Here is a 57,671-nt window from a genome sequence, read left to right as displayed (position 1 = left end):
CCATGATGCGTGTTGAACCCACTTCACGACCACAGGCTTTTTCAATGCGTACCAAATGCCGCTCCAACTCATCCACATCATCGGTGGAATCGGTTTTCGGCAGGCGGATAACATCGGCCCCACCGCGCACGGCAGCTTCCAGATCCAGCAGGCCAAATGGCGTGCTTAGTTGATTGATTCGCACCACGGTTTCAATATCGCGATACATGGGGTGTTGCAACGCATGAAAAACCAGCAGACGTGCGGCGTCTTTCTCCCGGAGAGAAACCGCGTCCTCCAGATCGAACATAATGGAGTCAGGCTTATAGATAAACGCATTAGACAGCATCGCGGCATTCGCGCCGGGAAGGAAGAGCATGCTGCGGCGAAGGTTGTTCATGATAAATTCTCCCATGCAATCTGCTGGCTATCGGATGCACGGAGTACCGCGCTTTGAACCCGCGCGCGGATGACGCAATCCAGTGCGCCCTTGTCATCCACAATGATCGTTCCTTCCTGCACGCCCAGCGCTTTAAGCGTGTCATTCACGACCTGTTTGATTTGGTGACCAAACTGTTTCATCACTTCGCTGTTAATGACCACGGTGAGCTTCCCGCTAGCCGGCGCCACTTTGACCAGCAAATCGCTGGATTCAAAGGTGCCCGCCAGAGACTCCTTAACAATCTTCATAGACTTATCCTGATTAATTTTTAATTACGCGTATTCGGGTTGGTAATAGTGCTGTAAATGCTCAAAGGTTGAGGGGGGCACGATGTCCTGAATACGGTTGTACTGCCGAAGTTTGAGTAATTTTCTGACCTCCGAAGCGGAGATCGCCACTCCCGAAGGTTGCCGTTTACGTTCAATTTCAACCACATTTAACGCTGGGGCAGATACCGTCTGATCCTTCTCCAGCCAATAGCGCATATCCTGGTTGTACTGATAGGTCACCGGACAAAAAGGTTCAGTGCCGACAAAGCGATGGGTAATACCGAGCGTCGGCGCGATATATTTTCTGAAAATAATTAAATCCAGCGCGGCATGGGCACGGGTGATCAGCGCCGCATCCTTCAGGAAATAGCCCGGAAACGTTGCTTTAGAGATCATATAGGGTGACCCCGCATGAACCGTCACATTGGGAATATGTTCTACACCGCGCTGCACCATCGCCAGACGTTCGCTAAAGGGGAAAAAGGAAACATCTTCACGTACGACGAAAATGTGTAACCAAGCGCAGGATTGCGCGGCGACCTCCGCCAGATAGCGGTGACCTAGCGTGAAGGGGTTGGCGTTCATGACAATGGCGCCGATCGGCGTGTTTGCGTGCCTCTCCAAACCCTCAGGCTGCGCCAATGCGGCCAACGACTGACAATATTCTTGGATGCCAATCGGCGTGTTTTCCATCAGTACCGCGTTATTCTCATAACATGCCAGCGGATAAAAACCGCACCCCCGGAAAATAGCTATATTGTCTGGCCGGGTATAAAGGAACAGATGAAAAATCCCACGTTGCGCTGCCTGCTGCACCACCTCATTGACCACCTGCACACTCAGATTGAGATGCCTGAATTCCGGATCGACAGCAACACACTTAATGGTGCTGGCCGCCAACCCCGCGCAGGCAACCAGGCGCTTGCCCTGCTTAGCGACCACAACCGTGTCAATGTCGTCATCCATGCCGAGCTGACAGTGCGCGAGAAACTGACGCACAGCGTCCCGATCCTGTTCACGCAGGCGTACATCCAGCGTGTCAAAAATGATGGAGTCATTGGTATACATCAGGGGGCTTCCTGCAACTCAAATGATCTAGGGACATCGCCGCAGGCTGTCGCAATATCGCCGACAACCTGGAATCGGCACTCAATGCATCGCCGCTTCGGCGGCTGCCGACATCAATACTTGCGGCTTCGCCGCATCCACTATTGTGTTGCGCAAATGTCCGACGTGTTCGATTTCCACTTCAATGCAGTCGCCCGCTTTCATAAACAGCGGCGGATTACGTTTTTTCCCCACCCCACCCGGAGAACCAGTAATGATCACGTCGCCCGCACTCAGTGGCGTAAAGGTGCTGATGTATTCAATCAATTCCGCGATTTTGTGGATCATGTTGCCGGTATTGTCATCCTGTACCATGCGTCCGTTCAGATACGTGCGGATCGACAGCCGGTGCGGATCGGGAATTTCATCTCGGGTCGTGAGACAAGGGCCGAATGCGCCAGTTTTCTGCCAGTTTTTTCCTGCGGTAAACCAGCTATGTTGCCAATCACGCGCAGAGCCATCCATATAGCAGCTATAGCCTGCGACATGAGAGAGTGCGTTATTCTGCGAAATATTTTGCCCCCCTGTACCGATAATAACGGCCAACTCACCTTCATAATCAAACTCGTTGGAATAATACGGTTTGATGATCGGTGTCGCATGCCCCGTTTGCGAATCGGCAAAGCGGACAAATAACGTTGGCGCAGGATCTTGCTCGTTAAATTCCTGACGTTTAGCCGCATAATTCATTCCCACGCACAAAATTTTTCCTGGCGCGGTAATAACGGGTAAAAACGTGACATCTGCGACAGGAATATCCGGCTTATTCAGGCTGAACTCCTGCGCAACAGATAAAGCATTTTGCGCCAACAGTGCTTTCAAATCGGGATAACGACGACCAATTTTACTACCAAGGTCAATTAATCCCGCTGACGTATAAATGCCATAACTGTCTTTACCGTTATGACGATAGCTTGCAAATTTCATAATATTTCCTGTAAAAATTAACCCCGTATCCGACAACGGTTTAATTCATTGCCAATATCGTTTTTTAGAATCGCATTCATTAATAGCATCCATGTCTAACAGCACCTGTTTTTCAATATGAATGGCATCTACCCGCTTACTTTTATCTTTCAAACAGTATCAGACTAAGAAATTAGCGAGCACCAATAATGAAATTGAGACGTTAATCGCCCCACCAATACGCGTGGCAATCTGCGCAAATGGCATCAGCACCATACGATTGCCCGCAGTAAGGATCGCCACGTCTCCCGTCCCGCCCTGCCCACTTTGGCAGCAGGAAACAATGGCGACATCAATGGGGTGCATACCAATCTTTTTCCCCACAAAGAAACCGGTAACGACCAACGTCAGCACCGTTGAAATAATGACCAGGATATTTTGAATCGTAAATGCATCAACCAATTCCTGCCACGGCGTGATAGCTACCCCCACGGCAAACAAAATGGGATACGTCACCGAAGTCTGGAAGAACTTGTAAACCACTTGAGAACCTTCGAGCATTCTCGGTGAAGCCCCATGCACCAGCTTGACTAACACCGCGGCGAATAGCATGCCAACCGGCGCTGGCAGGCCAACCATTTTGTGCCCCAGCATCCCCACCATATACAGTAGAATGGCTAGCAGGGCACCGGAGGCAATCGTTGTTACGTCCATCTTACCGCTGAGGCCGGATGATGTAGCGTGGCTCCCACTGTCCCCCAGGTCATTGCCTTTATTCGGCATCAATTCGCCTTCGCCGGTCAGATGCGGGTAACGTTTACCTAGTTGATTCAATGTGCCAGCAAGAACAATTGCCGTTAGTCCCCCCAGCATGACGATAGGCAGGATACGCCCCAGTGCCACGCCTTGCTCCATATGCAGTATTGTCGCGTAGCCGATGGATAAGGGAATCGCACCTTCCCCGACGCCACCCGCCATAATCGGCAAAATGAGGAAGAAGAAGATGTGAAACGGATCCAGCCCCAGTGCAATACCCACCGCCATCCCGACCAACATACCGGTGATCTCTCCGCACAGCATGGGAAAGAAAATACGCAGGAAACCCTGGATTAACGTCTGCCGGTTCATGCTCATAATGCTGCCGACAATAATGCAGCAGATGTAGAGATACAGAATATTGGTGCTCTTATAGAACCGGGTTGTGGATTCAACGACAACATCCGGCAAGAGCCCGTAATGCACCATCGCAGAAGGGATAAACGTTGCACAAATCGCTGCCGCGCCCATTTTGCCAACGATCGGCAGGCGCTTGCCGAACTCGCCACAGGCAAACCCAAAGAAGGCGAGCGTTGCAACCATCACTACGATATCGCTCGGCAACGTGCCGCTCAGACAATCGATGCCGATTAAGATACCCGCCAACACAAAAAGTGGCACAGGAATAATACCCACTTTATAGGTATCCAGAACATGCCACCATTTTTCCTTTAATGGACGCTTCGTAGCAGCCTCATTATTCGCCACAATATATGAATCATCTGTCGTACTCATCATTCAGTCCCCGTTTTATTTTGTTCAGGCATCATAGGAGGCAGGGAACGGCTATTATGTGACTTTCTTCAAATTAAAAAACGAGTTTTAAAGGTGTTTATGAATTTTATGATTTTATTGCGCAACTGTCGATTACAGCGACAATAAAGCGTTTGCAGCAAAAATGGATTTTAAGGTTTTTATGGCGTTTATGGTTTTTATTGCATTAAGCCAAATTTGTTGACAAAAAGTAATTAGTTTGTTTTGTAAAGAAACAGAATGCATTTTATTTTATCCATTTATTTCCATCGCCATATTTATCACCAAAGATTAAATGTGTTATTGCTCACAAGTTTTTTCCTCCTGGCCCATAATGATGATTATTCGTGATAAATTTATCTGCCATTTTTACTGACCGTGGGCTAGCGCACATCATGAGATTAAGATTTTCCTTTCACATCAAATTATTTATCTATTTGATTGTCTTCTTCTCTTCATTGCTGCTAATGGCTGGTGTTTATTATTATCATGATATCGATAAGCAGTTATATTCTGAGCTGGGTACGCGGGCACAGGTACAGGCTAGGGAAATTGCTATTATCCCTACTCTGGTCGAGTCGGTAAAAAGCAAGAACATCAAACGGATATATGCGCTCGCGCAACAATTGAAACACCGTAGCGATGCCAGTTATATCGTCATTGGCGATAATCATGCACACCACCTGTTTCACTCCGAATATGCGGAAAATGATAAGCTTATTGGCACGCAAATGGTCGGGGGTGATAATTTTGACGTATTAGCTGGGAAAAGTGTGGTGACCGTACGCCACGGCAGCATCGGTATCTCGTTGCGCAGTAAAGCGCCCATCATCGCGGATGGTCAGGTCATCGGTATTGTTTCTGTTGGCTACCTGAAAACCCACATTGATAGCCTGACGTTTAATAAACTGCTCCACATTCTGCTGGCGATTCTGGCGATGTTCGTCGCGCTGTTTCTCTTTTCCTGGTGGTTTTCACGCAATGTCAAGAAACAGATGTTTGGCCTTGAACCCCTTGAGATTCGCCTGTTGGTCAGGCAGCAGAAGGCGCTATTAGAATCGCTCTATGAAGGGGTGATTGCAATCGATAAACAACATCGTATTGCCGCCATTAACCATGCCGCCAAAGAGATACTTGGGATAAGTGATCCTTCCCATCTATTGCGCGGCAAGCCGGTAGATAGCGTTATAAGCCCGGTGCCTTTTTTTTCCAGCGAGGCGATGTGGAATAGCGACACCCACGATGCCGTTTGCCGCTTTAACCATGCCACGGTAATTGCCAGTCGTGTACGGATCATGCTGGAAGGTGAGCTTCAGGGCTGGGTTATCAGTTTCCGCAGTAAAAACGATATCCATACGCTAAGCATGCAACTCAGCCAGGTAAAGCGTTACGCAAACAGCCTGCGCATCCTGCGCCATGAACAATTAAACTGGACGGCAACGCTGGCAGGACTGCTGCATCTAAAACGCTATGATGAGGCTATCAAATATATAGAGGCACAGTCAGAAAGCGCGCAGGTGGTGCTGGACTTTGTTTCCCACCGTTTCTGCTCGCCCGCGCTCTGCGGGCTGCTACTGGGCAAATACGCGACGGCGCGTGAAAAAGGGCTTGAGATTGTTTTCGATCCGCGCTGTCAGCTCACTCGGATGCCAACCAGCCTAAGTGAAACCGAACTGATGTCTATCATTGGCAATGTGGTGGATAACGCAATGGAAGCGACATTAGCCGCCAACGCACCGCATTATCCTATCGAAGTGTATATCCACAATAGTGAACATGAGCTGGTTATCGAAGTCGCCGATCGAGGGACGGGGATCGATCCAGCACTTGCTGACAACCTCTTTCAAATGGGGGTCACCAGTAAAACGGAAGGCGATCACGGGTTGGGATTATATCTGGTCGCGAGTTACGTTAATCAGGCGCAGGGAATCGTAGAAGTCTCGGCTAACCAGCCGACGGGGAGCGTATTTTCTCTCTTTATACCGTTATCCTCGCACTAATTTGGGCCGCCACTGGTTGAACCGCTCTCGGCAGTTTTAATGTTACGGGGATGAGATCGGCCTTTAGGCTTCGGACAATAACAGGGATTAATACCATGCAGCACACTGAGCATTTCGATGTCTTAATTGTTGAAGATGAGAGTAAGCTGGGCAATATTCATGCTGAATTTATTGAAAAAAATTTCAATCTGCGTGTCGTGGGAATCGCCGCCACGCTGTTTGAAGCGAGGAAACTCCTTCAGCAATACAAACCACGCCTCATACTGCTTGATAACTATTTGCCCGACGGCGAGGGCGTTTCACTGATCGAAAGTCAACTGCTTAAGGGGATGAATTGTTCCGTTATTTTCATTACCGCCGCCAGCGATATGAATACCTGTGCTCAGGCGATTCGCTGCGGCGCTTTTGACTATATTATCAAGCCGCTATCCTATCCCCGACTACGCTCTTCACTTGAGCGATTTATTCAATTCGTAAAAACCCAACATACCTATAAAGTTGTCGATCAGCAAAATGTCGATATTCTTTACCACTTACAGTCATCGGGGGCGATACCGTCATCTTCAACAAAAGGCATTGAGGAAAATACGTTGGGGCTAATCCAACAGATATTTGCTGACGATGGTGGCAATACGCTTTATTCAGTCGATGATATTGTAGAAAAAACCGGGCTGAGTAAAACGACGGCTCGTCGCTATTTGGAATATTGCGTTGAAAATCAGTTTCTCGATATCGAAATGCGTTACGGGAAAATTGGCCATCCGCGTCGACTCTACCGCGCAAAATCTTTACGTTAAAGGCGGAGTGGCAGCAATATGGCTGCCACCGTAGAAATTGTCTGCAAAGGAGTCTTTGCGGCACGTTAAATGCATAATTTTGTTTTATTGACAGAAAAAATTATGCACTTGCACAATCCATATTGATGAACATCACAGAATAAAATAATTCCTCATAGCATAGCTAATTCATCGTTCCACAAACCCGATAACTCAACACAGTGAGCAATTGCGTAATTAGCCATAAGGTAATGATTAACAATAAATAATCATTTTTGTAAAGTGCGTCACCGATGGAGAATTATAATGAAACATCTTGCCCGTCGAATTCGTAACATAAAAATTACCCACAAACTCTATGCCGGATTTGGCATTATTCTGTTACTCGTTATCATTGCCTCATCACTGAGTACAAAGCGATTCAAAGAAATTAATGATATTTATGAGAAAACCAACCTGATCTATAACATCAATATCGAAGTATTCCAGGCTAAAATAAACCGTTTAAAATATTTTTATGCGTATGATGAGCAATCGCGAGAAACGATGGCAAGATACGTCACACACGCATCATCACTCAGCGACGAGGCAAAAAAACTATCATGGAATAGTCAGGAAGCCGAGATTATTGATCAAATCGCCCAGCACCTGACCGAATTTCAAAACGCCATTAGCGAAATGGGGAAAGTAACCCAGCGGGTAGTAGAAACCATCGATAAAATCGACGCCGCTAATATTCAACAGCCCACTACCGTTTTTTCTATCCGCACGCAACAAGCATCGCCAGAGGCTGCTCTCGATATTCCCCCAGCGGCGACCCAGACTGAAGACCTGACCACGTTGCTGTCAGAGATAAAGAATCGTTCTTATGCGTTGCGGTTACGACAAAATGAAGACGCATATAAACAGCTCAATATGGCATTCGATCTCCTGAATAATCGCTACCAGCAGGTCATTGGCTCGCTGTCTCCTGAGCAGAAAACCGCCGCTGATAACCTGCAAAAATATGCCGCAAACTATAAAACGCTAAACGACGACTACTTTAAGAACATCATGGATCTGAAAGCAGCGGAAAATGCGGTTAAGATCGGTGGCGACAAAAGCAGTGCCTCTATCAAGTCAATTATCAATATCGTAAAAGAAGAAAATGATGCGCTAACGTATAATTCAGCTACGATTACCATGATTATTGGCTTTATTGCGGTCATTATCGGTATCGCCATCTCGTTACTGATTACCCGCCAGATCACTCGCCCTGTTATTCATAACTTATCGTTAGCGGAAAAGATTGCCGAAGGCGATCTTACCTCGACGATTACCGTCGATCGCCATGATGAACTAGGGCAGTTAACCGCAGCGATGGGGCGCATGAATGAGAAACTACGCGCGATGATCACCGAGGTGCGCGACAGCGTCGATCGCGTTAGTCTGTCAGCCGCTAAAATTGCCACAGGCAATAACGATCTTTCGTCACGCACCGAGCAGCAGTCTGCCGCTGTGGTTGAAACCGCCGCCAGCATGGAAGAACTGACATCGACGGTAAAAAACAATGCCGACAACGCCAAACATGCCCGTCAGATCGCTGCCGATGCGGCAAAAGATGCGCGTAAAGGCGGTGAAGTGGTGAAAGAGGTCGTGAGCACAATGGATAATATTGCGACCAGTTCGAGAAAAATCGCCGATATCACCACCGTCATTAACAGTATCGCTTTCCAAACCAACATTCTCGCACTTAACGCCGCGGTAGAAGCCGCTCGCGCCGGAGAACAAGGCCGTGGTTTTGCCGTTGTCGCTGGCGAAGTTCGCAGTCTATCGCAGCGTAGCTCTCAGGCCGCTAAAGACATTGAGGCACTCATTTCTGAGTCAGTCGAACGGACTAATGCGGGGAGTCGTCTCGTCGCGGTGGCCGGGGAAACAATGGATCACATTGTGGATTCCGTCGCGCGCGTCAACGATATTATGGGGGAAATTTCATCCGCCTCGGAGGAACAGAGTCGGGGAATCGGGCAAATTGCTCAGGCCATCGGCGAGTTGGACACCACGACGCAACAAAACGCCGCGCTGGTGATGGAATCGTCTATTGCGGCTAATTCCCTGGAAGAGCAGGCCGTGCTGTTAGAGAGCCTCCTCGCGCACTTCCGCCTGTCCCAAACTGACCGTCGCACCGCGTCAGATGGTCCATCGCCTACACGGCCACACGCGCTACCTAACAACGCGTTAACGACAGGCGATAAATCCACATCGTCTGAAAATGACTGGACCTCGTTTTAACGTTTTGCGCCCGGAGAGGCTCGCGCTTATCCGGGCAATGTGGGCCCGCTATCGACGTATCTGAATACCTCACAGCGCAGGTCATCAATTCAGGTCACCCGCATTAAACGGCATGGTTGAGGGATTGGGGTACTGATAGTCAAACCCAAGTTCGCGGCAGATACGCTGCCCATCAACAATGCGCCCTTGATCGCTATCGGTTACAGGGGCAAAGTGTGGCGGCGTCAGGTGCAACCTGCGCGCCTGTTCAGGATAAAAATCCTGTCTAGGGGGATGAGAAGGCGCACACAGGTTATAAATATGCCCACCACGAGGCAGCTTAAGCAACAATTGGATCGCTGCCAGCACATCTTCCTGGTGGACGAGGTTAACGCCGTGATTGCCACGCGGCAGATTGCGTTTCCCCGCGAGAAAACGTCCGGGATGACGGCCCCCTCCCACCAACCCCGCCAGACGCAAAATATCCACCGAGGTATCGGGTAAATGCTGCAACCACTGTTCGAGAGATACCAGCGTCTTCCCGGCTATCGTTGTTGGTCGCAGCGGCGAATTTTCTTTTACTGTGCCGCTGCCGTCGCCATAGACGGAGGTTGAACTGGTAAAGATAATGCGCGGAACATGAAATACGCGGGACATATTCACCAATTGCTGTACCGCCTGCGCATAACCGTCTCCTCCTTGCGCCGTTCGGCTGGCAGGCAGCGTGATGATTAACACGTCAACCTGTAATAACGTACTGAGCTCATCAGCATCACACTCCAGATCCGGCGTCAAAACCAATTGATAACATTCAATTCCGCTCATCCGTGCCGCTTCAACCCCGTCGTGCGTGGTTTTTGTTCCTATTACGTGGTAACCATGCCCGTTTAACGCCAGGGCTAACGGCATTCCCAGCCAGCCCAACCCAACAATCGCGACCTTTTTCATCTACGTCTACCTCCTACAAGGCGTCCGTCATTAACACGACCCAAGCCTACAGCGTAAACCGCTTTGCCGTTCATCGCTATGGACGCTATGCGTATTCCCCTGTGCTTTTAGTCTACTTCAGGCCATTCAGACCAATAATCTGCTCGCGTCGTCGATTTCTGACACCGGCTCAAATCGACAAAAAAGAGTTGCACAACAACCCGCACATGGTTTAGGTTATCCGACGAACATATTGTTATCGATTAAACAGCGTTACTGCGCTAACTACCACAGAGATATTTTATGACACGCGTTCTGTTTAACCACCATCATCACCATCATCCTGATTAGTCTTCGGGCAGTTGGTGCTGGAAGACATTCAGATCTTCCAGTGGCGCAGAACCAGAGAGAGCCCTCGGAAGATCTTCTTCCGAGGGTTTTTTTTATGCGCGCTATCCTTGCGCGCACCTTGCAGGCCGTTGCTATGCAACGTTAAAAAACGTTCCCGACGTTTTTTTATGCCCGCGATATTTCTAGAAATTTAATTTGACAGGTTAATGAGGTTTTCATGCTGGACAAGACACGTTTACGGATAGCAATGCAGAAGTCGGGCCGCCTGAGTGATGAATCGCGCGAACTTCTGGCACGTTGCGGGATTAAGATCAACTTACAGCAGCAACGCCTGATCGCGTTCGCCGAAAATATGCCCATTGATATTTTGCGCGTGCGTGATGACGATATCCCCGGCCTGGTGATGGATGGCGTCGTTGATCTCGGTATCATCGGCGAAAACGTGCTGGAAGAAGAGCTATTAAATCGTCGGGCACAGGGTGACGATCCGCGTTATTTTACCTTACGCCGCCTGGATTTTGGCGGTTGTCGCCTATCGTTGGCCATGCCGCTGGATGCCCCCTATACCGGGCCGGAATGTCTGCAAAATACCCGTATCGCCACCTCATACCCTCACCTGCTCAAACAATATCTCGATAAAAAATCCATCAGTTTCAAATCGTGCCTACTTAACGGTTCAGTTGAAGTCGCGCCACGCGCCGGGTTGGCCGATGCCATCTGCGATCTGGTGTCGACTGGCGCGACGTTGGAAGCCAACGGCCTGCGAGAAGTTGAAGTGATTTACCGTTCCAAAGCCTGCCTGATCCAACGCGACGGCGAAATGCCCGCAGAGAAACAGCAACTGATCGATAAGTTACTGACTCGCATGCAAGGCGTGATTCAGGCACGTGAATCAAAATACATCATGCTGCACGCGCCGAGCGAACGTCTGGAAGACGTCATTTCTCTACTGCCCGGCGCTGAGCGCCCGACGATTCTGCCATTGGCGGGCGATCAAAGCCGCGTTGCCATGCACATGGTCAGCAGCGAGACGCTGTTCTGGGAAACCATGGAAAAACTGAAATCGTTAGGCGCCAGTTCCATTTTAGTGCTGCCTATTGAAAAAATGATGGAGTGATAATAATGACGCAGACCACTCAGCAAACGCGCAGTTTCAGCACTATTGTCGACTGGCAACGCTGTTCAGTAGAAGAACAACGCCAGTTGCTTACGCGCCCGGCGATTTCCGCGTCAGACCGCATTACGGCGGTTGTCAGCGATATTCTCACTACGGTGAAAAGTCAGGGCGATCGGGCATTACGCGACTACAGTGCCCAGTTCGATAACGTGCAAGTGAATACAATTCGCGTCAGCGATGACGAGATTACCGCCGCCGCGACCCGGTTAAATGACGACATAAAAAACGCGATGGCGGTTGCCGTGCGTAATATCGAAACCTTCCACCATGCGCAAAAGCTACCGACGGTCGATGTTGAAACGCAGTCGGGCGTGCGCTGTCAGCAGCTTACCCGCCCTATCGCGACCGTCGGCCTGTACATTCCTGGCGGTTCGGCACCGCTGCCGTCAACCGTGCTGATGCTGGCCACTCCCGCGCGTATCGCGGGTTGCCGTCGTGTCGTATTGTGTTCGCCGCCGCCGATCGCCGATGAAATTTTGTATGCCGCACAGCTTTGCGGTATTCACGAGGTCTTTCAACTGGGGGGCGCGCAAGCGATTGCTGCGATGGCATTCGGCACAGAAAGCGTGCCGAAAGTGGATAAAATCTTTGGTCCTGGCAACGCCTATGTCACAGAAGCCAAGCGTCAAGTGTGTCAGCAGCTAGACGGCGCGGCGATTGATATGCCCGCCGGGCCTTCCGAAGTGTTAGTCATCGCCGATAGCGGCGCAACGCCCGCCTTTGTCGCCGCCGATCTGCTATCGCAGGCAGAACACGGCCCAGATTCTCAGGTTATCCTGCTCACGCCCGATGCCGCAATGGCCCAAGCCGTCGCGGACGCAGTCGAAGCACAGCTCGCGCAACTATCACGCGCGGACATCGCGCGTCAGGCGCTAACCAGCAGCCGGGTTATCGTCGCACGTGATTTAGCGCAATGTGTTGAGATTAGCAATCAATACGGGCCTGAGCACTTGATCATCCAGACGCGCGACGCCGAATCTCTGGTTGAGAGCATCACCAGCGCCGGTTCGGTTTTTCTTGGTGACTGGTCACCGGAGTCCGCAGGCGACTACGCCTCCGGCACTAACCATGTGCTACCGACCTATGGCTATACCTCAACCTATTCAAGCCTGGGTCTGGCCGATTTCCAAAAGCGCATGACCGTACAGCAACTTACGCCTGAAGGGTTACTGCAACTGGCCCCGACGATAGAAATTCTGGCACAGGCCGAACAACTTACCGCCCACAAAAACGCCGTTACTCTGCGCGTCGCAGCATTGAAGGAGCAAGCATGAGCAGCATTGAAGAACTGGCCCGCGCGAATGTCCGTGCGTTAACGCCTTATCAGTCCGCTCGCCGTCTCGGCGGTAATGGCGATGTCTGGTTAAATGCCAATGAATTTCCAGAAGCCCCCAACTTTCAACTGACCCAACAGACGCTGAACCGCTACCCGGAATGCCAGCCCGCCACGGTCATCCGACGCTACGCCGAGTATGCAGGCGTAGCACCCGAGCAGGTTTTAGTGAGCCGCGGCGCCGATGAAGGGATCGAGCTCGTCATTCGCGTATTCTGTGAGCCGGGTAAAGACGCTATTCTCTTCTGCCCACCGACTTACGGGATGTATGCCGTCAGCGCCGAGACGTATGGTGTTGAGCGCCGCACTGCGGTCAGTCGATCCGATTGGCAGTTGGATCTCGACGCTATTGCGGCTCAGTTGGACGGCGTCAAAGTTATTTACGTATGCAGTCCAAACAATCCAACCGGCAACCTTATCGCACGAGATGATTTACGCCAGATCCTTGCGCTAGCGCAGGGGAAAGCGCTGGTCGTTGTCGATGAAGCCTACATTGAGTTTTGTCCGCAGGCGTCAACCGTAAGCTGGCTGGCTGAGTTCCCTCACCTGGTGATTCTGCGTACCTTATCCAAAGCCTTTTCGCTCGCCGGATTACGCTGCGGCTTTACGCTGGCCAATCCAGAGGTGATCCAGCTGCTGCTAAAAGTGATCGCGCCATATCCCCTGTCCACTCCCGTGGCAGATATTGCGGCACAGGCGCTGAGCCACGACGGCGTGAGTAAAATGAAGTCGAATGTCGAAGAGATTACCGCTACTCGCCGCTGGCTGAGCGAGGCGCTACAAGATATTCCCTGCGTTGAAACGGTCTTCCCCAGCGAAAGTAATTATCTTCTGGTTCGCTTCACGGACTCCCCTACCGTATTTAAAACATTATGGGATCAGGGCATTATCTTGCGTGACCAGAATAAGCAACCAAGCCTGTCTGGCTGTTTACGCATTACCATTGGCACCCGCTACGAATGTGAACGCACGGTAGCGGCATTACGCGCATTGCCGGGCATCAACGCTTAAATTAAGGAGCTCACGTGGGCCAGAAATACCTCTTTATCGACCGTGACGGAACATTAATTGCCGAACCGCCTGAAGATTTTCAGGTCGACCGTCTGGATAAACTGGCGCTGGAACCAGATGTCATCCCGTCATTGCTGGCGCTGCAAAAAGCCGGCTATAAGCTGGTGATGATCACCAATCAGGATGGCCTGGGCACCGAAAGCTTTCCGCAGGAAACCTTCGATCCCCCGCATAACCTGATGATGCAGATTCTGACATCACAGGGGATTCATTTTGAACAAGTGCTGATCTGCCCGCATTTACCGGCAGAAAATTGCGCCTGTCGCAAGCCGAAAACGGCGCTGGTGTCCGATTACTTGCAACCGGGTCTGATGGACACGGCGCAGAGTTATGTCATCGGCGACCGCCACACTGATGTGCAACTGGCGCAAAATATGGGCATTACCGGATTGCTCTATCAGCGTGACGGCCTGAACTGGCAGGCCATCGCCAGCCAGTTAACCCAGCGCAATCGTCATGCGCACGTCAACCGCGTCACGCGTGAAACCGCGATTGATGTCAATGTCTGGTTGGATCGGGAAGGCGGCAGCAAAATCAACACCGGCGTCGGTTTTTTCGATCATATGTTGGATCAAATCGCTACGCACGGCGGCTTCCGCATGGATATTGAAGTGAAAGGCGATCTGTATATCGACGATCATCACACGGTGGAAGATACCGGTCTGGCGCTGGGCGAAGCCCTGAATAAGGCGCTAGGCGACAAGCGCGGTATCGGTCGCTTTGGCTTTGTCCTACCGATGGATGAATGTCTGGCGCGCTGCGCGCTGGATATTTCGGGGCGCCCGCATCTGGAATATAAAGCAGAGTTCAGCTACCAGCGAGTCGGCGATCTGAGTACCGAAATGGTCGAACACTTCTTCCGTTCGCTGTCTTACTCCATGGGCTGTACGCTGCACCTGAAAACCAAAGGGCGCAACGATCATCACCGTGTCGAAAGCTTATTTAAAGCCTTCGGACGCACGCTGCGTCAGGCTATTCGCGTCGAGGGTGACGCGCTGCCGAGTTCGAAAGGGGTGCTGTGATGAAAGTGGTCATTCTTGATACCGGCTGCGCCAACCTCTCTTCGGTCAACTATGCGGTTCAGCGGCTGGGCTATAGTCCGGTTGTCAGCCGCGAGGCCGACGTTGTTTTACACGCGGATAAGCTGTTCCTGCCGGGAGTTGGCACCGCCCAGGCTGCGATGAACCAACTGGAAGAACGCGAGCTTATTGCGTTGATCAAAGCCTGTACCCAGCCGGTTTTAGGCATTTGTCTCGGCATGCAGTTGCTGGGATCGTATAGCGACGAAAATGGCGGCATCGCCACGCTGGGGATTGTCGATGCGCCCGTGAAAAAGATGGCGGATCACGGTTTGCCGCTGCCGCATATGGGCTGGAATCAGGTGACGCCGAAGGCCGGTCATCGCTTATTTCGTGATATTGCTGACAACGCCTATTTCTATTTTGTTCACAGTTACGCGATGCCTGTTTGCGAGCATACTATCGCACAAGCCAACTACGGCGATGCGTTTACCGCCGCAGTGGAAAAAGATAACTTCTTTGGCGTGCAGTTCCACCCTGAGCGTTCGGGTGCGGCGGGCGCACAGCTACTGAAAAATTTTCTGGAGATGTAGATGTCATGATTATTCCCGCATTAGATCTGATCGACGGACAAATTGTCCGCCTGCATCAGGGTGATTATGGCCGACAGCGCCAGTACGGTAGCGACCCGCTTCCCCGCCTGCAGGATTACCAGCAACAGGGGGCTGAGGCGCTGCATCTGGTGGATTTAACCGGTGCTAAAGATCCCTCTGCTCGCCAGATTCCGCTGTTAACCTCGCTGCTCGCTGGCGTTAGCGTGCCGGTTCAGATCGGCGGCGGTATTCGTACCGAGCAAGATGTGGAAGCGCTATTAAAAGCTGGCGCGAGTCGTGTCGTCATCGGTTCCACCGCCGTGAAACAGCCGGAATTGGTGCAACAATGGTTTACTCGCTACGGCGCCGAGGCGCTGGTGTTGGCGTTGGACGTGCGTATTGACATCAACGGCACCAAATTCGTCGCCATCAGCGGCTGGCAGGAAAATTCTGACGCTACGCTTGAACAGGTCATTGAATGCTATCTGCCATTCGGATTGAAACATGTGCTGTGTACCGATATTTCCCGTGACGGTACGCTCAGCGGTTCCAACGTCGAGCTCTATCGAGAAATCTGTCAGCGCTACCCACAGATCGCCTTTCAGGCATCCGGCGGTATCGGTAACCTGACAGATATCGCCAATTTGCGCGGCAGCGGGGTGCAAGGCGTGATCGTGGGTCGCGCCCTGCTGGAAGGTAAATTTAACGTCGCGGAGGCGATTTCATGCTGGCAAAACGGATAATCCCCTGTCTGGACGTGCGTAACGGTCAGGTCGTCAAAGGCGTGCAGTTTCGTAACCACGAAATTATCGGTGATATCGTGCCGTTGGCGCAGCGCTATGCGCAGGAAGGTGCCGATGAGCTGGTGTTTTATGATATCACCGCCTCTTCCGATGGTCGTGTCGTCGACAAAAGCTGGGTTGCGCGCGTGGCGGAAGTCATCGATATCCCATTCTGTGTAGCAGGCGGGATTAAAAGCGTAGAAGACGCCGGACAGATCCTCTCGTTCGGCGCAGATAAAATTTCCATTAACTCCCCGGCGTTAGCCGATCCGACATTGATTACTCGCTTAGCCGATCGTTATGGCGTGCAATGCGTCGTGGTCGGGATTGATACCTGGCACGATGCCGCAACCGGCCGCTATCAGGTAAACCAATATACCGGCGATGAAGCGCGCACCAAAATTACCACGTGGGAAACGCTAGCGTGGGTAGAAGAGGTGCAAAAGCGTGGCGCTGGTGAAATTGTCCTGAATATGATGAACCAGGACGGCGTCCGTAATGGCTATGATTTACATCAGTTAACTCTGGTACGTGATGTCTGTAACGTCCCGCTGATTGCCTCTGGAGGCGCGGGCGCCATGGCGCATTTTCTGGATGCGTTTCAGATCGCCCGCGTGGATGGGGCGCTGGCCGCATCGGTGTTTCATAAGCAAGTGATTAATATCAGCGAACTGAAACAATATCTTAAGCAACAAGGTGTGGAGATTCGAGTGTGTTAAGCGAAGAGAGCTTTCTAAACGATGAACAACGAAATCAGCTCAATTGGGTAAAAACGGACGGCCTGCTGCCGGTTGTTGTGCAGCATGCGGTCTCCGGTGAAGTATTGATGCTGGGCTACATGAATAAAGATGCCTTGCAAGTAACGGAAAAGAGCGGGAAAGTCACGTTCTTCTCCCGAACCAAGCAGCGGCTATGGACGAAGGGTGAGTCTTCAGGTCATTTCCTGCACGTCGTGTCGATTACGCCGGATTGCGATAACGATACGCTGTTGGTTTTAGCTAATCCCGTTGGGCCAACCTGTCATCTGGGCACCAGCAGTTGCTTCTCGCCTGCTGCCAGCGATTGGACGTTCCTTTATCAGTTGGAACAATTACTCGCCGAGCGTAAACAGGCCGATCCGGAAAGTTCTTACACCGCACGCCTGTACGCCAGCGGCACCAAACGTATCGCGCAGAAAGTGGGCGAAGAAGGGTTGGAAACTGCGTTAGCGGCCACGGTGCACGATCGTGAGGAACTTACTAATGAAGCTGCAGATTTGATGTACCACCTGTTAGTGCTGTTGCAGGATCAGGATTTAGATCTGGCGACTATCATCAAGCGTCTCAAAGCGCGTCATACCCGGTAGCCCCTCGCGCGCATAATATCATGCGCGCGACGTATCCCCCGGCATTATCACTATTGCCAGAAAGCGATTCATACTTCGGCAAATGCTCTACGCGACGATAAATCACGGCGCCCAATGATTAGCACCAAAATAGCGCACACAAAGCACTGCTTTGGTGCGCCAGGCTAATTAAGGGTGCATGACGGTCTATGCCTTTCCATACTTCCACGAGAGCAGACTTGTTATTACCCCACTAATGTATTGATCTCTTTATCTCAATTTTAAATTTTCTACCACTGTCCGATTTAAGCTCATTCTGGCGCGATTTTTGCTAATACTCATATAAAGGAACTAGGTTCCATTTTATGAGACTTATTATGAGTATACTGAACACAACAGCCGATATTCTTAAGCTAATGAGTCAACTCAAGCGCGGTATTACCGCGGGCGATCTGATTACGCATCTGCACATGCCTAAAAGTACAACGTCGCGTGTATTAAAGCAGTTATGCGAAACTGGCTTCTTACAGCGGGATCCAGAAACGTCCGCTTACCAGCCGGGCCTGTTGCTAATAGAGGCAGCCTATCTGGCACACCGCGTGTCCTCCCTGACGGACGATATCGAACAGGCGTTGCGTACTCTGTGTCGTAATACCGGCCATACCGGTTATCTCTCAGTATTGGATGGCGATGAAGTACTCGTATTGCGCGTTATCCCTGGTCGCCACGCCCTACGCGTCATTACACATCCAGGAACACGTTCTCCGGCCTGGGAAACCTCCACCGGTCGCGCGCTGCTTTCCCGTTTTTCAGATGAACAACTTGCCAAGCACTATCCGACGCCACATACCACCACGGCCCTCGACATTACCGCGCAGTTGGCGCGTATTCGCACTATCCGCCAGCAACGCTGGGCGCATGCGGTGAATGAGGCCGTTCCGGGTACAGCGTCCGTAAGCTGCTCCGTGCATAACCCGCAGACCAAAGAAAGTATTGCTTTTTGTCTCACCTTTCCTTCATCCATGGCGGATCAGCAGGAAATCCTGCTACTGGCTCAACAGCTCTACCAGGCGGCTATGCCTATCGGTAAAAAATATGGCGATCCCTACTGGTTGGGCTGATGCAGATAACCATAACAATATTGCACTCTCGTATTTATCAGGCTTATAGGAGTGGTACTACATGTCACAACCTTCATCATCACATCAGGACGACGCGCATCCAGAGGCGCATCAGCGGACATTCAGCCCGCTAACGCTGCTGTTTCTGGTTATTCTCAGTATGTTTGGCGCCGTGATTGGCATCCAGTTGCTCACCACGCTCGGCGTCACGCCGAACACCTCGATCATCGGCGCATTGATTGCCATGTTGATCGCCCGCGTGCCGCTACAACTGATGCGGCGCTTTCGCTCTATTCACGTGCAGAATCTGGCACAAACCGCCATTTCCTCCGCAACCTTTGGTGCGGCGAATAGCCTGTTGCTGCCAATCGGGATCCCGTGGTTGTTCGATCGCCCGGATCTGGTTTTGCCGATGTTTATTGGTGTCGCACTCGCGATGTTACTGGATGGATATCTGCTTTATCGCATGTTCAACACCTCGGTTTTTCCCGCAACCGGAACCTGGCCGCCAGGCGTTGCCGCAGCCGAATCGATTAAAGCGGGCGACAAAGGCGGTAAACAGGCAGTGCTGCTGAGTGCTGGGCTAGCGCTAGGCGTTATAGGATCTAGCTTTAAGTTGCCCATGTCGGCAATGGGAACGGCCTTCATCGGTAATATTTGGGCATTATCGATGTTTGGTATCGGCTTATTGCTGCGTGGTTACAGCCAGCCTTTATTGGGTATTGATATTAACCAACAATACATTCCCCATGGCATGATGATTGGCGCCGGGATTGTGGCGCTGTTTCAGGTTATCGCGTTGATGCGAGGTAAACAAAAGACCTCTGGCACCTTAACCGCCGAGGCGTTAAAGGCCGCGAATGATGACCGCCGCCATGTGCTTTCCGCGCTACGCATGGGCGCTATCGGTTATATTGCTATTGCGGCGCTAATTGCTATTACTACCGGACTGTACAGTGAAATGTCCGTAGGTATGCTTATCGCCTTTGTATTTTATGCCGCTTTTGCCGCGTTCATTCATGAACTGATCGTCGGACTTGCGGCAATGCATTCCGGATGGTTTCCCGCTTTTGCCGTCGCGCTGATTACCCTGATTATTGGCATGATGATCGGCTTTCCCATGCATGCATTGGCCGTGCTGTGCGCGTTTTCTGTCGCCACGGGGCCAGCCTTTGCCGACATGGGGTACGACCTCAAGGCCGGATTTATCCTGCGCGATAACGGGCGGGACGCCGCCTTCGAATTGGAAGGCCGCCGCCAGCAACTGTTTGCCGCGATGGTTGCTTTCGTAATCGCAATTCCTGTGGTGTATTTCTCCTACCAGAGCTATTTCCAACAGGGACTGATCCCTCCCGTGGCTAAAGTCTATGTCGCCACAATTAAGGCTGGCGTTTCCAGCGATATCGCGACGTCCCTGCTATTGTGGGCCATTCCTGGCGCCATTATCCAATGGCTGGGCGGTTCTCGCCGACAACTGGGCGTACTGTTGGCGACGGGGTTGCTAATCGCTAACCCGCTAGCAGGCTGGGCCGTTATGGTTGGGATTGCGCTGCGACTGATCATCCTTAAGTGGGGCAGTGCCGATATGCGTAGCCAGATGGAAGTCTTCGCGGCCGGGTTGATTGCCGGTGACGCGATTTATAGTTTCTTCCACTCAATTTTCGCCAGCAAGATCGGCGGTAAATAAGTGCCCTAAGACATTCCGGTGATGCGGCGATAGAGTGTCGCATCACGCTATATCCACCCGCTAATAAGAGAATATGTGATGAGCCTTTTTCAAACCTTGAATGTACTTGAAGCCCTTGATTCCGCCACGGCCAGCGGCCAGACCGTAGTTGATCTCTTATCCCCCTACCCGCAGGTTGATGTGACAGTTACCGAAATTACCGGGCCCAAAGGCACCACCGATTTTGTTAAAATCGTGGTGCCCGGCACTAACGGCAAACGCAGCGGCGGCCATGCGCCTACGCTGGGCATTGTGGGCCGTTTGGGTGGGATCGGTGCTCGTCCTGGGCGTATCGGGTTGGTGTCCGATGGCGACGGCGCGGTGGCTGCCGTAGCGGCCGCCGTCAAGCTGGCGAAGATGCAGACCGTGGGCGATAGCCTACCCGGCGATGTGATCTTGTGTACGCACATTTGCCCGGATGCGCCAACCCGTCCTCATGAACCCGTAGATTTCATGGATTCTCCGGTTGAAACCGAAGATATGAACGAGCAGGAAGTCGTGCCAGAGATGGACGCCGTGCTTTCTATCGATACCACTAAAGGCAACCGCATCATTAATCACAAAGGTTTTGCCCTTTCACCGACGGTAAAAGAAGGCTATATCTTACGCGTTGCCGAAGATCTCCTACGGATCATGGAAATGACCACTGGCCGTCTTCCTGTGACCTTCCCTATTACTACACAGGATATTACGCCTTATGGTAACGATGTGTTTCATATCAACAGCATTCTCCAGCCATCGATAGCGACCTCCGCCCCGGTTGTCGGCGTCGCGATTACAACGGAGGGGATCGTTCCCGGCTGCGGTACGGGCGCCAGCCATGAAGTCGATATCGCCGATGCTGTTCGCTTTGTCGTTGAGGTTGCTAAAGAGTTCACGCGTGAAACTTGCCACTTCTATAACGCTGACGAATATCAACGCCTGCTTTCGCTGTACGGTTCGCTGGCTCATTTGCAAAAACGTCAATAGCGGGGAAAGCCGTCATGTCTATTACCAAACTCGGGACGCTGACCATCGGGCAGGCTCCCAGAGCCGATATCACCCCAATTTTGGCGGCTCATCTACCTGCATCAGTAGAATGTATTCACGCAGGCCTACTGGATGGCCTGTCCACAGCGCAGATCGCTCAGCGTTTTGCGCCGCAGGGCGACGAGGCAATTCTCACCTCACGATTGCTGGATGGCAGTGCCGTTATCCTCGGTAAAGGCGCTGTGCGCCATGGCGTACAGCAAAAGCTGAATCAGTTGGAACAACAAGGTTGTGGCATTATTTTATTACTCTGCACGGGGGAATTCGATGGTCTGCAATGTCAGCAAGCCTGGCTGATTGAACCGGATAGGATCGTTCCACCGGTGATCGCTACGCTACTGGGGAAACGTCGTCCCGGCATCCTGGTTCCGCTCGTGGAGCAAATGCGCAGCGAAGGCCATAAATGGCAGGCGATGACCACCGCCCCCGTTTACGCCGCGGTATCGCCATACAACGGCAGCGAGTCAGAATTGGTTGCCGCTGCGCAAGCGCTCAAAGCACAACAGGCCGAGGTGATTATCATGGACTGTATGGGGTACACCGAGCGCCATCGCGATGTGGTTCGTCGGTCCGTCGGTCTACCGGTGCTACTCTCAAATGCGCTCATCGCCCGACTGGTTGCCGGTCTACTTTAATAAAGAACAGGAAAGTACGATGCAATTACTGCTATTAAGTAATGGTACGCTCCCCGGTAAAGGATATCTGGAGCATGCCTTACCTCCTATTAACGAACTCATCCATCAACGTCGCCGAGCCGTGTTTATTCCCTTCGCCGGGGTGACCATTAGTTGGGATGATTATGCCGCTAAAGTCCAAACGGCCTTAGCGGACACCGGCATTATTCTCACCGCCGCGCATGCGGTAAACGACGCTTTAGAGGCCGTTCAAGAGGCAGAGATTATTATTGTCGGAGGCGGTAATACTTTCAATTTATTAAAGTGCTGCCGGGAGCGCCATCTGCTGGCGGCAATTCGTCAGCGCGTTACCGCCGGAACGCCTTATATCGGCTGGAGTGCGGGTGCAAACCTCGCCTGTCCGACAATCTGCACGACGAATGATATGCCGATCATTGACCCCAAAGGGTTTGACGCATTGAACCTGATCGATTTCCAGATCAATCCCCATTACACCAACAAATTACCGGAAGGGCATCAGGGAGAGACCCGCGATCAACGGATTGCGGAACTGCTACAAGCCCAACCTGAAACGGTCGTCGTCGGGTTGCCGGAAGGCGACTGGATTCGTGTCGACGGCGTTAAACGCCACCTGGCAGGCCCATACGATGCGGTTTTGTTCCGCGCAGGCCAGACGCCACAACCCTTGTTAACCAATCGTCCTTTAACGCTGTAGCTTATAAGGTGGATCGCTATGATCCACCCCCCACTTTTAAGAAGGGACCTATCATGACTCTGGGTATTATTCGTGTTCTCACCACACAGGACAGCGCCTTGTTAGAAGAACATGGTCGTTTGTTAGACAACGAGTATGGATTGCCAACGGTCAGCCGCTGCATCCCCGATCAACCGAACGGTATCTTTGATGCAGCCAGTGAAACCGTAGCGATTCCTAAAATCATTGCGCTAGGACAGGCTTACGAGCGAGAAGGCTGTCAGGCGATATTCCTTAGCTGCGCCGCCGATCCGGGGCTCGCCGAATTACGTCAGGCCGTTTCGGTGCCGGTGATTAGCGCAGGTAGTGCCTGCGCACGTGTGGCCGCTAACCTGAAATTACCCGTCGCCGTCATCGGTATTGGCGAACAGGCGCCCGCGCCATTTCGCCGACTATTAGGCGAAAATGTCGCTTATGCTCGCCCGGAGGGCGTCACTCAGACAACGCATTTGCTCACGCCTGAAGGGCGGGCCAGCGCGTTGGCGTGTGCCAAAATGCTGCATGATCAGGGGGCAAAAGTGATCGCGTTTTCGTGTACCGGGCTATCCACTATCGGTTTGGCGGCGCAAATTCGTGATTCTATCGGGTGTGTTGCGGTGGATGCCGTAAGCGCAGCAGGCATGTTCGCAGTGGAGTGGCTAGGAAAACACAGTTAGCGATGAGTTGCCGATTACCAGATAGCGATATGCTGGCATCCTCTCTTGTCTATCCGCTCAAACAATGCAGCGAAGATTAACCTAAAAAAACGGCACCCGCAAGGGCGCCGTTTTTAACGAGAGACTAGAAGTCAAACCGCAAGTAAGCGGCATCCTATTATGGTAATGATTTACCCGTAAATATTCGCGCGATCGCGGAGTTCCTTACCTGGTTTGAAGTGAGGGACGTACTTGCCTTCCAACTCAACTTTATCACCCGTTTTCGGATTGCGGCCTACGCGCGGTGCACGATAGTGAAGTGAGAAGCTACCAAACCCACGGATTTCAATACGATCGCCTTCGGCTAACGTAGAAGCCATTTGTTCGAGCATTTCTTTCACTGCATCCTCAACCACTTTGGCTGGGATATGAGATTGCTGTCCAGCAAGCCTTTCAATAAGTTCAGACTTGGTCATAGCTCCTCCAGGTGCGTGGCTATCAATAACCAGAATAACTGAATACCGTTACCAGAATGAGCAACTTACGTTGCCCACTCCAGGATTGTGATTACTCGCCTTTGGCTGCCTTGAACGCTTCTGCCATTGCATTGGAGAAATTGCTTTCATCCGGTTTGTTATTAACAGTGGCAATTGCATCTTTCTCGTCAGCTTCGTCTTTCGCACGAACAGACAGGCTTACAACACGGTTTTTACGATCAACACCGGTATATTTGGCTTCAACGCTGTCGCCAACGTTCAGAACCAGCGTTGCGTCTTCAACGCGATCGCGAGACGCCTCTGAAGCACGCAAGTAACCTTCTACGCCGCCAGCTAGTTCAACTGTAGCACCTTTAGCGTCAACTGCAGTCACTTTACCAGTAACAATAGCACCTTTCTTGTTCACAGAGAGGTAGTTATTGAACGGATCTTCAGACAGTTGTTTCACGCCAAGAGAGATACGTTCGCGCTCTGCGTCAACCTGCAGAACAACAGCGGCGATTTCATCACCTTTCTTGTATTCACGAACGGCTTCTTCGCCTGCCACGTTCCAGGAGATATCAGACAGGTGCACCAGACCATCGATGCCGCCATCCAGACCGATGAAGATACCGAAGTCAGTGATAGACTTGATTTTACCTTCAACGCGATCGCCCTTGTTGTGGGTCTCTGCGAACAGCTGCCATGGGTTAGACTTGCACTGTTTCAAGCCCAGAGAGATACGACGACGTTCTTCGTCGATATCCAGAACCATCACTTCTACCACATCACCCACGTTAACTACTTTGGATGGGTGGATGTTTTTGTTGGTCCAATCCATTTCGGAAACGTGTACCAGACCTTCAACGCCTTCTTCGATTTCAACGAAGCAGCCATAGTCAGTCAGGTTAGTTACGCGCCCCGTCAGACGTGTACTTTCCGGATAACGCTTAGCGATAGCGACCCATGGATCTTCGCCCAATTGTTTCAGACCCAGAGACACACGGGTACGTTCACGATCGAATTTCAGGACTTTAACCGTGATTTCATCGCCTACATTGACGATTTCGCTCGGGTGTTTAACGCGTTTCCACGCCATATCCGTGATGTGAAGCAGGCCATCAACGCCGCCCAGATCAACGAAGGCGCCGTAGTCAGTCAGGTTCTTAACGATACCCTTAACTTCCATGCCTTCTTGCAGATTTTCCAGCAATTGATCGCGTTCAGCGCTGTTTTCAGACTCGATCACTGCACGACGAGAAACCACAACGTTGTTGCGTTTCTGATCCAGCTTGATAACTTTGAACTCAAGCTCTTTGCCTTCCAGATGCAGCGTGTCGCGAACCGGACGCACGTCGACCAGAGAACCTGGCAGGAACGCACGAATACCGTTTAGCTCAACAGTGAATCCGCCTTTAACTTTACCGTTGATAACACCAGTAACCGTCGCAGCTTCTTCGTACGCTTTTTCCAGCGTCAGCCATGCTTCGTGGCGTTTCGCTTTTTCACGAGAAAGCAGCGTTTCACCGAAGCCATCTTCGATAGCGTCCAGAGCAACATCAACTTCATCACCGACCTGGATTTCCAGTTCGCCTTGCGCGTTTTTGAATTGCTCTACCGGAATAGCTGATTCGGATTTCAGACCGGCGTCAACCAGTACGACATCTTTATCAATAGCAACAACAACACCACGAACGATGGAACCAGGACGGGTTTCGATTTCTTTCAGGGATTCTTCAAAGAGTTGAGCAAAAGATTCAGTCATGTTTGATAATCTTAGGGGGTTCAATTTAACGTCCATCCGGCATCCTGCTCGATGGGGTTGTTTAACATGCCCCGCTGTGCATCCTTACAACGAGGTAAAAATTCAATTTTCTGTGATTTAAGCAAGAATTTGGCGGGCATAAGCCAGCGCGCGCGCAATCACATCATCAAGCGTCATTTCCGTTGAATCCAGCACTAACGCATCAGCAGCAGGGACTAACGGCGCAACGGGGCGGTTACGATCGCGCTCATCCCGTTCCTTTATCTCAGATAAAAGGCGATCAAAGTTAACACTAAAACCCGCCTCCTGCAACTGTAGCATACGCCGTCGCGCCCGTTCTTCCGCGCTGGCATCTAAAAAAATTTTCACTGGTGCATCGGGAAAAACGACCGTACCCATATCGCGCCCATCGGCAATGAGTCCTGGCGCTTCACGGAAAGCACGCTGTCTGCGTAATAACGCCTCACGAACGCGAGGAAAAGCGGCAGCCTGAGAAGCCGTATTGCCCACCGTCTCAGTACGAATTTCCTGACTGACATTCTCGCCTTCCAGAATGACAGTTAACTGCCCGTTTTCTGCAACAAAACGAACATCAAGATGCGAGGCTAACGGCACCAACGCATCTTCAGAGTGGATATCTACGCGATGGTGCAACGCCGCTAACGCCAAAACACGGTAGATAGCGCCAGAATCCAGCAAGTTCCAGTGCAAGGCTTCAGCTAATGCTTTACATAGGGTGCCTTTGCCTGCGCCACTCGGCCCGTCAACCGTAATTACCGGTGCCATCACCGTCATTCTTCTCTCCTTTCATCCTGGGAAGTCCCACTTTTGCCTTTTTCGGCTTCATGGGAGCATATTATACGCATCCATGCCGATTAGGGTTATCCAAATGCCGGAGGGCGACGAAAATTAAGCAATCTCTGAACCTGACGCGCAATTCGGACATAAAAACCGATCACGGTTTACAAGGAGCGTATTATAAAACATGACGAACCGCGCCCAGGGAACCCTCACTCGTGCTGACTCAGACGCGCTAATTGCTCAAAGTAATCAGGGAACGTTTTGGCAGTACATTTCGGATCCAATATCGTCACTGGCGTATCCGAGAGCGCCACCAGTGAGAAGCACATCGCTATCCGGTGATCGTTGTAGGTACTAATTTCCGCAGCTTGTAACCTGGCTGGCGGTGTAATGCGAATAAAATCATCACCCTCTTCCACTTCCGCCCCCACTTTACGTAACTCTGTCGCCATCGCCGCCAAACGATCTGTTTCTTTTACACGCCAATTGTAGATATTACGTAATGTCGTCGTCCCCCCCTGTGCGAAGAGCGCCGTCGTTGCGATGGTCATCGCGGCATCGGGAATATGGTTCATATCCATATCAATCGCCTGCAGCTCACCACGCTCACATTCGATATAATCCTCCCCCCAGCGTACGGTCGCCCCCATTTTTTCCAGCACATCGGCGAAACGGATATCGCCCTGTACGCTATTACGCCCAACCCCAGTAACGCGCACGACGCCACCTTTAATTGCCGCCGCTGCCAGAAAGTAAGAGGCGGACGACGCATCACCTTCTACCAGATAATCACCCGGTGCACGGTACTGCTGGCGACCGGAAACAAAAAAGCGCTGATAGTTTTCATGGTGAACGTCAATGCCAAACGCTTTCATCATATGTAATGTGATATCAATATAGGGCTTAGACACCAAATCGCCCTGAATGCTGATTTGCGTATCCTGCGCGGCCAACGGCGCGGCCATCAACAACGCGGTTAGAAACTGACTAGAAACACTGCCGTCAACGCTGATTACTCCTCCCCTGAAGCCACCGTACAGACGCAGCGGCGGATAGTTTTCCTGCTCCAGATAGTCAATGCTTGCGCCGCCCTGACGTAATGCGTCCACTAAATGTCCGATTGGCCGCTCTTTCATACGGGGCTCGCCTGTCAGCACAACATCGCCATCGGTCAGGCACAATGCCGCAGCGAGCGGACGCATCGCCGTACCAGCATTGCCTAAAAACAGTTCAAGCGGCTGCGACGCAGTAAACGCCCTTCCCAATCCCACGATCTCACACACGGTTCGATCGGACGACAGATGATATTCCACGCCAAGTGCTGACAACGCGGTCAACATATGGCGAACATCGTCACTGTCAAGCAGATTAGTCAGCCGAGTCTTTCCTTCAGATAAAGCGACTAACAATAGTGCGCGATTAGAGACACTCTTTGATCCTGGTAGATTAAGGGTACCGTTAATCAGCGTGATGGGTTTTAAGGTCAGGGATTCCTGCATGTGAAGCCTATTCTTTCAGCGTGGATACAAAAACCCCGAAAAAATTCGGGGTTTATCTATTATCTAGAGGTGTAGCAAGATCGGGAGTAATTAACCGTGACGGCGCGCGAAGTCGGCCATAAATTCAGTCAACGCTTTCACACCCTCAATTGGCATAGCATTGTAGATAGAAGCACGCATGCCGCCCACGACGCGATGACCTTTAAGCGCATGCAGACCCGCTGCGGCAGACTCTTCCAGAAAAACGCTATCCAACGCGGGATCCGCCAGCAGGAAGGGGACATTCATACGCGAACGATTCGCTACCGCAACATCGTTACGATAAAAATCATTATCATCAATGGCGCGATAAAGCAGGTCGGCTTTTGCCTGATTACGTTTTTCCATTTCGGCCAGACCACCGTGCTCTTTCAACCATTTGAAAACCATGCCAGCCAGATACCAGGCAAAGGTCGGCGGCGTATTAAACATAGAGCCATTATCCGCCAAGATCTGGTAATTCAGCACTGAGGGCAGTTCACGGCGCGCTTTACCCAATAGATCGTCGCGCACGATAGCCAGCGTCAGCCCCGCTGGCCCGATATTTTTTTGTGCGCCCGCATAAATAACGCCGTAGCGACTAACGTCAATACGGCGCGACAAGATGCTGGAAGAATAGTCGGCGACCACAATTTTATCGCCGAAATCCGGTTCCTCTTCGATTGCAATACCATCAATGGTTTCATTCGGACAATAGTGTACATACGCCGCGTCATCAGATAACTGCCATTCACGCATAGGTTTAACGCCGCGCAGGCCGTCAATACGTGTTTTGATGTCAATTACATTCGGCTTACAGTACCTTTCTGCTTCGTTAACGGCGCTGTGCGCCCAATAACCGCCGTCAATGTAGTCAGCGGATGCGTGCTCGCCCAGTAGATTCAACGGAACGGCTGCAAACTGCGCGCGCGCGCCGCCTTGACAAAAAAGCACTTTGTAGTTGGAGGGGATTTTCAGTAAATCACGGAGATTTTGCTCGGATTCGGCAGCAACCTGCATAAACTCTTTACTGCGGTGGCTGATTTCCATGACCGATGTACCCAAGCCATTCCAATTACACAATTCCTGTTCAGCGCGACGCAGCACTTCAACCGGCAGCATTGCTGGACCGGCGCTAAAATTAAAAATCTGAGTCATTTCCCCTCACCACACCTAAAAATCGGCTGTTTTATCACCGTTGTGACGGTACGCATTTTATAACCCTATTGGTTATAAAAATACCGCGGTTACACGATAGTCGTTATAACGGAATTACCGCCATGACCATACCACCTTTCCTGATTATCGGTTTTATCATTCGCTAATCCCCGCTGCAACGCTTATTACGCTTTCATTATGTAAAACGGTACGCTGCGCAGCCAATTCTTATTCACTGTTACTCATCTGTTACGAATAAATAGAGTCTGAACAGAAAAATCCGTATTATGCCGTTTCTGCTAACCTCGCTATAAGTGAATACCATGACCCAAACGTTTATCCCAGGTAAAGACGCCGCCCTGGAAGACTCCATCGCCCGTTTTCAACAACAACTCCAGAACCTGGGGTTTAACATCGAAGAAGCATCATGGCTAAATCCGGTGCCAAACGTTTGGTCAGTCCATATTCGCGATCGCGATTGCCCACTCTGCTTCACTAACGGCAAAGGCGCCAGTAAAAAGGCCGCGCTGGCCTCCGCGCTAGGTGAATATTTCGAGCGTTTATCTACTAACTATTTTTTTGCTGATTTCTACCTTGGCAAAACTATCGCCAACGGGGATTTCGTCCACTACCCGAATGAAAAATGGTTTCCGCTCCCACAGGACAATTCGTTGCCGGAAGGTATCCTGGATGACCGTCTACGCCAGTTCTACGATCCCGACCATGAACTGAGCGGCAGCGATTTGATCGATCTGCAATCTGGCAATGCCGATAGAGGGATTTGCGCGCTGCCATTTATGCGTCAGTCCGATGGGCAAACTGTTTATATTCCCATGAATATCATCGGCAATTTGTATGTGTCGAACGGCATGTCCGCCGGAAACACCGCTAGCGAAGCTCGTGTTCAAGGGTTATCCGAAGTGTTTGAACGCAGTATCAAAAACCGCATTATTGCCGAATCCATCAGCCTGCCAGAAATCCCGCAAGCGGTATTGAAGCGCTACCCCGGCGTGGTCGAAGCCATTGCGACGTTGGAAAAAGAAGGCTTCCCCATTTTCGCTTACGATGCCTCGCTGGGTGGAAAGTATCCGGTTATCTGCGTGGTGCTGTTTAACCCGACTAATGGCACCTGTTTTGCCTCCTTCGGCGCACATCCAGACTTTGGCGTAGCGCTCGAACGCACGGTCACCGAACTCTTGCAAGGCCGCAGTCTGAAAGATTTAGACGTGTTCACCGCACCAACATTCGATGATGAAGAAGTGGCTGAACACGCCAATCTTGAAACGCATTTCATCGATTCCAGCGGCTTGATTTCCTGGGATATGTTTAAAACCGAGGCGGATTATGACTTCGTCGACTGGAGTTTCAAAGGATCGACGGAGGAAGAGTTTGCTACGCTGATGGCGATTTTTAACCAGGAAGGTAAAGATGTCTACATTGCCGACTATGAACATCTATCAGTTTACGCCTGCCGGATCATTGTACCGGGAATGTCAGATATCTATCCGGCTGACGATCTGCTATTAGCGAATAACAGCATGGGAGCTCACCTGCGTGACACGCTGCTGGCGCTGCCTGACAGCAAATGGGAAAAAGAAAACTATCTGGCGCTGATACAACAACTAGATGATGAAGGCCTGGATGACTTCACCCGTGTACGTGAATTACTGGGCATCGCTACCGGTAAAGATAATGGCTGGTTTACGCTACGTATTGGCGAGTTGAAAGCCATGTTAGCCCTGGCTGGCGGCGATCTTGATCAGGCGCTCACCTGGACTGAATGGACACAAGACTTCAATGACTCCGTTTTTACCGCACAACGCAGCAATTATTACCGCTGCCTTCGTACCCTGCTCTTGCTGGCATTGGAGCCTACACGCAACCCGGCAGATTATTACGACGCCTTTATTAAAATGTACGGCAGCGAAACCGTCGATGCCGCCAGTGCCGCCGTGGCGGGCGAGGCCTGCTTTTATGGCCTGTTTGCCGTAGATGAGACGTTTACCACATTGCCTGCGCACCGGGCGTTACTGACCGCCTATGAAAAACTCCAACAGGCTAAGCGCCGTTACTGGCAGGCGGCATAGTGTCTGTTAGGCGCAAGTCTGTGCGAAAAAGCAGATAATGATCAACCTTCACGTATTAATAGCCCTTTAATCTGGAGGGCTATTTTTCTTTATCCGTAGTTCCTATTACTTATTTATCAGACATCGCCAGAATATTGTTATTGGATGGTGAATTTTTAATTAAATTATCTCGCAAAGGTGGTACTGAAATTCTACAAGACATGATTTTTATTAACGCCAAATCGGTAGGTTTAACGTAGATAATTCAACTCTTTTTATAAAAATTAAACTATTTTTTCACTTTAAAATTCATATAGTTATACACAAAATCAGGGGGTTAAATCCACTTCGCTACCTTATTAATTTCTTGCAATATGATCCACGTCAAATTTTACCGTATACTGCTTTGTTAGTATCTTAACGCTGATAAATTTTAAGAGAGAGTTAGTGTGAAAGCTGACAACCCTTTTACTTTATTACTCCCGGCCGATATGGCAAAAGTAGCTGAAGACGCCGGAGTCTATAAAGCAACCAAACATCCTTGCACCACGTTTTATTTGGCGATCACTGCGGGCGTATTCATTTCGATCGCTTTCGTTTTTTATATCACAGCAACCACCGGGACGGCGTCAGTACCTTTTGGCATCGCGAAACTGATCGGGGGCATCTGCTTCTCACTTGGGCTCATGCTTGTTGTTGTCTGTGGCGCTGATTTGTTCACTTCAACCGTTCTCATTGTGATCGCGAAAGCCAGCGGTCGCATAACCTGGAAGCAGCTCGCCTGTAACTGGGCTAATGTTTACATTGGTAACCTAGTCGGTGCGCTGCTCTTCGTCGCACTAATCTGGTTCTCAGGCGAATATATGGTTGCCAACGGTTTGTGGGGCCTCAACGTTTTACAAACGGCCGAACATAAACTTGAACATTCCTTTGTCGAAGCATTGTGTCTGGGCATTTTAGCGAACTTGATGGTCTGTCTGGCAGTGTGGATGAGCTACTCTGGCCGTTCGCTAACAGACAAGATGTTTGCCATGATTTTACCTGTCGCAATGTTCGTTGCCAGCGGATTTGAGCACAGTATCGCCAATATGTTCATGATCCCAATGGGCATTGTTATCAAGAATTTTGCGACACCGGAATTTTGGAATGCCGTCGGCATGGTGCCGTCTCAGTTTGAACATTTAACCATTAGCCATTTTATTACCGATAACCTGATTCCCGTCACGCTCGGTAACATCATCGGTGGCGGAATAATGGTCGGTTTAACATATTGGGTAATTTATTTGCGCGGTGGAGACAAGCACCACTAAGGTGCAATCGGCCGCAACGTCGGGTTTTAAGAAATCCATATCAAAGGTAGGTGTAAAATGACCGAGCTGAATGAAAAATTGGCCAATGCATGGCAAGGCTTTAGCAAAGGTGAATGGCAGGATGGCGTCAATGTGCGTGACTTCATCCAGAAAAACTACACACCATATGAAGGTGATGAATCTTTCCTTGCAGGTCCCACCAAAGCGACCACTGCACTGTGGGAGAGCGTCATGGAGGGCGTTAAACAGGAAAACCGCACTCATGCGCCTGTTGATTTTGATACCAATGTCGCTTCAACTATCACGTCTCACGACGCAGGGTACATCAACAAGAGTCTGGAAAAGATCGTTGGACTTCAAACTGATGCACCATTAAAACGCGCGCTGATTCCTTTCGGCGGTATTAAAATGGTTGAAGGGTCATGCAAAGCTTATGGTCGTGAACTTGACCCCCTGATTAAAAAAATCTTCACTGAATATCGCAAAACACACAACCAAGGTGTGTTTGATGTTTATACGCCAGATATCTTGCGTTGCCGTAAATCGGGTGTTCTAACTGGTCTACCTGATGCATATGGCCGCGGTCGTATCATCGGTGATTATCGTCGCGTTGCGCTGTACGGCATCGACTACCTGATGAAAGATAAGTTTGCTCAATTTACTTCTCTGCAAGCTAAACTGGAAAACGGTGAAGATCTGGAAGCGACAATTCGTCTACGCGAAGAAATTGCCGATCAGCATCGCGCTCTGGGTCAGATCAAAGAAATGGCAGCCAAATACGGTTGTGATATTTCTGGTCCGGCAACGACAGCTCAAGAAGCCGTTCAGTGGACGTATTTCGGCTATCTGGCTGCGGTGAAATCGCAAAATGGCGCGGCAATGTCCTTCGGGCGTGTTTCCACGTTCCTGGATATTTATCTGGAACGCGACCTGAAAGCAGGCAAAATCACTGAAGAAGATGCACAAGAATTGATTGACCATCTGGTCATGAAACTGCGTATGGTACGTTTCCTGCGTACGCCTGAATATGATGAATTATTCTCTGGCGACCCGATTTGGGCAACCGAATCGTTGGCAGGTATGGGGCTAGATGGCCGTACTCTGGTAACGAAGACCAGCTTCCGTTTCCTGAACACGCTATACACTATGGGGCCGTCTCCAGAACCAAACATGACCATCCTATGGTCTGAAAGACTGCCGCAGAATTTCAAAAACTATGCGGCTAAAGTCTCCATCGACACCTCTTCTCTGCAATATGAGAATGACGATCTGATGCGTCCAGACTTTAACAACGATGACTATGCTATTGCCTGTTGCGTAAGCCCGATGGTCGTGGGTAAACAAATGCAGTTCTTCGGTGCTCGCGCTAACCTGGCGAAAACCATGCTGTACGCAATCAACGGCGGCGTGGACGAAAAATTGAAAATGCAGGTTGGTCCGAAATCTGAACCGATCAAAGGCGATGTCCTGAACTTTGACGAAGTGATGGAGCGCATGGATCACTTCATGGACTGGCTGGCCAAGCAGTATGTCACCGCGCTGAACATCATTCATTATATGCATGATAAATACAGCTATGAAGCCTCACTGATGGCGCTGCACGACCGTGATGTGTATCGCACCATGGCGTGTGGTATCGCTGGTCTGTCTGTTGCTGCTGACTCCCTGTCAGCCATCAAGTACGCGAAAGTCAAACCTATTCGCGACGAAGATGGTCTAGCTATTGACTTTGATATCGAAGGTGAATACCCGCAATTCGGCAATAATGATGCTCGTGTCGATGAACTGGCCTGTGACTTAGTTGAACGTTTCATGAAGAAAATTCAGAAACTGAATACTTACCGTGGCGCCACACCGACTCAGTCTGTTCTGACTATCACGTCTAACGTGGTTTATGGTAAGAAAACGGGGAATACCCCTGATGGTCGCCGCGCAGGTGCGCCATTCGGACCGGGCGCTAACCCCATGCATGGTCGTGACCAGAAAGGTGCCGTCGCTTCTCTGACATCCGTTGCCAAACTGCCGTTTGCTTACGCTAAAGATGGTATTTCTTATACCTTCTCCATCGTACCGAACGCGTTAGGTAAGGACGATAACGTGCGCAAAGCCAACCTTGCCGGACTGATGGATGGTTATTTCCACCATGAAGCTAGCGTGGAAGGCGGTCAACACCTAAACGTTAACGTCATGAACCGCGAAATGCTGCTTGATGCAATGGAACATCCGGAAAAATATCCGCAATTGACTATTCGCGTGTCAGGCTATGCTGTGCGTTTTAACTCACTGACGAAAGAGCAGCAACAAGACGTCATTACGCGTACTTTCACAAAATCAATGTAATTCCCATGACTGCTTGAAAAAGCGTAAAATAAGGCTCCACGTTAGTGGGGCCTTTTTCTCACCCAATGAATTGAGGTTGTTAGCCTGTTTTGCCAGCCCGCTATACGGTACTTATCCGAACCGATGGATGGCGGGCAAAACAGATTCGACGCAGCATCTGTTACTCGGTATTTTTCTGCCAGTGACCCTGTCAGGGAGATACCTGCATCTCATGACTGCGCTCATAAAGGCCGCTATTGTACGGTCAAATTTGGAGAAAACCTCGCAATGTCAGTAACTGGCCGCATCCACTCCTTTGAATCCTGTGGCACCGTTGATGGTCCAGGCATCCGCTTTATTATCTTTTTTCAAGGTTGCCTTATGCGTTGCCTCTATTGCCATAATCGTGATACCTGGGATACGCACGGTGGTAAGGAAGTAACGGTAGACGAGCTGATGAAAGAAGTCGTGACCTACCGCCATTACATGAATGCTTCCGGTGGCGGCGTAACGGCATCCGGCGGCGAGGCCATACTTCAGGCCGAATTTGTGCGCGACTGGTTTCGCGCCTGTAAGGCTGAAGGCATCGGGACTTGTCTGGATACTAACGGGTTTGTGCGCCGCTATGACCCGGTAATTGACGAACTGTTAGACGCTACTGATTTAGTGATGCTTGATATAAAACAAATGAACGATGACATACACCAGAATTTAGTCGGCGTATCCAATCACCGTACTTTGGATTTCGCGCGCTATCTGGCAAAACGCAACCAACGCACCTGGATACGCTATGTCATTGTTCCCGGTTGGACTGACGACGATGCATCGGCGCACCTGTTGGGAGAATTTACCCAAGATATGGCTAACATCGAGAAGATTGAGCTCCTCCCCTATCATGAGCTTGGTAAACATAAGTGGATAGCGATGGGAGAGGAGTACAAGTTGGAGGGGGTTAAACCGCCGAAGGCAGATACTATGGAGAGAATTAAATCGATCCTTGCGGGTTACGGCCATAAAGTGATGTATTAGCCCTGTAACTTTGTTTGAAAATTAGCACGCTAATTGCGTGCTAATTATTTTAGTCATATCTCTGTACATTAAGTGCGGTCTACTCCAGATTTCCCGCTGCCTTAACTTTTACATGTACTGAATTCCCCGGTAAATAAGCCAATGGGACTTCCTGATAATCGATAATGTCGACGCTCCCTGGCATCGCGCCCGTTTTCTCCGCCAGGGTAATAGCCTGCTGCTGCAACTCCCGCCTTATTTTTTCGCGATCGTTATCCGGTATTTTCACTACACGTTCAATCTGTGCGCCAACCTTTCCTAGAGCCACGCCAACGGCATTCGCCGCGTCAAAATACGGTGGACGCATGACTCGGCTGATGCCAGATAGAACATCAGGCAGTAAAATGCTGCCGCCACCAACCACTACAGCAGGGACCGGCGCACTGGATGATTTTATGCGATCGATCGCCTGCTCTACTTTTTCGATCATTTGAAGATAAGCCTGATGACAAAAAGCGCGATCTAACTCAGGTAAAGGGCCAGGTAGTTCTGCGGTCCATCGTTCAGGGTAAAGTTGCAGCAGAATGTCACTGAGCGTTAAGGTCTCTCCGCCGAAGCTGACGCCCTGTTCAAGAAGACGATAGCCTACGCTATCGGGCCCAAGAATAGGATTCCCATCCTGAGATGTTCGCACGCAAGTTCCCCCGCCAATGCCAATAGAAATAATATCCGGCATTCTGAAATTCGTCCGCACATCACCCACCTCGACAGCCATAGCCGATTCCCGAGGAAAACCATTCACTAACACGCCAATATCCGTCGTCGTTCCGCCGACATCGATGACCAGCGCATTTTCCAACCCGGAAAGATGTCCGGCTCCGCGAATTGAATTCGTCGGCCCGCAGGCCATGGTTAAAATTGGGTATTGCTGTACCATACTTTTGGACATCAATGTGCCATCGTTTTGCCCAAAATAAGGAATAGCCTTGATACCGTGTTGAATCAGTGCTTGTGTGAAACCGTTAATAAATCGATTAGCGGTACTTTTCAACAACGCATTCAGAATCGTGGCATTTTCGCGCTCCAGTAAACCTGTGCTACCAATCCGATGAGATAACGACACAGAAACGTGCGGCAATGCCTCATTTACCCATTGGGCAACCAACCGCTCTTGTGCATTATTTACTGGAGAAAACACGCCACAGATAGCCACACTGTCGACGTGCCCTCGCATTTTGTCGCATGCAGTCAACACTTCATCTTGCAGTACCGGATGAATTTCCCGGCCATCGAACTCATAGCCCCCGTGAAGTTGATAAAAATGCTCTCCCAGCGTTCTCTGCCAGGCAGCGTCCCAGCCAAATAACGGCGGGATGCTATCGCTGCTTGGCAAACTCAGGCGTAATAATCCGACACGATCCAAACCGTTACGCTCAACAATCGCATTAGTACACTGGGTGGTGCCCAACATGGCATAGCGAATATATTGCGGCGCGATACCAGACTGCGCCAAGACATCAGCGATTGCGCTTTCAATACCACTATAGATATCCTGGCTGGTAGGGAATTTAGCCGTAGCAATACAGCGCAGGTTCGCATCTAAAATCGCCGCATCCGTATTGGTACCACCAACATCAATCCCCAGTCGATAAGCATGATTATGTAACATTGAGGGCCTTAACGGTTCGCTAGCTGTTCTATCGGTACATACTGTACCGGATAACCAAAGTACGCTGGTCCTGCGACCTCGATCCCTCTCGGCGTTCGCCACTTATCATGACAAGGATACGCAATCACATCGACCCGCTGTCCATAGCGTAAATGTTCCGTAATGATCGGACGCCCTGTTTCACTGTCTAAGATGGAGATTAAATCAGGCACCACAGCCAGCAGATTATCCTGCGTAGGTTCAATGGCTCGTGACGAACGGTATGCTAGCAAAAGTTCGTTTTGGAAAAGTACCGCGAATGATTCACCTTTATCATTCCCCATCCCTTCCAGTACAACCTTGCCACGAGCAAAACCGCCCGTTGTGCGCCGTGCGACATCCACGATTTTTCCCGATGCTACGATGTGCCCCTTTAATAGGCTAAGGAGAGACTGTACCGGATGACTGCCAGACTGGTGTGCCTGACGCAACAGTCTGCCAATATCCTGTGCTAAGGTGAGTGTCCCTTTAATCGCACTACGTTTTAGCTCGTGCCCACGAAGCGGGTAATCACACATTGCGCAGGCGGCGCCCATTTGCTCAGTAATCGCTCTGGCTAGCCGTTCAGACCACACGCCATCAATAGGATTAAGGACAACCGAATTGCCTTTCTCATCAGCTAGTGTATTGGGTGCAGAGGAGAGACCATCTAGAAAAAAGGTCACCATTTGCGCCTCGGGGAAAGCCCTCCCCATCGCATCGCAGTCAATCACCGGAAGCCCTTTTGCGGCAGCGACAACAAAGGGAATAAGAGAATTAATGCCGCCGACTTCAATGGAAAATGTTCCCGAGGCAGATTCCGCTAGTACTGTCTCCATCGCATCAAATGCCAAAATAATTTGACGCGGTGAAATTATTTTCTCCACAGAAACAGTCGGTGCTCCCATAGTACTGCATGGTATAAAAAGGGAACTATCTTCGATATCATCGAGATTCATTAAAACAATAGGCTGGACGTTACGTAATGCGTTTTTTGCAATTAGCGAACCAAGGTAAGGATCGCCCCCACCACCTGTGCCGAGAACTGACGCTCCTAGAGCAATATCATCTATTGTTTCAGGATGAATACAACTGATCATTATATTTTCCAAAAAGCCGGAGTACTATGTGGAAGTAGGACTTGAAATTATATATTAATTCGTGGAAATATCTTATGTAAGACAACATACATCGCCATACTTACCATTATTCCATCCAAAGCAGAAACCGAGCTAATGGTGAAAAGATTAAGAAAGTCCGTCGATGTTGATAAGCTAACCAAACTTCCACACCCCCAAGATACAGCTGCACCAATATTCAGATTTTGAGACTCAAATGTACCAATCTTTGAAGTTGACAAATCGAAGAAATAATATTCTGCGAGATATACGCCCGCTATCGGCGAGACTATAACGCCTAATAATGAAAGGAAACGTGTGAAATTATTTATCATTCCATTATAGGCAAAAAATAACCCTATAAGGGCCATTAGTATTACTAACGTAGGTCTAGATAAGGTACGGATTACCACAGAGAGTCCTAATGAAGCAGAGATAAGGTTCGAACTATTCGTTGTCCATTGTGCAAAAACTAAAATTATAATTGCTGCCATGCCCAAGCCAATACTAAAAAATATTTCAACGAGATCGTCACTACCGACTAAATATGTCAATAAAAGCGCAACTAAAATGATAATACTATTGCCGAAGCAAAATCCTAATCCAGCTCCTAATATAGCGTCTTTGCGTGTTTTAGCGTAACGTGCAATATCTGGCGACATGATACTAGCTGCAACAATCCAGATTGAAACCACATAAGAAATTGCGCTTCCCATACTAATTGGGTTTTTAATGGTAATAGGTGGGGGAGCAGAACGCTCGACCGTGGCCAAATAAATTCCAGTTAATATCAATATCAACATTAAAGGAACGCTAAACATACTTAGCCTGCCTAATGATCGCACCCCCCAAATAGCGGTTAATACCATCAGAGTCATACCAAATAGTAAGACAGGAAATCGTCCTGGTTCAAAATGATAATGGAGCAAAGATTTTTGTAACATTACTCCAAAAAAATCAAGTTGAAAAGCAAACCACCCCACCAAAGAAACCGCGGAGAACACACCAATAAGCTTACCACCAAGTTTACCAAACACCGAGATGCTTAATAGTGTTGTAGATAAACCACAGCCATAACCCACATTAGCACATAATGCTGCAAGAACACCGAGAAATGCAGATCCGATAAGGGTAGCACTTACCGCCTGGAGAAGTGGCAAACCACTGCTCAAAAAAGCGCCTAGAAAAAGGCCTGAGATGTCAATTCCTATAGCTAACCATATTAATGTAATTACATACCAACCTTTTCTGGCATCGGCCGGAACTGGCTCATATTCATAATCATAGATTTGCCGCTCCCGACGTTCTTTCTCAGTCGCAGCATTCCTTTGAGACATAACCCCTCCATTAAATAAGCAGCAAATAATATTGCATCGTTGTGATATTTTATAGAGGTTATCTGGTCCCGTATAGAACAATGGTGTTGTTAGCAAGCTAACAACACCATTGTTCTGTAAGAGACCCTGATGTGACGCATAAAACCACACTGTTCTGTGGTGACCACATTACTATGTGGCTTGGCAATAAGATAAATGGGATTAATATCAATTAATACAGATATATTTTGATGTTAACATTCAGATATGTAATGTATGCGAAGGAAATGCTATGCGCTTAGACAAACTGGAGATTCGCTGGTTAAAGCTTTTTTGTAAAATCGTTGAAAAACAAGGAATTACTAACGCACAGACCGCCACGGGATTAAGCCAACCCGTACTGAGCCACTACCTGTCTCGCCTTGAGGATACATTAGGACTCGTACTGTGTGAGCGAGGACGTGGCGGCTTCGCGCTAACGACGGAAGGCGAAGTGGTATATCAGGAAGCTAAATCAGTTATTGCCACACTAGATGATTTTGCTAACAGACTAGCCCGGATTAAGCATCAGCTCATAGGTAAAGTTAAGCTAGGTTGCCTAGATAACATCGCTACTCACCCCAATAACGTCGTGTCACAAGCGATTTCTCATCTTTACGAGCAAAGTCCAGAAGTCAATGTAGAAATAGAAGTTTTGGAGTATCTTCCGCTCATTGAGCGATTGAAAAATGGACACCTTGACGTAGTCCTAAGTGCATTGCCCGATGATATTCCCGCGGACATTTTTTACCAACCGGTCTTTGTCGAACACAGTTACTTTTATTCACTAGCAGAAAATGCTGAAGCTATAGAACGCGAATGGCTCAATGGTGAATTAAATCCCCGTAGACTGCTAATCGGTGGACATGCCTTCAATGAAATATCCAAACAGCTTGGTCCCGTAGCAAAACAAGGTTATCACCAGACAGCATGGCATCTTGAAGGTAGTCTGTTACTTCTTTTAGCGGGAACGCACATCGGCTTTCTTCCCGACCATTACGCCGCGCCTTGGGTCGAAAAAGGCAAGCTAGCCGCTGTAGCTCCTGAACGCTTAAAACTTACCAGCATATTTTATCTGGTGCGGAACGCTAAACAGCGCCTGAGCCCGGTCGCCGAAGCGCTTTGGAATAACATGGTGGAAGCGGGTCAAAGTTCGTTAGCGATCCTCGATGCTACGCATTCACGCAGTGGCTAATGGTGTCGAGTGATGATCGACTTTTCTTAGCAACATCATTAGATAAATTAATGCGATAACGGCGATCAGCACGAATAACAATTGATCGGAGTAGCGTTGCATTAACACTGCTGCAACGCTTGGCCCGCAAAGGCTGCCAAGCGTGTAGCTCAGGAGCAACGCCTGATTCATCGATACAAGCTCGTTAGGGCGCACTTTTTCGCAGGCCCATGACATGGCTACAGGGTACAGCGTAAATCCCGCACTTCCCAGTAATAACAATGACGGCGCCATCGCGTAGCGGTTACCGACCAGCATCGCAACACAGGCAATAATCACCATAAAAATTAGCACTCGCAGAACCCATAATCGACCATAGCGATCGGCCATTCGCCCCACGGGCCACTGACCGAGAATCGCTGAACCGATCAACAGCGCCATCCAGTACCCCACCTGTGCATCATTCATGCCCTGATGAGAGAGGTAGAGTGGTAACAGGCCATACAGCGATCCCAAAATTGCGCCAGATATGACACAACCGTGCACACCTAGGCGTGCGCTGCGATATCCCAGCATTTTCCAAATATTAACAAGTTTTTCATGTTGTTGCGGTGGCGTGGGGAGGTGAGTAAAGTGTAAGGGTAACAGAGCCAAAATAACTAATGCCGCCATCCAGGGTAAAACAGTCAATACTGCTGTCGGCAATACGCCGAGCAAAAGTTGCCCCATGACACTGCCAAAATAATAGGCAATCATGTAAGCGGCCAGCAATCGCCCTCTCTGTGCGGGCGTTCCACTGCATAATAAAGCACTCTCAACGACAACCCAGATGAATGCACAGCCAATTCCGGCAATAAAACGCCAAAAAATCCAGCTACCTGTTTCCGTAGAAACGCCGTAACCTACAATGGCAATGCCAAATAGTAAGGCGGCAAAATAATAACTGCGGTTAAAACCATAAAGCTTGATTAACTTACCCGCGTATAACGTCCCAACCAAGTTGCCGCTAAAGTAGGATGAACCCACGAGACCAACCTGCCAGACAGGAAGGGCGCGTTGGTTCAGCCACAATGGCACCAGCGTATTTAATACAGCAATACAAACTGTCAACAGCAGGAGCCCACAGAGCAATAACAGCACTGAGCGTGAATAAGCAGACATAGCAATGTGGATAACCTGACGGACGAAGGAAAGTGAGCGCATCATGCCACTGCGTATATAGAAGTCAATTCCACTTAACACGCGCGAAACTTTTTTTCATCAGATGAATTGATAGAATTAATCATGCCTCGGCGAGGGGGCTGAACACTTAGAAATTCATGAAAGCTAATATATTGATTTATATAGCCTTTAAGAAGAGAAGTTCCAGGAAAATATAGGCATTGAGGCAGGGCTGTTGTTTTTTCGATAAAAAAATATTGCTAAACATCAAGCATGAATAAAGCGCTCTTCACGAGCGCTTTATTGAGGAAAAACCACTTAGCCAATGAACTCCAGTCCGCCCATGTAGGGACGCAATACGTCAGGAATTTCAATACGTCCATCGGCCTGTTGATAATTTTCCAAAACGGCGACCAGCGTTCGGCCAACTGCCAGCCCAGAACCATTCAGCGTATGAACCAGACGCGTTTTTTTATCGGCCTTACTACGGTAGCGAGCCTGCATACGGCGCGCTTGAAAATCCCACATGTTTGAACACGAAGAGATCTCTCGGTAGGTATCTTGCGCGGGCAACCACACTTCCAGATCGTAAGTTTTAACCGATCCAAAACCCATATCACCGGTACACAGCAAAACCTTACGATACGGCAATTTCAATAGTTGCAGCACCGTCTCAGCATGGGTTGTCAACGTTTCCAGCGCTTGCATTGAGTCTTCCGGACGCACAATTTGTACCAGTTCAACCTTATCAAACTGGTGCATGCGAATCAGCCCGCGCGTATCACGACCATAAGATCCCGCTTCTGAACGGAAACAAGGCGTGTGTGCGGTCATCTTTAATGGCAAAGACTCTTCGTCAAGGATCTCGTCGCGAACCAGATTGGTGAGTGGTACTTCGGCGGTCGGAATCAATGCATATTGGCTGCTATCCGCTTCCTCACTCAGCGGTCGAGTATGGAATAGATCTTCACCGAACTTAGGCAATTGGCCCGTACCATATAATGTGGCATGGTTTACCAGATAAGGAACATACGTCTCCTGATAGCCATGCTGCTGCGTATGTAAATCCAGCATAAATTGAGCAAGTGCGCGGTGTAGTCGGGCTATCTGCCCTTTCATCACGACAAAACGCGCACCCGTTAATTTCACCGCGGCCGCAAAATCCAACCCTCCAGCCATTTCGCCAAGCTCAACATGATCACGCACGGCGAAATCATATTTACGTGGTTCCCCCCAACGGGACACTTCCAGATTTTGCGTTTCGTCTTTGCCAAGCGGTACAGAATCATCCGGCAAATTGGGGATCGTTAACGCTAGAGTGCGAATTTCGGTCTGCAACTGCTCCAGTTCAGCTTTTGCAGCATCCAGTTTTTCGCCTAATGCGTTTACTTCGCGGCGCAAAGGCTCGATATCCTCGCCGCGAGCTTTCGCTGCACCAATCTCTTTCGATCGGGAGTTACGCTGTGCTTGCAAATTTTCGGTTTCAACCTGCAACACTTTACGACGTTCTTCCTGCTTACGCAGAGTCTCAACATCCAGTTTAAAGCCTCTGCGAGCCAGTAACTTTTCGGCGACTGCGTCTAGCTCATTGCGCAGTAAATTGGGATCGAGCATGCTAATCCTGTACTTATGATTATCAAATGAAATGTTGGCGTACACGGCGCATTACGCAACCGGTATCAGAAAATATCCCGCTAACCTTACCGCAACGCTTAGTTCAGCGGTAGCGTTTTGTCGGGCTATTTTGATCCTGGGCGGCAAGCCAGGCGAGCTTTTCACCAATCTTACCTTCGAGGCCACGCGAGGTTGGCACGTAATAACGCGTATCTGCCATTTCGGGCGGGAAGTAGATCTCGCCTGCCGCATAGGCATTGGGTTCATTGTGCGCATATCGATACTCAGCCCCCAATCCCATTTCTTTCATCAACCGAGTGGGCGCGTTACGCAAATGCTCAGGAACCTCGTAGTCTGGCTTCTCGCGCGCATCCTGCATTGCAGACTTGAAGGCGCTATAAACCGCGTTACTTTTAGGCGCGCAAGCCAAATACACAATCGCCTGCGCGATGGCGCGCTCCCCTTCTGCCGGGCCAACGCGAGTGAAACAATCCCATGCGGCAATAGCCACCTGCATCGCACGTGGATCGGCATTGCCGACATCTTCCGAAGCAATAGCTAACAGTCGGCGAGCAACATACAAGGGATCGCCGCCCGCCGTGATAATCCGCGCATACCAGTAAAGCGCCGCATCTGGCGCGGAGCCTCTTACCGATTTATGCAACGCTGAAATCAAATCGTAATAGCGATCGCCCTTGTTATCAAAGCGGGCGCTACGCTCACCTGCGATTTCGTTGAGAAGCGCAGGAGTAAGAACTCGCCGCCCTTGCACGTCGACCTCTGCCATATCAGCCATCATTTCCAGGCTATTCAACGCGCGTCTGGCATCGCCATTGACCAACTCCGCCAGCATCCGCCTCGTCTCATCAGGTAGAACAATGTTCTGCCCCCCGTATCCTCGCTCACTGTCGCTCATCGCTTGCTGTAGAACCTGTTCAATGTCTTCAGCCGTCAATGCTTTTAGCAAATAGACGCGCGCGCGCGATAACAGTGCAGAATTAAGCTCAAAGGACGGATTTTCCGTGGTTGCGCCAATAAACGTGATCGTCCCATCTTCAATATGCGGTAGGAAGGCATCTTGCTGGCTTTTGTTAAAACGGTGAACCTCATCGACAAACAAGATAGTACGCCGCCCCGCATTGCGATTCTGTCGGGCACGCTCAATAGCCTCACGAATCTCTTTGATGCCGGACGTCACGGCTGAAAGGCGTTCGATGTCTGCGCGGCCATAATGCCCAATCAATTCCGCCAGTGTGGTTTTCCCTGTTCCCGGTGGCCCCCAAAGAATCATGGAGTGTAACTGACCAGCCTCAATAGCGCGTGGCAATGGCTTACCTGCACCTAATAAATGCTGCTGACCAATATACTGAGCCAAGGTCGCTGGCCGCATACGAGCAGCGAGGGGTTGAAAGGCATTCTGGGAAAAATCCAACGACAGGTTACTCACACTGACCTCACTGACGCTGGTCGTCCAGCATAACGCCTTTGGGTGGCGTAAACGTGAATTTGGTGGCATCAACAGCGCCGTTTTGCTGATTTGTAAGTACATAGGTACTGCGCTGGCCGTCTTGTTCCGTGGCGGTAAACTGCTTAATCGTCCCGTCTGCGGTAACAGTGATCGAGAACTGCTTTAGATTACCGACTGCGGTTTTTGGCACCAATTCAAAATCATCGCCCTTCTGGCGCACCTCATATTTATTCCAATCACTGGCACTATTACGCGTGATAAGAATGAATGGTGTATTACCGGTGGCGTCTTTTAGCCACGTAGCCGTGACCTGCTCAACAAATGGATTGTAAAACCAGAGCGTTTTGCCGTCAGAAATCAACGTACTTTCATCGGGCGAGAGCGTTTTCCAATTGAAGAGGTTAGGCCGTTTCAGCCACAGTTCTCCTTGCCCTTCTTGTACTGCGGCACCATCGGCGCTTATCACTTTCTGGCTGAAGTCTGCACGGAAACTGTTCACTTTATTGAGGCGACCTTGCAAATCTTTCGCCGCGTCGGCATAGACCGCCGTTGAGGTCACACTGACGATCAAACAACCGATGGCTAGCCACTTTTTCATACGCATAATCCTTTGATATCCTGATGCCCACCGTATTTGGTACAGTGCACGTAGCATTACGCCTGTGTTATTTACGGATTGGCGTTACGTAATTTGTTTCATTTCTTGCGTCATGTTATCTGAACCTGCGCCGACGTCGATAGGCGAATTATCCGCTTATCGACGCTTTTACGCTTCTTTTCATATCGGCTAGCTTACAACTGCGTTATGGATTGCATGATTTCCGTTATTGCCCATCTTTATCTTTACTCCATCGAGGGAGGCGCCAAGACCTCACGGTTGCCATTGTGGCCCGGAGAACTAACAATGCCTTGCGCTTCCATTTGTTCCACAATACGCGCGGCACGGTTATAGCCGATCCGGAACTGGCGCTGGACACCAGAGATGGAGGCTCGGCGTTTATCAACCACAAACTCCACTGCCTGATCGAATAAAGGATCCAGTTCCTCGTCGCCGTCAAGACCGAGGCCGCCTTCAGCATCATCCCCGCCTTTGATGATATTATCGATATATTGCGGACGACCGCGCGCTTTCCAATCCTGAACGACAGCATGAACTTCTTCATCGCGCACAAAAGCGCCGTGAACACGTACAGGTATTGAGGAGTTCGGCGCCATATATAGCATATCCCCCATCCCCAGAAGCGATTCCGCCCCAGCCTGATCGAGGATAGTGCGAGAATCAATCTTGCTGGATACGGTAAATGCAATACGCGTTGGAATGTTGGCCTTGATTAACCCGGTGATGACATCAACCGAGGGACGCTGCGTTGCCAGCACTAGGTGGATCCCCGCTGCGCGCGCTTTTTGCGCCAGCCGAGCAATCAGTTCTTCAACTTTCTTTCCCACTGCCATCATCAAGTCAGCAAACTCATCAACCATAACAACGATATAAGGCAGCTTCTCCAATACCGGTGGCGTCATATCCATGCTATCGCTGGGTTTCCAGAACGGATCAGGGATCGGGCGGCCCATTGCGTTTGCCGTCATCACCCGTTCGTTGTAACCCGCCAGATTACGCACACCGAGTGCCGACATCAGTTTATAACGATGTTCCATTTCACCAACACACCAGCGTAGCGCATTTGCCGCATCTTTCATGTCGGTCACCACTTCCGTCAACAAATGCGGAATGCCTTCATACACCGAAAGCTCAAGCATCTTTGGATCGATCATGATGAAACGCACATCTTCCGGTGTTGCCTTATACAACATACTGATGATCATAGCGTTAACGCCGACCGACTTACCGGATCCGGTCGTACCGGCGACCAGCAGATGCGGCATTTTGGCCAAATCGGCAACAACAGGTTCACCGGCAATATCTTTACCCAAAACGATAGATAGCGGGGAAGGATTATCCCGAAATTTGTCGCAATCCAAAACTTCCCGCAGATATACCGTCTGACGATGGGCATTGGGCAATTCCAATCCAACATACGGCTTACCAGGAATCACCTCAACAATACGCACGGCGACCACCGACAGTGAACGCGCTAAATCACGCGCCAAATTCGAGATACGCGCCGCCTTAACGCCGGGCGCCAGATCAAGCTCAAATCGCGTGATGACTGGCCCAGGAGAATGATCGACAACATCTGCTTTTACCCGGAAATCAGCCAACCGCATTTCAATCAACCGCGCCGTTTTTTCCAATGCGAAATCATCCACAGGTGCTTCGCTGGACGGCGGCGGCGTTAATAAATCTAATGTTGGCAGCGGCGTTGTGGGTTTCTGCAACGGCTGTTCATTACGCACCAGGAACGGATGAATCAAGCCCTCCATGGCGGGATGCCGTGCTGATTCATGTTCCTGTTTTACCGGCTCAATAGGCGCAGATGCTTGTCGCACTGGCTGACTGGCAGTTAACAAGCCGCGTTCATCGCCATCGTCGTCATCGCTAACATGCATTGGCGGAAGATCCGTCTCTTCGTGATGGGCAGGCTGAACCCTAGGGTATACGGGATTAGGGTCATCTAACTCATCTTCTGCTTCTGCGCTAAACGGCGTGAATGAGAAAGCGTTATGCGGCGCCACGGGTGCAGATCGCTCTGGTTCGTTGTTCAAGGACGACGCACTCGGTGGTGGATTATCCTCCTCTTGCGGCGGTAGGCTTGCGCCGTAACGCGACTGCTGCTGCGCTGCAAAATCTTTGGCTAACTGCGCGTCTTCATCGTCTTGCTGCAACGGATATGAATCACCGTAGCGCTGACGCTGCTGCTCTAGGTATGCCTGCTGCAATGCGGCTTCCTGTTGAGCATCATCCAGTGCGGCCTCTTCAACTTCACCGCTGGCTAATTCCGTACCAATGTGCCGATGGGGAGACTTTGACCTTGCTTGCTCTTCAGCCAGTCGCTGCGATGGCAATTTGATGCCGTAAGAGGCCAGTTCGCGACGTGTCGGGATACGTACTGGATTTGGACGTGGCAGTTCTGGCCCCTGCCCGCGCTTAATCTGCGGGTTATCATCAGCATCGGCGCTAAATGCAGGCATAAAGGTGTTGTTTACAGCGAACTCACCATCGCGGGCAGGCTGCGACGATTCAGAAAGAGGATGAACCTCGGCTGACGTCAACACCGGCGGTTCAGTATTTTCTTCATGACGATGTCCATCGGACATCGTCGCCGGGCTATACGGCCCAGACCGACTGGTAAGATCGGCAGGCGTCTCAGGGAGATCAAAAGTGTATAGAGGAGGATTGTGCGCTGGCGCGTTATCCGCCGCTGATGGTGTTATCAATGGCGCTATGTCAGATAATGACCGATCAGACTGTGTTGGCGTTTCCGTGTGCGAGGGAGGTTGTGGTGTAGCCGCAGTGTCTTCATTACAAGCCGCGCCCGCCTTTGCAACGCTCTGCATCGTCGACGCATTTATAACCTCAGTGACGGAAGGGGCGGAAAACAGAATATCATCGTCATCACTATGCGGTGTTACAGCGTCACCGCGCGCTGTATCTTGATGTTCACTTGCCAGGGAAAGCGCATCTTCATCGCGATCGTTTTCTTCACCATAATTTTCATCACGACGTGAGCGATTTGACATGAATGTCAGACAGCCCAACACGGCGGCACCAATTTTCTCAGCTATCGTTAACCAAGACCAACCGGTAAAAAGCGTTAAGCCCGCGCCCCACACGCACAGCAGAATCAATGTCGCCCCCATGCTGTTGAAGCGTGGGATCATTGAGCTGCTCAGTAGACTCCCTAATACGCCGCCTGAAGCGAAATAGTAAAGGTCATCAATATTCAACGCCGCTAAGCCGCATGATGTCAAAATCAGCGCCAGCGTACCGATCAGACGCAGCGAAAAGGTAAAATAATCTATCGCTTGCGAGTTATCGCGTTGGCGGAAAGCGGCCCAACAGAGGGATAACATAATCGGCGGAATAGCATAGGCCAGCACCCCGAAAATAAAGAACAGCGTGTCAGCCAGCCATGCTCCCGCAACCCCGCCCAGGTTATGAATAGGCTCATGCCATGCGGTTTGAGACCAGCTGGGGTCAGAGGGGCTGAAGCTGAGTAATGCGACACCGAGGTAAACGGCGAAAAGCGCCACAACGATTAAAACCGCTTCAAGCAAACGTCGCGTTCCACTGAGTTTATTCAGCACAACGTCTTTATCTTCCGTATATTCCTGGCTCAAGCGTCTCTCCAGGGCCTGTAAGGTTTATGACAAAGCGCCGAGAAAACCCGGCGCTGGAGCTGTATAAATTCACAGGAGTGTAGCTGAATTTATCGGGTATTGCACCCACACGTTAGCGCGTCTTAATGACCAGACGGCTGCTTTGCTTCACTTCTTCCATTACGACGTAGGTGCGAGTGTCATTGACGCCCGGCAAACGCAGTAAAGTTTCACCCAGCAACTTCCGGTAAGCAGACATATCCGGAACACGTGTTTTCAACAAATAGTCAAAATCACCGGAAACCAGATGACATTCCTGGATTTCTTCCAGCTTTTGTACTGCGGAATTAAACTGTTCAAAAACATCTGGCGCCCCGCGATTTAGTGTTATTTCAACAAAAACCAGCAGTGACGCATCGAGATAATGTGGGTTTAGCAGCGCTGTGTAGCCATTAATGAACCCTTGTCTTTCCAAACGACGCACGCGCTCCAAACAAGGCGTTGGCGACAGTCCAACCCGTTTGGAAAGCTCAACGTTAGAAATACGTCCGTCTTTTTGCAATTCGTTCAGGATGTTACGATCAATACGATCGAGATCTTTTCCTGGCCGTTTTTTAGTGTCTACCATTATTATTGTCTCTCTTCACTTTTCCCTGCCCCTGCCTTACCCCGATAGACCTCATGTATCAGAGCTACCCTTAAAGAAGACACGCAACCTATTTTGTATAAAGTCAAACGACGTGTTCTTGACCCACGTATTGCCTATTTATGAAGAAAAAGCCTTCACGTCACCTCCCTGGCCTAAGGGCCTGCCAGCGCAAATACGAATAAAAAGCCGAGCTTTCGACTGTCCTCATACAAAAAATTTCCTCTTACCCAGATGTTTTCGCAAATGCACAGCCGATTGTCAAAGCAAAACAACGAAAATCAGAAGAAACTACCAGATTGGATAAGCAAGACCTCTTTGCTGGGATAGCGCTAATCATTTTACTTATAAATGTGGCTGGTTTTTCAGCGAGTTGGCCTCACCATCGTCGTTAACGATTAAACAAATAGCCTGCAACTTTTCTGTATACTTTTTTTACGGCGGTAATTTCCTTACAATCGTCGATTGTCCATGGTAGATAGGTTCAGAGTAATCAATTGTTGTTATCAGTAAGTCCGTTTGTCGTAGATAACCTCTACATGAACATTATCTGTCGTAATGAAATGAGGAAAGCATGGGTACCGTTAAACATCACAAGTTATTGATTCTGGGGTCAGGCCCGGCTGGCTATACCGCCGCCATTTATGCTGCACGAGCAAATTTACAGCCAGTATTAATTACCGGTATGGAAAAAGGCGGTCAGTTGACAACGACAACCGAAGTCGAAAACTGGCCCGGCGACGCCGATGATTTAACGGGCCCGCTGTTAATGGAACGTATGCATGCGCATGCGGCCAAATTCAATACCGAAATCATTTTCGATCATATTACCAGCGTCGATTTGCAGCATCGCCCGTTCCGTTTGTTTGGTGATAGCGCCGAGTATACCTGCGACGCGCTGATTATCGCGACAGGAGCATCAGCGCGCTATCTTGGCCTTCCATCAGAAGAGGCGTTCAAAGGAAAAGGCGTATCGGCCTGCGCCACCTGCGATGGTTTTTTCTACCGTAACCAGAAAGTCGCGGTGGTCGGCGGCGGGAATACTGCGGTAGAGGAAGCGCTTTATCTGTCTAACATTGCTGCTGAAGTACATCTAATCCATCGTCGTGAGACATTCCGTTCAGAGAAGATTTTAATCGATCGTTTGATGGATAAAGTCAAAAATGGCAACGTTATCTTGCATACCAATCGTACACTAGATGAAGTACTGGGCGATGATATGGGCGTGACGGGTGTGCGTATCCGTGACACACAAAGCGAAGCCGTGGAAGAACTGGAATTGGCCGGTGTATTTATCGCTATTGGACATCGCCCCAACACCAGCATCTTCGGCGACCAGTTAGCATTGGAAAACGGGTATATTAAAGTACAGTCTGGGATTCACGGTAATGCGACGCAAACCAGCATTCCGGGCGTCTTTGCCGCAGGTGATGTGATGGATCATATTTATCGTCAGGCGATAACCTCAGCGGGTACTGGCTGCATGGCGGCACTGGATGCTGAACGTTATTTAGACGGGCTCGCCACTAAATAATAAATATTGAAGCGGGCGGCGATAGCCGTTCTGCTTCGTCTTTTGCAACACAAAAATTGATCGTCTCGCTTATTTCCTTCTTCCTTTTCATTTGCAGCGCCTCTCTGTCGCGGTAACATAGCGTCTTTCTGCCTGATAGAAGATAATTTTGTTAAATTACCGTTACGTAATAGTTATTTTCTATTAACCCCTTTTCAGCAATATAACGAACTGGTGCCTGATGAAAAAAACCAGACAGCAAGAACTGACCATCTGGCTGAAACAGCAGGGTAAGCTGGCGCAGCGTTGGCTACGGCTTTCGCTGTTGCTTGGCTTTCTGAGCGGGATGTTAATCGTGGCGCAAGCCTGGCTGTTGGCCACACTGCTTCATTCCCTGATCATTGAACATGCCCTTCGTGAATCACTGATTTCCACATTCCTTTTATTGATCGCCACTTTTGTTTTACGCGCGCTAAATAGTGTACTACGTGAACGTGTCGGCTTTCGGTGTGGGCAAGCCGTTCGACAGCAAATTCGTCAATCAGTGTTGGATCGATTGCAACAACTTGGCCCTGCTTGGGTACAAGGCAAGCCCGCTGGCAGTTGGGCAACGATGATTCTTGAGCAAGTTGACGATATGCAAGATTATTACTCGCGTTACCTACCGCAAATGTATCTTGCCGCACTGATCCCCGTGCTCATCTTAATCACGATCTTTCCACTCAACTGGGCAGCGGGCTTAATCCTGTTTCTGACCGCGCCTCTCATTCCACTGTTTATGGCGTTGGTTGGTATGGGCGCGGCTGATGCCAATCGCCGTAATTTTTTGGCGTTAGCGCGCCTGAGCGGGCACTTTCTCGATCGCTTGCGCGGGATGGAGACATTGCGTCTATTCCATCGCGGTCAGGCCGAAACCGAACAAATTCGCCACGCTTCCGAAGATTTCCGGCGGCGGACGATGGAAGTTCTGCGTATGGCATTTCTCTCCTCTGGCGTTCTGGAGTTTTTTGCTTCCATTTCGATCGCCGTTGTCGCCGTGTATTTCGGTTTTTCGTATCTCGGCGAGTTGGATTTTGGTCATTATGGTATGGGAGTCACCCTCTTCGCCGGTTTTCTCGTGTTGATTCTGGCCCCGGAATTCTTTCAGCCTCTACGCGATCTCGGCACTTTCTATCACGCTAAAGCGCAGGCAATCGGCGCCGCAGAGTCGCTAGTCACCTTTTTGGCGGAGAAAGGTGAAGATGTCGGCTTCGGCACACATGAATTTAAGAGCGACCGCGCGATTGCAATCCATGCGGAAGGGCTGATTGTTCTCGCCCCCAATGGCACGCCACTCACCGCACCATTAACGTTTGATATCCATGCTGGTGAACGCGTCGCGCTGGTTGGGATCAGCGGAGCCGGAAAAAGCTCGTTGTTAAATGCGCTGCTGGGCTTCCTGCCCTATCGCGGGTCATTAGCCGTCAACGGTCAGGAATTGAATTCGTTAACACCAGCATCATGGCGTAAGCAACTGAGCTGGGTTGGACAAAATCCGCACTTACCAGAACAAACGCTGCGCGCCAATATTCTGCTGGGTAATCCGCAGGCGAGTGCCACGGAATTACAACGGGCGATTGAACGTGCCTATGTGCAAGAGTTCTTACCCTCACTTCCTCAGGGGCTAGACACCATACTCGGTGACAGTGCGGCACGTCTATCCGTCGGACAGGCGCAGCGCGTCGCCGTCGCGCGCGCGCTGGTTCATTCTTGCAACTTACTGCTGCTGGATGAACCATCAGCCAGCCTGGATGCCCATAGCGAAGCGCGAGTTATGGACGCACTTAACAAAGCGGCACATTCTCAAACCACGCTGCTTGTCACACATCAGCTTAGCGATATCATCGATTTCGATGTCATCTGGGTGATGGAAAACGGTCAGTTAGTTCAACAAGGGGATTATCAAACACTCTGCGCTGAGCCCGGCCCCTTCGCGACGCTGCTGGCACAACGACAGGAGACGCTGTGATGGCTAAATTAAAAACCATGCGGGTCTTAAAACCATTTTTGAGACTCTATCGCCAACATATCTGGCGCTTAAGTTTAGGCATTGTATTGGCCATTGCGACATTATTGGCCAGCATCGGCTTACTTGCTCTATCTGGCTGGTTTCTCGCTGGCGCTGCGCTAGCAGGGGTTGTTGGACTACTTACCTTTAATTATATGCTGCCCGCCGCCGGCGTGCGCGGCGCCGCTATCGCGCGTACCGCAGGACGTTATGGTGAGCGAGTCGTTAGCCATGATGCGACATTCCGTGTTCTGTTGCGTCTACGCGTTTTCACCTTCTCGCGCCTTCTACCGCTCTCCCCTGGTGGACTAGCGCGGTTTCGTCAGGCTGAGTTGTTAAATCGGCTCGTGGCGGACGTCGATACGCTTGATCACCTTTATCTGCGTGTTATTTCTCCGGTCATCAGTGCCTTTATTGTCATTCTCATCGTTTCTTATGGCCTGAGCTTCATTGATGTCACGTTAGCTCTGACGCTGGGCGCTATCATGCTGGTGCTCTTGTTTTGTCTGCCTATCGTGTTTTTCCAGGCGGGCAACGACATCGGACAGGCGTTGACCGCGTTACGTGCACAATATCGCCTTCAGTTGACCACCTGGCTGCAAGGTCAGGCGGAGCTAACTATCTTTGGCGCACTCGATCGCGCACGTCAACAGCTGGCATTAGTGGAAATTAACTGGCTACGGCGCCAGCAGCAGCAGGCTAATCTTACCGGCCTGTCCCAGGCGGTGATGATTTTATGCAGCGGGCTCACTGTGACCTTGATACTATGGCTAGCCGCAGATGGCGTTGGCGGTAACCCGCAACCCGGCGCGTTGATCGCCCTATTCGTGTTCGCTTCCCTTGCGGCCTTCGAAGCGCTGGCGCCCGTTACCGTGGCGTTTCAGCATATGGGGCAAGTCATCGCCTCTGCGGCACGGGTCGATCAAATCATACGTCAGCCCGTCGATATCACGTTCCCTGCCCATGGCCCGGAAACCTCGCGCACGGCCTCGCTCGAACTCTCTCATGTCGGATTCACTTACCCAGGTCAGCTACAACCCGTGCTGCACAATATCTCCCTATCCATTCAACCGGGAGAACATCTGGCGCTACTGGGACGTACCGGATGTGGAAAATCGACGCTTTTACAGCTACTGACGCGAGCCTGGAATGTTGACCACGGTGAAATTACGCTCAACGGCCATCCCCTTGCCGCGTGGCGCGAGGCAGATCTCCGCGCTATGATGAGCGTTGTGCCCCAGCGCGTGCATATTTTTAGTGCCACGCTACGGGACAACCTGCTACTGGCGGCGCCGATGGCGCAGGATGAAAGCCTAAAAGAAATATTATGTCAGGTTGGGTTAGAAAAATTGTTGGAAAATGAGGGCCTTAACGCCTGGCTGGGTGAAGGGGGCCGGCAACTCTCTGGCGGTGAACAACGTCGTATCGCCTTAGCTCGCGCCCTATTGCACGACGCCCCTCTCGTTCTGTTGGATGAGCCGACGGAAGGGCTGGATGCTGAAACTGAGAAGCGTATTTTGCAACAACTCCGCCAACATTGTGCCGATAAGACCTTGATCGTTATCACCCATCGGCTATACGGGTTAGAATCGATGGACCGCATCTGTGTACTGGATGGCGGTAACATTATAGAACAAGGCAGCCATCAGGCACTTCTGGCAAAAAAAGGGCGTTATTGGCAATTCCGCCAGCACGTTTGAAGCAAATGCAATGAAATATAACGTTTGAAACTATGCGCTTATATCAATTATCGCCCCAGTCGCTTCAATTTCCCGATCCGGCTCATGCGCTAGAGGATCCCAATGGGCTGTTGGCCGTTGGCGGCGATCTCTCCGTTTCCCGATTGATGGCGGCCTATCGACATGGCATTTTCCCTTGGTTTTCGCCGGGTGACCCAATTCTATGGTGGTCGCCGGATCCGCGTGCGGTTCTGTTTCCCGGTGAATTTCATCTCAGCCGTAGTATGAAAAAATTTCTAAAGCGGTGTTCCTTTCACGCCACGCTGAACCACGCCTTTGATAAGGTCATTAACGCCTGTGCGCATGAACATCGTGATGGCACATGGATTACGCCAGACATTATTTCAGCCTATCGCCGACTTCACCAAATCGGAAAAGCACATTCCGTTGAAGTGTGGCACAATGGCGCACTAGTTGGCGGGCTATATGGTATAGAGCAAGGGCAAGTATTTTGCGGCGAGTCAATGTTTAGCCGCACGGATAATGCATCGAAATACGCGCTACTGACCTTCCAACAACATTTTATTCGCCATGGCGGTCATCTGATTGATTGTCAGGTACTAAATTCTCATACGGCTTCGCTGGGCGTACAAGAAATTCCGCGTGTCCGTTTTCTGCAACTGCTTCTTCAATACCAGGATATCGCTGTTAATGAAGGGTGTTGGTTACCACAACCGCTCAGCGAACCGATATTTTGATCGAGCATAGCGGGTAAATAATGCCCTAAACGTGAACGCTTCTTTACATAATGCCGGTTTTTCGGCATTATCTTGCGGTTAAAAAATAAAGGTAGTTAGACCTAGAGGATTCGATGGCCAAAGAAGACAATATTGAAATGCAAGGCACTGTGCTTGATACGCTGCCTAACACCATGTTCCGTGTTGAGTTGGAAAACGGGCACGTGGTTACCGCTCATATCTCCGGTAAAATGCGTAAAAACTATATCCGCATCCTGACGGGTGACAAAGTTACTGTAGAATTAACCCCGTACGACCTGAGTAAAGGCCGCATTGTCTTCCGTAGCCGTTAACCGGTTTACTCATCGCTGATCACAGCGATATATGAGGATGTGACTCCCTCCCCAGCCCTTCCCTTCATGGCGAGGGCTTTTGTTTTTTAAAAACAGTTTTTTGGGGCCAACTGTTTAAGCTCAACAACCCGCTTGTCATGGATTCCCTATATGAAACCTGACTCTCCCCTATTTTCCCCTCTTTCCTTTCAGGAGAGTACGCCGCTCTATCGTCAGCTTTACGAACGAGTGCGTCGGGCTATCAGCACAGGCCTATTGTCACCGGGTGACCGCCTGCCTTCCGCACGTATGCTGGCGAAAGAGCTTGGCGTCGCACGCGGAACGATAGAACAGGCTTACTCGTTGCTGATTGCCGAAGGTTATTTGCAGGCACGTGGGCAAGCAGGCACGCTGGTGAGTCCCGATTTGCCCTTAGCACCAACTTCCGTTACCGATGCGACGGTATCCCCCTCAGCGCCAGACGATGAACAAAACATACTGTGGCATCCATCGCAACTGTTGCCTTTTCAAATGGGCGTTCCCGCTTTTGACGCCTTCCCGCGCAAGCTATGGGCTCGACTGGGCGCACGCTATCTTCGCAGCATGCAGTTACCGGATTGGGATTACCCCGCACCTTATGGCTTGCCAGCGCTGAGAAACGCCATCGCCTCTTATCTGCAAGTGGCGCGTGGAATTGACTGTACCGCCAGTCAGGTATTCATCACCT

The 57,671-nt window shown here is 50.3% G+C and carries 49 protein-coding genes and 1 other annotated feature (2 of these 50 running past the window's edge); of the genes, 29 read left to right on the top strand and 20 right to left on the bottom strand.

Annotation, left to right across the window (positions count from 1 at the left end):
• From citE to RFN81_RS07640, 5 genes are all read right to left on the bottom strand, one after another.
• Positions 1–379, bottom strand: partial view of a citrate (pro-3S)-lyase subunit beta gene (citE, locus tag RFN81_RS07660; protein WP_264498513.1) — the start only. Its footprint begins 497 nt before the window's first position; 379 of the gene's 876 nt are visible here — the first part of the coding sequence; it begins with the start codon at positions 377–379; its stop codon lies off the left edge, out of view.
• Complete coding sequence (gene citD / locus RFN81_RS07655) at positions 376–669, bottom strand: citrate lyase acyl carrier protein (RefSeq protein WP_264498512.1); 294 nt, start codon at positions 667–669, stop codon at positions 376–378. Before citD ends, citE begins: the two co-directional genes overlap by 4 nt.
• A gap of 24 nt (positions 670–693) precedes the next feature.
• Positions 694–1,758, bottom strand: a complete 1,065-nt coding sequence (gene citC / locus RFN81_RS07650; RefSeq protein WP_264498511.1) for a [citrate (pro-3S)-lyase] ligase — start codon at positions 1,756–1,758, stop codon at positions 694–696.
• 81 nt (positions 1,759–1,839) lie between these two features.
• Positions 1,840–2,724: a fumarylacetoacetate hydrolase family protein gene (locus RFN81_RS07645; protein WP_264498510.1), complete on the bottom strand. Its 885-nt coding sequence runs from the start codon at positions 2,722–2,724 to the stop codon at positions 1,840–1,842.
• A gap of 159 nt (positions 2,725–2,883) precedes the next feature.
• Complete coding sequence (locus RFN81_RS07640) at positions 2,884–4,254, bottom strand: 2-hydroxycarboxylate transporter family protein (protein ID WP_264498905.1); 1,371 nt, start codon at positions 4,252–4,254, stop codon at positions 2,884–2,886.
• A gap of 413 nt (positions 4,255–4,667) precedes the next feature.
• Here RFN81_RS07640 and RFN81_RS07635 point away from each other — a divergent pair, with 413 nt between their 5' ends.
• From RFN81_RS07635 to RFN81_RS07625, 3 genes are all read left to right on the top strand, one after another.
• Positions 4,668–6,272 (top strand): ATP-binding protein, encoded by a 1,605-nt coding sequence (locus RFN81_RS07635; protein ID WP_264498509.1) that lies wholly within the window; start codon positions 4,668–4,670, stop codon positions 6,270–6,272.
• A gap of 95 nt (positions 6,273–6,367) precedes the next feature.
• The gene (locus RFN81_RS07630; protein ID WP_264498508.1) at positions 6,368–7,069 is read left to right on the top strand and encodes a response regulator; all 702 of its coding nucleotides are present in this window, start codon (positions 6,368–6,370) and stop codon (positions 7,067–7,069) included.
• A gap of 285 nt (positions 7,070–7,354) precedes the next feature.
• On the top strand, positions 7,355–9,319 hold the full coding sequence (locus tag RFN81_RS07625; RefSeq protein WP_264498507.1) for a methyl-accepting chemotaxis protein: 1,965 nt from the start codon (positions 7,355–7,357) through the stop codon (positions 9,317–9,319).
• Between the two features lie 84 nt (positions 9,320–9,403).
• Here the strand turns inward: RFN81_RS07625 and RFN81_RS07620 are convergent, their stop codons facing one another.
• Positions 9,404–10,246: an SDR family oxidoreductase gene (locus RFN81_RS07620; RefSeq protein WP_264498506.1), complete on the bottom strand. Its 843-nt coding sequence runs from the start codon at positions 10,244–10,246 to the stop codon at positions 9,404–9,406.
• A gap of 282 nt (positions 10,247–10,528) precedes the next feature.
• Between RFN81_RS07620 and hisL the strand changes: the two genes are divergently transcribed.
• From hisL to RFN81_RS07545, 15 genes are all read left to right on the top strand, one after another.
• The gene (gene hisL / locus RFN81_RS07615) at positions 10,529–10,576 is read left to right on the top strand and encodes a his operon leader peptide (RefSeq protein WP_106389040.1); all 48 of its coding nucleotides are present in this window, start codon (positions 10,529–10,531) and stop codon (positions 10,574–10,576) included.
• Positions 10,552–10,671: a sequence feature (His leader region), on the top strand. Its footprint overlaps the gene before it by 25 nt.
• A 122-nt stretch (positions 10,672–10,793) precedes the next feature.
• Positions 10,794–11,693, top strand: a complete 900-nt coding sequence (hisG, locus tag RFN81_RS07610) for an ATP phosphoribosyltransferase (RefSeq protein ID WP_264498505.1) — start codon at positions 10,794–10,796, stop codon at positions 11,691–11,693.
• A gap of 5 nt (positions 11,694–11,698) precedes the next feature.
• Positions 11,699–13,027, top strand: coding sequence for a histidinol dehydrogenase (gene hisD, locus RFN81_RS07605; protein WP_264498504.1), 1,329 nt, complete (start codon positions 11,699–11,701; stop codon positions 13,025–13,027).
• Positions 13,024–14,097 carry a histidinol-phosphate transaminase gene (gene hisC, locus RFN81_RS07600; protein ID WP_264498503.1) on the top strand — a complete coding sequence of 358 codons (1,074 nt, stop codon included), beginning with the start codon at positions 13,024–13,026 and terminating at the stop codon, positions 14,095–14,097. Before hisD ends, hisC begins: the two co-directional genes overlap by 4 nt.
• Before the next feature lie 14 nt (positions 14,098–14,111).
• Positions 14,112–15,179, top strand: a complete 1,068-nt coding sequence (hisB, locus tag RFN81_RS07595) for a bifunctional histidinol-phosphatase/imidazoleglycerol-phosphate dehydratase HisB (protein WP_264498502.1) — start codon at positions 14,112–14,114, stop codon at positions 15,177–15,179.
• Complete coding sequence (gene hisH / locus RFN81_RS07590; RefSeq protein WP_264498501.1) at positions 15,179–15,769, top strand: imidazole glycerol phosphate synthase subunit HisH; 591 nt, start codon at positions 15,179–15,181, stop codon at positions 15,767–15,769. The genes hisB and hisH overlap by 1 nt, the downstream gene beginning before the upstream one ends.
• A 5-nt stretch (positions 15,770–15,774) precedes the next feature.
• Positions 15,775–16,512 carry a 1-(5-phosphoribosyl)-5-[(5-phosphoribosylamino)methylideneamino]imidazole-4-carboxamide isomerase gene (hisA, locus tag RFN81_RS07585; RefSeq protein ID WP_264498500.1) on the top strand — a complete coding sequence of 246 codons (738 nt, stop codon included), beginning with the start codon at positions 15,775–15,777 and terminating at the stop codon, positions 16,510–16,512.
• Positions 16,494–17,270, top strand: coding sequence for an imidazole glycerol phosphate synthase subunit HisF (gene hisF, locus RFN81_RS07580; RefSeq protein WP_264498499.1), 777 nt, complete (start codon positions 16,494–16,496; stop codon positions 17,268–17,270). Before hisA ends, hisF begins: the two co-directional genes overlap by 19 nt.
• Complete coding sequence (gene hisIE, locus RFN81_RS07575; protein ID WP_264498498.1) at positions 17,264–17,896, top strand: bifunctional phosphoribosyl-AMP cyclohydrolase/phosphoribosyl-ATP diphosphatase HisIE; 633 nt, start codon at positions 17,264–17,266, stop codon at positions 17,894–17,896. The genes hisF and hisIE overlap by 7 nt, the downstream gene beginning before the upstream one ends.
• 356 nt (positions 17,897–18,252) lie before the next feature.
• A complete protein-coding gene (locus RFN81_RS07570; RefSeq protein ID WP_264498497.1) occupies positions 18,253–18,996 on the top strand; it encodes an IclR family transcriptional regulator in 744 nt (247 codons plus the stop codon).
• Between the two features lie 61 nt (positions 18,997–19,057).
• On the top strand, positions 19,058–20,683 hold the full coding sequence (locus tag RFN81_RS07565; RefSeq protein WP_264498496.1) for an OPT/YSL family transporter: 1,626 nt from the start codon (positions 19,058–19,060) through the stop codon (positions 20,681–20,683).
• A 78-nt stretch (positions 20,684–20,761) separates the two neighbouring features.
• A complete protein-coding gene (locus RFN81_RS07560) occupies positions 20,762–21,691 on the top strand; it encodes a DUF1177 domain-containing protein (protein ID WP_264498495.1) in 930 nt (309 codons plus the stop codon).
• A 14-nt stretch (positions 21,692–21,705) separates the two neighbouring features.
• Positions 21,706–22,386: an AroM family protein gene (locus RFN81_RS07555; protein WP_264498494.1), complete on the top strand. Its 681-nt coding sequence runs from the start codon at positions 21,706–21,708 to the stop codon at positions 22,384–22,386.
• Between the two features lie 19 nt (positions 22,387–22,405).
• Positions 22,406–23,101: a dipeptidase PepE gene (gene pepE, locus RFN81_RS07550; protein WP_264498493.1), complete on the top strand. Its 696-nt coding sequence runs from the start codon at positions 22,406–22,408 to the stop codon at positions 23,099–23,101.
• 53 nt (positions 23,102–23,154) lie between these two features.
• Positions 23,155–23,796 (top strand): aspartate/glutamate racemase family protein, encoded by a 642-nt coding sequence (locus tag RFN81_RS07545; RefSeq protein ID WP_264498492.1) that lies wholly within the window; start codon positions 23,155–23,157, stop codon positions 23,794–23,796.
• A 170-nt stretch (positions 23,797–23,966) separates the two neighbouring features.
• Here the strand turns inward: RFN81_RS07545 and ihfB are convergent, their stop codons facing one another.
• The 5 genes from ihfB to serC form a co-directional block, all read right to left on the bottom strand.
• Positions 23,967–24,251 (bottom strand): integration host factor subunit beta, encoded by a 285-nt coding sequence (ihfB, locus tag RFN81_RS07540; RefSeq protein ID WP_005967571.1) that lies wholly within the window; start codon positions 24,249–24,251, stop codon positions 23,967–23,969.
• Between the two features lie 91 nt (positions 24,252–24,342).
• On the bottom strand, positions 24,343–26,016 hold the full coding sequence (gene rpsA / locus RFN81_RS07535) for a 30S ribosomal protein S1 (RefSeq protein ID WP_264498491.1): 1,674 nt from the start codon (positions 26,014–26,016) through the stop codon (positions 24,343–24,345).
• Positions 26,017–26,133: 117 nt separating this feature from the next.
• Positions 26,134–26,811 carry a (d)CMP kinase gene (gene cmk / locus RFN81_RS07530; RefSeq protein ID WP_264498490.1) on the bottom strand — a complete coding sequence of 226 codons (678 nt, stop codon included), beginning with the start codon at positions 26,809–26,811 and terminating at the stop codon, positions 26,134–26,136.
• A gap of 215 nt (positions 26,812–27,026) precedes the next feature.
• Entirely contained in the window at positions 27,027–28,316 is a 1,290-nt protein-coding gene (aroA, locus tag RFN81_RS07525; protein ID WP_264498489.1) for a 3-phosphoshikimate 1-carboxyvinyltransferase, read from the bottom strand.
• Positions 28,317–28,406: 90 nt separating this feature from the next.
• Positions 28,407–29,492, bottom strand: coding sequence for a 3-phosphoserine/phosphohydroxythreonine transaminase (gene serC / locus RFN81_RS07520; RefSeq protein WP_264498488.1), 1,086 nt, complete (start codon positions 29,490–29,492; stop codon positions 28,407–28,409).
• A gap of 323 nt (positions 29,493–29,815) precedes the next feature.
• Between serC and ycaO the strand changes: the two genes are divergently transcribed.
• The 4 genes from ycaO to pflA all read left to right on the top strand — a co-directional run bounded on the left by ycaO (position 29,816) and on the right by pflA (position 36,216).
• Entirely contained in the window at positions 29,816–31,579 is a 1,764-nt protein-coding gene (gene ycaO / locus RFN81_RS07515; protein WP_264498487.1) for a 30S ribosomal protein S12 methylthiotransferase accessory factor YcaO, read from the top strand.
• A 428-nt stretch (positions 31,580–32,007) separates the two neighbouring features.
• The gene (gene focA, locus RFN81_RS07510) at positions 32,008–32,868 is read left to right on the top strand and encodes a formate transporter FocA (RefSeq protein ID WP_264498486.1); all 861 of its coding nucleotides are present in this window, start codon (positions 32,008–32,010) and stop codon (positions 32,866–32,868) included.
• 57 nt (positions 32,869–32,925) lie between these two features.
• The gene (pflB, locus tag RFN81_RS07505; protein WP_264498485.1) at positions 32,926–35,208 is read left to right on the top strand and encodes a formate C-acetyltransferase; all 2,283 of its coding nucleotides are present in this window, start codon (positions 32,926–32,928) and stop codon (positions 35,206–35,208) included.
• 267 nt (positions 35,209–35,475) lie between these two features.
• Complete coding sequence (pflA, locus tag RFN81_RS07500) at positions 35,476–36,216, top strand: pyruvate formate lyase 1-activating protein (RefSeq protein ID WP_264498484.1); 741 nt, start codon at positions 35,476–35,478, stop codon at positions 36,214–36,216.
• A 79-nt stretch (positions 36,217–36,295) separates the two neighbouring features.
• Here pflA and RFN81_RS07495 read toward each other — a convergent pair whose 3' ends face one another.
• The 3 genes from RFN81_RS07495 to RFN81_RS07485 are packed head-to-tail and all read right to left on the bottom strand — an operon-like array spanning position 36,296 to position 40,337.
• Positions 36,296–37,864: a hydantoinase/oxoprolinase family protein gene (locus tag RFN81_RS07495; RefSeq protein WP_264498483.1), complete on the bottom strand. Its 1,569-nt coding sequence runs from the start codon at positions 37,862–37,864 to the stop codon at positions 36,296–36,298.
• A gap of 8 nt (positions 37,865–37,872) precedes the next feature.
• A complete protein-coding gene (locus tag RFN81_RS07490; RefSeq protein WP_264498482.1) occupies positions 37,873–38,982 on the bottom strand; it encodes a DUF917 domain-containing protein in 1,110 nt (369 codons plus the stop codon).
• A 47-nt stretch (positions 38,983–39,029) separates the two neighbouring features.
• Positions 39,030–40,337, bottom strand: a complete 1,308-nt coding sequence (locus RFN81_RS07485; protein ID WP_264498481.1) for a cytosine permease — start codon at positions 40,335–40,337, stop codon at positions 39,030–39,032.
• A 271-nt stretch (positions 40,338–40,608) separates the two neighbouring features.
• Here RFN81_RS07485 and RFN81_RS07480 point away from each other — a divergent pair, with 271 nt between their 5' ends.
• The gene (locus RFN81_RS07480) at positions 40,609–41,550 is read left to right on the top strand and encodes a LysR family transcriptional regulator (protein ID WP_264498480.1); all 942 of its coding nucleotides are present in this window, start codon (positions 40,609–40,611) and stop codon (positions 41,548–41,550) included.
• Here the strand turns inward: RFN81_RS07480 and RFN81_RS07475 are convergent.
• From RFN81_RS07475 to lrp, 6 genes are all read right to left on the bottom strand, one after another.
• Complete coding sequence (locus RFN81_RS07475; RefSeq protein ID WP_264498479.1) at positions 41,536–42,690, bottom strand: MFS transporter; 1,155 nt, start codon at positions 42,688–42,690, stop codon at positions 41,536–41,538. The genes RFN81_RS07480 and RFN81_RS07475 overlap by 15 nt on opposite strands.
• Positions 42,691–43,008: 318 nt before the next feature.
• Positions 43,009–44,304, bottom strand: coding sequence for a serine--tRNA ligase (gene serS, locus RFN81_RS07470; RefSeq protein ID WP_264498478.1), 1,296 nt, complete (start codon positions 44,302–44,304; stop codon positions 43,009–43,011).
• A gap of 103 nt (positions 44,305–44,407) precedes the next feature.
• Positions 44,408–45,751, bottom strand: coding sequence for a replication-associated recombination protein A (locus RFN81_RS07465; RefSeq protein WP_264498904.1), 1,344 nt, complete (start codon positions 45,749–45,751; stop codon positions 44,408–44,410).
• Between the two features lie 7 nt (positions 45,752–45,758).
• Positions 45,759–46,370, bottom strand: a complete 612-nt coding sequence (gene lolA, locus RFN81_RS07460) for an outer membrane lipoprotein chaperone LolA (protein ID WP_264498477.1) — start codon at positions 46,368–46,370, stop codon at positions 45,759–45,761.
• 245 nt (positions 46,371–46,615) lie between these two features.
• A complete protein-coding gene (locus tag RFN81_RS07455; RefSeq protein WP_264498476.1) occupies positions 46,616–50,011 on the bottom strand; it encodes a DNA translocase FtsK 4TM domain-containing protein in 3,396 nt (1,131 codons plus the stop codon).
• 112 nt (positions 50,012–50,123) lie between these two features.
• A complete protein-coding gene (lrp, locus tag RFN81_RS07450; protein WP_264498475.1) occupies positions 50,124–50,618 on the bottom strand; it encodes a leucine-responsive transcriptional regulator Lrp in 495 nt (164 codons plus the stop codon).
• A 592-nt stretch (positions 50,619–51,210) separates the two neighbouring features.
• Between lrp and trxB the strand changes: the two genes are divergently transcribed.
• The 6 genes from trxB to RFN81_RS07420 all read left to right on the top strand — a co-directional run.
• A complete protein-coding gene (trxB, locus tag RFN81_RS07445; RefSeq protein WP_264498474.1) occupies positions 51,211–52,170 on the top strand; it encodes a thioredoxin-disulfide reductase in 960 nt (319 codons plus the stop codon).
• 220 nt (positions 52,171–52,390) lie between these two features.
• A complete protein-coding gene (cydD, locus tag RFN81_RS07440) occupies positions 52,391–54,157 on the top strand; it encodes a heme ABC transporter permease/ATP-binding protein CydD (RefSeq protein ID WP_264498473.1) in 1,767 nt (588 codons plus the stop codon).
• 17 nt (positions 54,158–54,174) lie between these two features.
• Entirely contained in the window at positions 54,175–55,896 is a 1,722-nt protein-coding gene (gene cydC, locus RFN81_RS07435; RefSeq protein ID WP_378929160.1) for a heme ABC transporter ATP-binding protein/permease CydC, read from the top strand.
• Between the two features lie 32 nt (positions 55,897–55,928).
• Positions 55,929–56,633, top strand: coding sequence for a leucyl/phenylalanyl-tRNA--protein transferase (aat, locus tag RFN81_RS07430; RefSeq protein ID WP_264498471.1), 705 nt, complete (start codon positions 55,929–55,931; stop codon positions 56,631–56,633).
• Between the two features lie 113 nt (positions 56,634–56,746).
• Positions 56,747–56,965, top strand: a complete 219-nt coding sequence (gene infA / locus RFN81_RS07425) for a translation initiation factor IF-1 (protein WP_002211347.1) — start codon at positions 56,747–56,749, stop codon at positions 56,963–56,965.
• 150 nt (positions 56,966–57,115) lie between these two features.
• Positions 57,116–57,671, top strand: partial view of a PLP-dependent aminotransferase family protein gene (locus RFN81_RS07420; protein WP_264498470.1) — the beginning only. 890 nt of this gene lie beyond the right edge of the window; only the first 556 of its 1,446 coding nucleotides appear in the window; it begins with the start codon at positions 57,116–57,118; the stop codon falls past the right edge of the window.

Origin of the sequence: Pectobacterium cacticida (genome assembly GCF_036885195.1) — a bacterium.
In the GTDB taxonomy this organism is placed as follows: domain Bacteria; phylum Pseudomonadota; class Gammaproteobacteria; order Enterobacterales; family Enterobacteriaceae; genus Pectobacterium; species Pectobacterium cacticida.
This window is presented reverse-complemented; position numbering and strand designations above follow the sequence as displayed.

Bases quoted from the DNA above. Each gene is read 5' to 3' on its own strand.
- hisD (WP_264498504.1), top strand. From the start codon at position 11,699: ATGACGCAGACCACTCAGCAAACGCGCAGTTTCAGCACTATTGTCGAC.
- lrp (WP_264498475.1), bottom strand. From the start codon at position 50,618: ATGGTAGACACTAAAAAACGGCCAGGAAAAGATCTCGATCGTATTGAT.
- cydC (WP_378929160.1), top strand. From the start codon at position 54,175: ATGCGGGTCTTAAAACCATTTTTGAGACTCTATCGCCAACATATCTGG.
- pepE (WP_264498493.1), top strand. From the start codon at position 22,406: ATGCAATTACTGCTATTAAGTAATGGTACGCTCCCCGGTAAAGGATAT.
- RFN81_RS07560 (WP_264498495.1), top strand. From the start codon at position 20,762: ATGAGCCTTTTTCAAACCTTGAATGTACTTGAAGCCCTTGATTCCGCC.
- hisF (WP_264498499.1), top strand. From the start codon at position 16,494: ATGCTGGCAAAACGGATAATCCCCTGTCTGGACGTGCGTAACGGTCAG.
- hisA (WP_264498500.1), top strand. From the start codon at position 15,775: ATGATTATTCCCGCATTAGATCTGATCGACGGACAAATTGTCCGCCTG.
- cmk (WP_264498490.1), bottom strand. From the start codon at position 26,811: ATGACGGTGATGGCACCGGTAATTACGGTTGACGGGCCGAGTGGCGCA.
- hisH (WP_264498501.1), top strand. From the start codon at position 15,179: ATGAAAGTGGTCATTCTTGATACCGGCTGCGCCAACCTCTCTTCGGTC.
- ihfB (WP_005967571.1), bottom strand. From the start codon at position 24,251: ATGACCAAGTCTGAACTTATTGAAAGGCTTGCTGGACAGCAATCTCAT.
- RFN81_RS07555 (WP_264498494.1), top strand. From the start codon at position 21,706: ATGTCTATTACCAAACTCGGGACGCTGACCATCGGGCAGGCTCCCAGA.
- hisC (WP_264498503.1), top strand. From the start codon at position 13,024: ATGAGCAGCATTGAAGAACTGGCCCGCGCGAATGTCCGTGCGTTAACG.
- RFN81_RS07635 (WP_264498509.1), top strand. From the start codon at position 4,668: ATGAGATTAAGATTTTCCTTTCACATCAAATTATTTATCTATTTGATT.
- RFN81_RS07620 (WP_264498506.1), bottom strand. From the start codon at position 10,246: ATGAAAAAGGTCGCGATTGTTGGGTTGGGCTGGCTGGGAATGCCGTTA.
- RFN81_RS07570 (WP_264498497.1), top strand. From the start codon at position 18,253: ATGAGTATACTGAACACAACAGCCGATATTCTTAAGCTAATGAGTCAA.
- RFN81_RS07645 (WP_264498510.1), bottom strand. From the start codon at position 2,724: ATGAAATTTGCAAGCTATCGTCATAACGGTAAAGACAGTTATGGCATT.
- aroA (WP_264498489.1), bottom strand. From the start codon at position 28,316: ATGCAGGAATCCCTGACCTTAAAACCCATCACGCTGATTAACGGTACC.
- RFN81_RS07495 (WP_264498483.1), bottom strand. From the start codon at position 37,864: ATGTTACATAATCATGCTTATCGACTGGGGATTGATGTTGGTGGTACC.
- serC (WP_264498488.1), bottom strand. From the start codon at position 29,492: ATGACTCAGATTTTTAATTTTAGCGCCGGTCCAGCAATGCTGCCGGTT.
- RFN81_RS07485 (WP_264498481.1), bottom strand. From the start codon at position 40,337: ATGTCTCAAAGGAATGCTGCGACTGAGAAAGAACGTCGGGAGCGGCAA.
- lolA (WP_264498477.1), bottom strand. From the start codon at position 46,370: ATGAAAAAGTGGCTAGCCATCGGTTGTTTGATCGTCAGTGTGACCTCA.
- aat (WP_264498471.1), top strand. From the start codon at position 55,929: ATGCGCTTATATCAATTATCGCCCCAGTCGCTTCAATTTCCCGATCCG.
- RFN81_RS07480 (WP_264498480.1), top strand. From the start codon at position 40,609: ATGCGCTTAGACAAACTGGAGATTCGCTGGTTAAAGCTTTTTTGTAAA.
- serS (WP_264498478.1), bottom strand. From the start codon at position 44,304: ATGCTCGATCCCAATTTACTGCGCAATGAGCTAGACGCAGTCGCCGAA.
- RFN81_RS07625 (WP_264498507.1), top strand. From the start codon at position 7,355: ATGAAACATCTTGCCCGTCGAATTCGTAACATAAAAATTACCCACAAA.
- RFN81_RS07630 (WP_264498508.1), top strand. From the start codon at position 6,368: ATGCAGCACACTGAGCATTTCGATGTCTTAATTGTTGAAGATGAGAGT.
- citC (WP_264498511.1), bottom strand. From the start codon at position 1,758: ATGTATACCAATGACTCCATCATTTTTGACACGCTGGATGTACGCCTG.
- infA (WP_002211347.1), top strand. From the start codon at position 56,747: ATGGCCAAAGAAGACAATATTGAAATGCAAGGCACTGTGCTTGATACG.
- pflB (WP_264498485.1), top strand. From the start codon at position 32,926: ATGACCGAGCTGAATGAAAAATTGGCCAATGCATGGCAAGGCTTTAGC.
- RFN81_RS07545 (WP_264498492.1), top strand. From the start codon at position 23,155: ATGACTCTGGGTATTATTCGTGTTCTCACCACACAGGACAGCGCCTTG.
- RFN81_RS07475 (WP_264498479.1), bottom strand. From the start codon at position 42,690: ATGTCTGCTTATTCACGCTCAGTGCTGTTATTGCTCTGTGGGCTCCTG.
- hisG (WP_264498505.1), top strand. From the start codon at position 10,794: ATGCTGGACAAGACACGTTTACGGATAGCAATGCAGAAGTCGGGCCGC.
- pflA (WP_264498484.1), top strand. From the start codon at position 35,476: ATGTCAGTAACTGGCCGCATCCACTCCTTTGAATCCTGTGGCACCGTT.
- RFN81_RS07640 (WP_264498905.1), bottom strand. From the start codon at position 4,254: ATGAGTACGACAGATGATTCATATATTGTGGCGAATAATGAGGCTGCT.
- trxB (WP_264498474.1), top strand. From the start codon at position 51,211: ATGGGTACCGTTAAACATCACAAGTTATTGATTCTGGGGTCAGGCCCG.
- ycaO (WP_264498487.1), top strand. From the start codon at position 29,816: ATGACCCAAACGTTTATCCCAGGTAAAGACGCCGCCCTGGAAGACTCC.
- RFN81_RS07490 (WP_264498482.1), bottom strand. From the start codon at position 38,982: ATGATCAGTTGTATTCATCCTGAAACAATAGATGATATTGCTCTAGGA.
- citD (WP_264498512.1), bottom strand. From the start codon at position 669: ATGAAGATTGTTAAGGAGTCTCTGGCGGGCACCTTTGAATCCAGCGAT.
- RFN81_RS07565 (WP_264498496.1), top strand. From the start codon at position 19,058: ATGTCACAACCTTCATCATCACATCAGGACGACGCGCATCCAGAGGCG.
- cydD (WP_264498473.1), top strand. From the start codon at position 52,391: ATGAAAAAAACCAGACAGCAAGAACTGACCATCTGGCTGAAACAGCAG.
- rpsA (WP_264498491.1), bottom strand. From the start codon at position 26,016: ATGACTGAATCTTTTGCTCAACTCTTTGAAGAATCCCTGAAAGAAATC.